The sequence below is a fragment of the Mesorhizobium sp. P2_C7 genome (genome assembly GCF_056404515.1).
This window is the reverse complement of the sequence record NZ_JBFUDW010000009.1, coordinates 110,958-166,935: the sequence shown is the minus strand read 5'-3', so window position 1 is coordinate 166,935 and position 55,978 is coordinate 110,958. Positions and strand designations below refer to the sequence as shown.

The window sequence follows — 55,978 nt, the reverse complement described above, 5'->3', positions numbered from 1 at the left end:
ATCGCGCTCTACGCGACCTCTACGACTTTGATCGCGGACCAAGGAGATTTTCATGACCAGACGCCTTTTGCCTCTCGCGCTCGCCGCTGCAATCGCTTTTCCGGCGATGGCTGGAGCCACCGATTTGCCGACGCCGCCCCGCATCATTGTGTCGGGCGAAGGCGAAGCAACCGTAGCCCCCGATCTGGCGATCCTGACGCTCAGCGTCATGCGCGAAGCCAAGACCGCGCGCGCGGCACTCGACGCCAACAACGACGCCATGGCCGCCGTGATCGCCGCCATGAAGTCGGCTGGCATCAAGGACCGCGACCTGCAGACCGCCGGCATCCAGATCAACCCGCGCTACAACTACACCAACAAGCCTGATGGCAGCCAGGAAGCCGAACTCGTCGCCTATCAAGTGACCAACACGCTGTCGGTGCGGGTGCGCGATGTCGACAAGACGGGCGAGATTCTGGACAAGGCGGTATCGCTCGGCGTCAACCAGGGTGGCGGCATAACCTTCACCAACGACAACCCGGCAGCGACCGTCACCGAGGCCCGCAAGAAGGCGGTGGCCAACGCCGTGGCCAAGGCCAAGACGCTCGCCGAGGCCGCCGGCGTCAGCCTCGGACGGGTGCTCGAGATCACCGACCAGAACATCGCGCCGACACCAATGCCGATCAACGCCAAGGCCTTCGATGCCGCGGCGGGCGCGGCTCCGGTGCAGGCCGGCGAGAATTCCTACAACGTCCAGGTCACCGTCACCTTCGAACTGAAGTAAGCGCCTGACGATCCATGGTGGGGCTTGCTCGGCCATGGATCGAGCCTTCAGCCAACGCCCTATATGAAAACCCCGCGGGATTGCTCCCGCGGGGTTTTTTCGAGCCACGCCCTTCCAGCAGGAAAGGGGCTCGGCTACTCCCAGCTGATCTTCCCTGAAGATCATGCTGCCCGGCTAACCCTCGAAGAGGGTCATGCCGCCAGTCTGATCTTTGAAGGAGATCATGCCCTTGTATTCAAGCCGGACCCGGCTTCAGCGATAGATAACTGGGCAGCCGCGGTCGTTGGCGAACACGACGACGACGCGGTCGCCGTACTGTCGGCCCATCACCTTCACCGTACGACGGCTGACGTCGAGGATGCGGACGCGGTGGAGACCCATGCGTTCGGCCTTGTCGAGCGCGCGGTCCGGCGAACAGCCACGACGCCATTCGCCGCGGCGTTCATCACCCCAGCCGCGACGTTCATCACGGCGGTGGCGATAGCCGTCGTCGCCGGCATAGACGCCGAAGCGCGTGTCGTTGTTGTTGCCGAAGCCGAGATAGAGGCTGTCGGCGTGGGCCGGAATGGCGGCCAACGTGCCGAGACCGACCAGAGCCGAGAGGGCTGCCGTCTTGATCGTGTTGAACATTGTCTTCTCTCCTTGTTGCGGGCTTTCGCCCGTCCTCGTGAACCGATGGGGGGAGAATGCACTTGGCTGTCTGAACTCATTGCGAACCGGCCGTTCATCTCCGGTTCATGTGGCGGAAAAGGATCTCGCCGGCCATCTACCATCGTCCACGGCAGGGGTGAATGCCCCAAAACGCCTCACTCAGTACCCGGGTCCCAATCCTGCTGATTGGCTGAAGACCAGCTCGTTCGTTCCAACGCGGAGCCCTACGGCTCGTCGTCTCCAATGCGAGCTCTATGGCTCGTCGTCCCGGCGCGAGCCCTACGGCTCGTCGTCCAGCAGGTAATCAAAATAGTCTTCCGGCTCGGCGAGATCGGTCTCGCTCGCCTTGACCCGCCCACGCATCGACATACCGGCTTCATGCACGGTCTCGGCGCTGCCCGACACCAGCCGGTGCCACCAGTAGAGGTCATGGCCCTCGGCTACCAGCCGGTAGGCGCAGGTGCTGGGCAGCCAGCTGATGGTGCGAACGTTCTGCGGCGTCAGCCCCACGCAGTCGGGAACGCGCGCCAGCCGGTTGGCGTAGTCCGAACAGCGGCAGCTCTGCGCGTCGAACAGCCGGCACCCGACACTGGTCCAGTAGATCTCGCCGGTGTCCTCGTCCTCGAGCTTTGACAGGCAGCATTTGCCGCAGCCGTCGCACAGCGACTCCCATTCGGCCGGGCTCATCGCCTCCAGCGCCTTGGTTTTCCAGAATGGCGTTTCCATTCCCGGCATGTGGCCCCAGCCGCCGGCAAGGTCAAGCGCGGCAACGGCCGGAATGCGGCGATCGCCAGGTGAATGACACGAAGTTGCCTTCAAAAGGCCGGCCAATCGCCCCGTACGGCGTCTATCGCGGCCAAACTGGAACCAATCGGCGCACGATCGGTTTCGGCAAGGATGGGACCCCATAAGGAGAGTTTTCGATGAAACGCCAACCACGGATTCTGGCAGGCACCGCACTTGGCCTGCTGATGGCATCCGCGCCGTTGGGCGCGTTCCCGCTTCAGGGAAGTGCCGCCTTCGGCCCCGCCCAGCACACGTCAGCCGCGTTCATTTTGGCGCAGGCAGCGTGCGCCGAGGGCGAATCGGCCGAAGCCTGTGCGCAGAAGCAGCCGAAACAAAGGGAGCGGAAGAAGGCAGAGCCAGAGCAACAGGCGGCGCCCGCCGCCCAGAGCGAGCAGGAGCAGCCGCGCAAGAAGCGCGAGAAGCAACAGCAGACGGAGTCCGCCCCTGCCGAGCAGCCCGCTCCGGCTGTCGAAGAGCAGCAACCTCGGAGGAAGAAGCGCGATCAGCAGCAGCAGCAGACTGAGCAGGCGCCGGCCGAGCAAGCCGCTCCAGCCGCCGAAGCGCAGCAGCCGCGCAAGAAGAAGCGCGATCAGCAGCAGACCGAGCAGGCGCCGGCCGAAGCGGCACCCGCAGAGCAGGCCGCTCCAGCCGCCGAAGCGCAGCAGCCGCGCAAGAAAAAGCGCGAGCAGCAGCAGACTGAGCAGGCGCCAGCCGAAGCGGCTCCTGCCGGCCAGGCCGAACCCGCCAACGACAACCAGCAGGGCGAGCAAGCCAAACCGCGCAAGAAGCACAAGCAGGATCAGCAGGCCGAGCCGACCACGATAGCGCCGGCCGTCGAGCCCGCGCAGAAGCCTGAGAAGCAGAAGAAGCCTGTCGAAACGGCCAAACCGGCCGTCGTGCCGGAAGCCGCCCCGGCACCGACCGAGAAGCAGGCTCCGGCCGAAATGGCGAAGCCCAAGGTCGAACCGGCTCCTGCCGGCGAACAGCCAGCGGCCCAGGGCGAGCAGCCACAGGACAAGACCAAGAAGCACGGTAAGAAACCGGTTGGTGAGCAGCCTGTCACCGGCGAGCAGCCTGCCACGGGCGAACAACCGGCCAATGGCGAAAAGCCTGCCATAGCCGAGCAACCGGCCAATGGCGGCAAGGCGGCGCCTGTCCAGGGCGAGGCACCTGCCGATCCGAACGCCGCTCCCATACTGGACAGCCAGAAGGATGCCGAGCGCAAGGGTGGCAAGGACCAGGGCCGCAGGAAGCCCGCCAACCAGAACGGCCAGCAGAATGGCGAGCAGCAGAATGGTGGGCAGAATGCCCAGCAAGGTGGCGATCAGGGCCGCAAGCCCGTGGTCGCGCCTGTCGATCAGGGTCCACCGCCCACCGACGACAAGGCCGCCCAGCAGGAGATCAAGCCCGAAAAAATGGTCCCTGTGACGGAGGAAAAAGGCAAGCGCGTCGATCGTGCACCTGACGAGAACATCCGCGACCGCCGCCGTCCCAAGGGCGTCGACGTGCTCAAGGAAATCGGCGACCGCGTCATCATCCAGCTCAACAACCAGACGATCGTCCAGAGCAATGACGGTCCGCGCATGAACCGTGGCGCCAAGGACGTCTACTACGAGGATCTGCCGCAAGGCCGCACACGCGAGACGGTCGAGCGCGGCAATGGCGTCCAGATCGTCACCATCCGCAACCGCTACGGCGATGTCATCCAGCGTTCGCGCATCACCCCCGACGGGCGCGAATACGTGCTGAGCTATGTCGACGAGCAGGACTATCAGGATGAGGGCGACTGGCGCGATCCCGGCGACGACCTGCCGCCGATGCGACTGACCATCCCGCGCCGGCAGTACATCCTCGATTCCGAGGACGTCGAGAGCCCGGACGACTACTACACCTTCCTCGAACAGCCGCCGGTGGAGAAGGTCCAGCGCCTCTATTCGATCGACGAGGTCAAGCGTTCGGCCCGCGTGCGCGACATTGCACGCCGTGTCGACCTCGACACGCTGAACTTCGAATTCGGTTCGGCCTCGATCTCCGACACCGAGGTGCAGAAGCTCGAGGGTGTCGCCAGCGCGATGGACAAGCTGCTGAAGAAGAACCCGGCCGAAACCTTCCTGATCGAAGGCCACACAGATGCCGTCGGCACGCCAGAGGCCAACCTCGCTTTGTCCGATCGTCGCGCCGAAGCGGTGGCGGAGGCCCTCACCAATGCCTTCGGCATTCCGCCGGAGAACCTGACGACGCAGGGCTATGGCGAGGAGTATCTGAAGGTCAACACGGCCGCGCCCAACCGCGAGAACCGACGCGTCGCCATTCGCCGCATCACCTCGCTGGTGGCGCCCGTCGCCAGCAACAATTAGGACATGATTTCAAAACCATGACCTGGTTTGCGGACTCTGCACGAGAAGCAGTCATCCCCGGTCCTGCCGGGGATGGTTCGACATGTCAGGTTCAACAAGAATTGTACCGGCATTAGCGCCGGCTCATTGAATCGTGGGTTCACCCACCCCAGATTCTGGACAGGGCGTTCCCTGCCCCGTCCCGACTCCAGCGGGACGTATTGAACCCCGCCGGTCCCTCGCCGGCGGGGTTTTTTTGTCTTGCAAACAGGGGCGACCTGACCGAAATACGGCCTATCGCCCGCGGCCCACTATTCCAAGAGAACCAATCGGAACCACTCTATGAAGCGTCTCGAACTGGCCATCGAATCGATCATCCTTGCCTCGCGCTGGCTGCTGGTCGTTTTCTATCTTGGGCTGGGCGTGGCGCTGGCAATCTATGCGCTGTCCTTCGGCAAGAAGCTCTACGAGTTCGTCACCGTGGCGTTGACGCTTGGCGACACCGACACGATCCTGAAGATGCTGGGGCTGATCGATGCCGCACTGGTCGCCTCGCTGGTCGTGATGGTCATCATCTCGGGCTACGAGAACTTCGTCAGCCGCTTCGACGATGAAGACGGTGGCGTGCATTGGCTGGGCACGATCGATGTCGGTTCGCTGAAGGTCAAGGTTGCCTCGACCATCGTTGCCATCTCTTCCATCCACCTCTTGCAGGTGTTCCTCAACTCGTCTTCCTATTCGACCGACCAGTTGATGTGGCTGACCATCATCCACCTCGCCTTCGTCGTCTCGGCCTTCATGCTCGCCTATATCGACCGGCTGATGGGCCTGAGCAAAGGCAAGAAGGACGAGGCGTGACGGCCACGCCCCTGTGCTTGTTGGCGTTGGGGAAAATTGATACCATCTATTGGTATTGGAGATTCATCATGCCCAAGAACACCTCCGTCACCCTAGGTGATCAGTACGATGCCTTTATCCAGCGGCAGATAGCGAACGGCCGTTTTGGGTCGGCAAGCGAAGCCGTTCGGGCCGGCCTTCGTCTTTTGGAAGAACAGGAACTCAAGCTTGAGCAACTCCGGTCTGCCATCGATGAGGGAGATATGTCAGGCGATCCAGAGCCATTCGACTTCGATGCCTTTCTGGAGTATGCCGTAGGCTCTCACGTGCTATTTCTGCGAATGGCCAATCGATCCATCTGTTGTACGCGTTTTGCATCAGCGAATGGACTACCCTAGGCATCTTTAAAACGTATTCCTGATCTTGGTATCAGAATTCGCAAACACCTCATCCGGGACGAAGAAGTCGCCAGCCAGCGGCCCGGTCGCGCCTGGCGCATAGATGGACAAATCGCTGACGCCCTCGGCGCGCAGCACCTCCTCGTCGATATAGAAATTGCCGGTTGCCTCGCCCGATGGCCGCATGAAGATCGCATGCGCGGCATCGGCCATGATGTCGGGCGAACGGCTCATCGCCGCCACAGTTGCGCCGCCGAGCAGATTGCGCACCGCCGCCGTGTCGATGGTCGAGAGCGGCCACAGCGAATTGACCGCGATGCCGTCCCTGGCGAACTCGGCGCTCATACCCAACGTGCACATCGACATGCCGAACTTTGCCATCGTGTAGGCGACGTGGTTCTTGAACCATTTGGCCTTCATGTCGAGCGGCGGCGCCAGATTCAAAATGTGAGGATTATTAGCCAACTTCAGGTGCGGAATGCACATTTTGGAGACGAGGAAGGTGCCGCGCGTGTTGATCTGGTGCATCAGATCGTAGCGCTTCATGTCGGTTTCCAGCGTGCCGGTGAGTTGGATGGCGCTGGCATTGTTGACGCAGATGTCGATGCCGCCGAACTTTTCGACGGTCCTTGAAACCGCCTCGGCAACCTGTGCTTCCTCGCGGATGTCGCACAGCACAGGTAGCGCCTTGCCGCCGGCCTGCTCGATCTCTTCAGCCGCGGTGTAGATCGTACCCGGCAGCTTCGGATGCGGCTCGGCGGTCTTGGCGGCGATCGTCACATTGGCGCCGTCACGCGCGGCGCGCAGCGCGATCGCCAGCCCGATACCGCGCGACCCGCCGGAAATGAACAGCGTCTTTCCCTTGAGCGACATTTCCTTGCGCCTCCCTTGCAACACAGCAGGCGCGAACCTTTGCGCGGCAGGCGACCACAGCGCAAGGTCCGACGCGCTGGACGCCGAGTTACGCTGCGTAGGGTTTGTGACTAAACCAGCACCAGCCCCTGGCGCATCGCGATGGCGATCGCGTCTGTGCGGTTGGCGGCACCCAGCTTGATCAGGATCGCGGCAACATGGAACTTCGCCGTGTGCACGGAAATGTTCAGCCGCCGCGCGATCACCTTGTTGGGTGCGCCCTCGGCCAGCAGCGCCAGCACTTCCGCCTCGCGCGGCGACAGCGAAGGCCGGGCGGCGTGCTCGTCGGAGGCTTCTTCGTCAAACGGCTCGCCATCGCCGGCCTCGCGATCGCTGGCATGGAAATCCTCATGGCGCCCGCGTCCGCCATCGCTCGTTACGCGATAGCCGGCCGCCGCCAGCCGTGCTGCCGCTGCAATCAACAAATCGTCCGTGCCCGCAGGCATCACGGCCAACACCTCGCCGGCAGGCCGCTCGGCGCTGCCCGACAGCAGCACCCGTGGCGTGGAGGCCGGCACGGCATCACCGCTGCTGTCGTCAACGATGGCGACATCGGCGGTACCGCCGCCGGCCGCGACCGGCAGCAGGTCTTCGCTCGCGGCAAACGACGCAGCCAGGCGCTCGGCGCGAGCCGCGTCGCCAAGCGCAATCAGCACCACCAGCCGCCGTGAGGCGGCACCGTCATGCATGATCCGGTCGCTGGTGAGCGTGTCCATCACTCCTCTCAGGAAAGCGGCTTTTCGCCGATCGTCAGCGCGACATCGCGCTGTTCGCCGCCGCGCACGACACCGAGTGTCACGGCAACGCCGGCGCTGTCAGGCCCGAGCCTGCGGATCAGGTCGCGCGGGCCATGCACGGCCTCGCCATTCCATGCCACGATGATGTCGCCGAGCGAAAGACCGGCGGCCTTGGCCGGGCCCTCGTCGTCGAGGCTCATCACCATCGCGCCATGCGCGTCGCGGTCGCGCACCGGGTGCAGCCCGGCGCCGAGATAGCCGCGCGCGACGTGACCCTTTTCGCGCAAGGTCGCAACCGCCCGCTCGATCGTCTCGTAAGGCATCACCAGTGCCCGGTGGCGCGGCCCGAACAACAGCATGCCGATCAGCGCGCCCTTGGCGTCGAGCACAGGACCGCCCTCGAAACGTCCGCCGGCGCCGATAGCAAGATTGATGCGCCGGTCGATGGTGCCGCCGCGCATCGAGCGCCAGGCCGGGCCGACCTCGCCGACAGAGCCCGACACGGCCAGTGCCGAACCCTGGCTGTTGCCGATGGCGATGGCGATGTTGCCGGGCCGTACCGCATCGGCCTTGGTAAGTGCAGGCGCTGTGCCCGCATCGGCCGGCTTCAGCAGGGCGACGCCGGTCGATGGATCGCGGCCGATGAGTTCGGCCTTCACCGTCTTGCCAGAGGCCAGCGTCAGCTCGATCTCCTCGCCAGCCTCGACGGCTTCCTCGGCGGTGACGAAATAGCCGTCGCTCCAATGGAAGGCGCTTGCCGTGCGATGATGATGCGTGGCGAAACTTGCAATTGCCGGCGCCGCCTTGGCGGCGAGATCGGCGATGGCCTGGGAAAACGCGCTCAGATTGAAATCGCTCATGTTGGTCTCCTGGGTTTCTTCATGCCCCAGATATCGCTCGGCAGCGCGCTTGGAGGTACTCGCCTGACGGCTAGTTGGCGGTTTGACTGGCCATCTGGTCAGGTCGCGACGGTTCCAGCCGCTTCGCACATATAGTGCGTGTTGCGCAAAAGTGCTCAGCGGTTTTGGGATAACGACACGCACAGGAAAAAGCCTGAAAACACGGAGCCCGCCAATGGCCCTCGCCGCCGCCAAACTCCAAACCGACGACACGCTGCTCGACGCCTATTCAACGACGGTTGCCGACGCCGTCGACCGCATCGGCCCCGCCGTCTGCCGCATCGAGCGTGTTGGCGGTCAGGGCGGCCATGGCTCCGGCTTCGTCATCGCGCCGGACGGACTGGTAGTCACCAATTTCCATGTCGTCGGCGACGCCAAGACGGTGCGTGTCTCGATGCCGGACGGCGCCTCCAGCGAGGGGCGCGTGCTTGGCCGCGATCCCGACACCGACATTGCGCTGGTGCGTGCCGACGGCAGCTTTGCCGATGTCGCCCCCCTTGGCGATTCCAAGCGGCTGCGGCGCGGCCAGATCGCCATTGCCATCGGCAATCCGCTCGGCTTCGAATGGACCGTCACCTCAGGCGTCGTCTCGGCGCTCGGCCGCTCGATGCGCGCCTCCACCGGGCGGCTGATCGACGATGTCATCCAGACCGACGCAGCGCTCAACCCCGGCAATTCCGGCGGGCCGCTGGTGTCTTCGGCTGGCGAGGTTATCGGCGTCAACACCGCCATGATCCATGGCGCGCAAGGCATTGCTTTCGCCGTCGCCTCGAACACCGCCAATTTCGTCATCTCTGAGATCATCCGCTTCGGCCGCGTGCGCCGCGCCTTCATCGGCGTCTCAGCCGACACGACGAACCTGCCGCGCCGCGCAGCCCTTTTGTCGCAAGTCTCGACCAGCACGGCGGTGCGGCTGCGCAGGGTCGAGAAGAATGGCCCGGCGGCGAAGGCCGGCCTGAAGGAAGGCGATATCATCGCCGCCATCGACGGCCGCCCGGTCACCGGCGTCGACGATTTGGTGCGCCTGCTCGATGCCGAGCGCATCGGCCGCGAGACGTTGTGCACCGTCGTGCGCCGCACCGGCGTCAGCCAGGTAAGTGTGACGCCGGTGGCGCGCAGCTGAGGTCTCGCTGCTCGAGCATCCGCCCAAGCAGCGACACCAGTAGCGCCGCCAGTTCGCCGGTCGGGTCGAGGTCGGGATCGAAGATCGTCATGTCCATGCCGATGCAGGCAGGACCGGCAACCAATGCGGACAGGATAGCGACGAGATCGTCGGGATCGATGCCGGGACTGCCGGGCGAATCCACCGCCGGCATCACCGTCTGGTCGAGCACGTCAATGTCGAGATGCAGCCAGTAGGGAGACCGCGCCAGCGTTGCCCGGGTCTTTTCCAGCACCCTCGCCACGCCAAGCTCGCGCGCGGCAAAGACGTCGATCAGCGTCATGGCGGTGGAGTTGATGTCCGCCCAGGCGAAGTCGGCATCACGGCTCTCCCGTTCGCCGATCTGGATCACCCGTTCGTCGGCCACCAACGGCCCGGCAATGCCTGGCCACTCGGTCAGGAGCGGTTCGCCGCGCCCGGTGGCGAGCGCGAGATCCATGCCGGCGGCCGAGCCGAGCGTGGCATCGGCATCGTAGTTGCCGGGATGACGGAAATCGCTGTGACCGTCGACATGCACCAGGGCCAGTGGACCGGACCGCCGTGCGGCCGCCAGCCCGCCAAGCAGGATCGAACAATCGCCGCCGACGATCAGTGGAAATTCGCCCTGCCCGATCGCGGCGGCGACAAACTCGGCAAGCTCCAGATTAAACCGGCGGATCGCAGGGCCATTGCGCAGTCGGGTGCCAGGCTGCGGTTCGGTGCCGTAGGCGGGCCGTTCGAGATCGACCACCTTGGCGGGAGCAACCACCTTGACCAGGCCGGCCTCGCTCAGCGCCTGCGGCGCCCGCCATGTCCCCGGCACATGGCCGGGCCGCAGCGGGCGAAGACCAAGGTTGGACGGGGCGCGGATAAGGCAGATTTCACGCATGGAAGAGCCTGGGGTTGCCAAGCCCACCATAGGCCGCGAATGCCCGCCAGGTCACGCCGCCGGAGCCGCCGTCCATCTCTGCCGACAGTTCCTGCCAGCGACCCCATTCAGGCACCCTCGGTAAACTGCACCTGAAACTCCGGGCTCGGCGGGATCGGCTTGATCACGTCGATCAACACGCCATTGGGGTCCTTGGTGATGAAATGCCGCTGGCCAAAGGGCTCGTCGCGCAGGCTGCACAAGATTGGCAGCCCGGCGGCGGTGATGCGTTCGTAGACAGCATCTGGGTTCCTGACCTCGAAATTGATCAGCAGGCCGGACGTGCGACCCCGCCCCTCTTCCGGGATCGTTTCATGATCGCCATGGACGATACCGAGATTGACGCGGCGATCCTCGGCAGATTGCAAATGCACGTACCAGTCGCTCTCGAACAGCGGCTTGAAGCCGAAATGCGCGATATAGAAGGCCTTTGTGCCGGCAACATCGCCTGTCATCAGCACCGGGTAGTAGCTCGTGGTCTTCATCTTTCCTTCTCCCGTCAAACAACATACAGTCTGCATGTAAATCGAATTAACATACAGGCTGCATGTATGCAACAGGAATCAGCGCGCCGTTCCAACCGTGACCGTACCCAGGCGACGCGCGCCGACTTGATCGCCGCGGCGCGCAAGTTGTTCACCGAAAAATCCTATGCCGAGACCGGCACGCCCGAGATCGTAGCCGCCGCAGGCGTCACGCGCGGCGCGCTCTATCACCATTTTGCCGACAAGCAGGCGCTGTTCGCCGCCGTGGTTGAGCAGGAAGCGGCAGTTGTGGCTGACGAAATCGAGCGCGCCTCGCCGCCGTCGTTGTTTGCCCGCGACGCCCTGATCGCCGGTTCGGACGCCTATCTCGTCGCCATGCGCGCGCCCGGCCGCACGCGGCTGTTGCTGCTTGACGGGCCGGCCGTGCTTGGCCGCGCCGCCATGGACGCGATCGACAATCGGCATGGCAACCGCTCGCTGCGCGAGGGGCTTGTCGCGGCGATGCGGGCGCAGACGATGACGAAATTGCCGGTCGAGGCGCTGACCGCGCTGCTGGCTTCCGCCTTCGACCGTGCGGCCCTGGCCATCGAGGCCGGTGAGTCGGCCGAAGACTACCGCACCGTGCTCATGGCGCTGATTGATGGGCTCTCTCCAGGTCCTCGTCGTCAGGTACCTGGCCCGGCTCGAACTCGTTGAAGCAGCCGAGCTGGCGCTTGAACTGCTCGATCAGCCAGGCCGCCGCCGGCTTCGGGCTGCTGTCGTTGCGATGCATGGCAAACAGTGGCGAGTTCGCCTCCCTGAAAGCCTCGAGGTCAAGTTCCACCAGCCGGCCGCTGGCCAGGTCGTCGGCGATCAGCCAGCGCGGCAGCCCGCCCCAGCCCAGCCCCTCGCGCATCAGCGTATGCTTGGTGCGCATGTCCGTCAGCCGCCAGGTGCGGTAGGCGAAAACACCGAAGTCGCGCCCCTTGGTGCGTTCGGACTGGTCGGTGACGACAAGCTGGATGTGTTCGCGCGCATCCTCGATCGCCACCGGCTTCGGCAACAGCGCCAGCGGGTGGCTGGGCGCAGCAGCCAGCACCATCGACATGAAGCCGATGCGCACAAGATGCACATCGACCTCGCCCAGCAGGCCGCCAATGCCGAGATCGGCCTGTCCATTGACGACGTGATCCGGGATCAGCCCCAGCGAGCCTATATGCAGGCGCAGCATCACGGTCGGAAACTGGACCTCGAATGCCTTCAGCACCCGAACCAGTACTGGCGATGGCAGCGTCGCATCGACCGACAGCGCGACTTCCGCCTCCAGTCCCTGATGGTAACCGTCGGCTCGCGAGCGGATCCGCTGCAGCACGCCGGCCATGCGTCGCGCATCCTCCAGCATCGCCCGGCCGATCTCGGTCAGTTGCGGCTCGCGCGTGCCCTCGCGCTCGAACAGTTTCAATCCGAGCTGCGCCTCGAGATTGGCGATGCCATAGCTGATGACGGATTGCGCGCGGTTGAGCTTGCGGCCGGCGGCCGAGAAACTGCCGGTCTCGGCGACTGTCAGAAAGACCTGAAGTTGATCGAGAGTCGGGTTGGGCTGCATGATCATATCCACTTCATGGATGGATAGTATAGAAAATATACCAGTTTTTCAAATGGGTCGATGGCCCCATATCCAGCGGGACAAATTAATCCAACCCCCTGGAGAGCCCCAAAATGTCTATCCTTCTCGTTACATCGAGCCCCCGCGGCACTGCCTCGCACTCGACCCGCATTGCTACTGAATTCGCTGAAAAGCTCCTCGCTTCCGATCCGTCGAACACGCTTGTCGTGCGCGACCTCGTCGCCAACCCATTGCCGCATATCGACGCCGACTATTCGACCGGCATCTACACCCCGGCTGAAGCGCGCACGCCGCGCCAGGCTGAAGTCGTCGGCGTCTCCGACGTTGTGCTCGACGAACTGTTCGCCGCCGACACGGTGATCCTCGCCACAGGCTTCATCAACTTCAGCATCTCCTCGACGCTGAAGTCCTGGGTCGATCACATCGCCCGCTCCGGCAAGAGCTTTGCCTATGGCGAGAACGGCCCCAAGGGCCTCGTCACCGGCAAGAAGGTCTATATCGTGCTGGCTTCGGGCGGCATCTATTCCGAAGGCGCGGCCGTCCAGTTCGATCACGCCATTCCCTATCTGCGCGGCGTGCTCGGCTTCCTCGGCATGACCGATGTCGACGTCATCCGCATCGAAGGCGTCGGCATGGGTCCTGACGCGGTGACCGCCGCGCTCGCCAAGGCCACCGCCAAGGTCGATGCCGTGGTGGCGGCCAGCCAGCAGATCTCTGCGGCCGCATAAGCCATCAATCGTCGAATTTGAAAGGCAGGCGCCTGGCGCCTGCCTTTTTTGTGGTCAAGCGTCCTTTGCTTCAGCGACCATATCCGTCGTGTCTTGCGCCATCTCGGGCAAAGGCGGCAAAACCACAGCCGGATGCCGGCCCTCGCGCAGCATCAGCCCGAGACTGTAGTCGACGGCCAGCTTCATCGCACCGAGCGCGGTGCCGCCGTCTCCCAGCGAACTGACGGCGATGCGTGTCGGCCACGCAAGTTCTGCCGCGACGCGCTCGACGTTTTCCGTCATCAGCGGGTTTCTGCCAACGCCGCCGCCAAGCACGATCAGGCCGGGGTCGAGCATACCGATGCAGCCGGCCGCCAGTCTGCCGATATCGGCGGCATGACGCTCGACAGCCGCCAGCGCAGACGCCGAACCCTCCCGGGCGCGCGCGAACAGATCCTTGGCCGAGTCGGGCGGCGCGCCTTCCTGCAAGGGCCAGCCGACACGGCATCGCTCGATCAGCGCCCGCGAGCCGAGATAATGTTCGAGCCCTTCACGATAGGGCGTCTCGCTGACGGACCACGGAAACGGCATGCGGCCGATTTCGCCGGCGGCGCCGCCGGCGCCGCGAAACAACCGTCCCTCGGTGATGAAGCCAAGGCCAACCCGCACGCCAACTTGCAGGAAGGCGAAGGTCTGGTGGCCCTGCGCGGCGCCGTAATGCATTTCGCCAATGGCGGCGCAGTTGACGTTGTTTTCCAGGATGATCGGCACTTCGACATCGCGCCGCAGCAGGCCAAGCACGGCCGACGGTCCGCCCGGCCGGTCGAAGCGGTCGTTGGAAACAATACGCGGCACCGCCACGGCAACGGCGCGCAGCGCACGAAAACTCTTACCCACCTTGCCCATGGTGGCATGAGTAACCGACAGCACGATCGCGCCGACGTCGTCGGGGTGGCTGGATTTGGCCTCCGGTATCGGCTCCTCCGCCGCCGACAACGGCTGCCCGTCCATCGAATAAGCGACAGCGCGCACCTGGGCTGCGCCGACATCGACGCCGATCGCATAGCCCGCGCCCGGACCGATGCCATAGATGGTTGCCGTGCGGCCAATGGCGCCGCGCTCCAGCCCGCGCGAGGCGACAAGCCCCAGTTCGCTCAATTCCGAAACCGCGGCCGACATGGTCGGCTTCGACAGGTCGAGCATCGCTCCGAGCTTCGGCCGCGTCACAGGCCCATGCGCGGCGAGCACACGCAGCACGGCGCGGGCACTGTCGGTCAGATTGGGGATTTCCGCAGCCGCCATCTCTGCCTTTCGAGCTTTGCCCTGCAAATCCTGTTGCCGTCCGCGAGAGCGAACACCGCCGCGACTCACACCTCTTCAATGCCTCATTGCCGGGCGGTTTGGCAATTTTCTCGATAATTGGCGGACACGTCAGACTTCGGTCGGCGACCAAGGCTTCAGCTTGATATCGGTCTGGCGGTAGCGGAAAACGATATCTGTGAGGCCAGCGGCATCCTGCATGTCGCCGACGATAAGCTGGATGGCGATGATCTCCAGGATGGCGTCGGCGATGGCGTTGCCAAGGGCGGGAATGGAGATCACCACCAGCCTGTCTGCAGAAGCGACATCCGTACGCCGCGTCACCAGCACCGAGGGGCAGCCGAACCCGGCGACATCGGTGGCGATCTTGACCTCGCGGCCGTCGCCGATGGCGATCAGTCCGGTCGCCGCATCCTGCGATTCCATCGGCCCATGCAGGTAGTTCAGCGTGTCCCATCCCGATGCCGGTACCCGAACCGCCTCACGGATCAGCATCGCCGCCTCGCCGGCATTGGCGAAACTGACACCTGCGCCGACGATATCGATGGATGTCCTGCCCTGCAGCAGCCGTGCCGCCTGGCCGGCCGCCTGCTCGGCACCGGAAAGAACAGTGGCGACCGCGATTGGCAAACGCGCCCAGTCGAAGCTGTTGCCGGCGAGCCTGTCGATCAGCATGCCAAGCGCCAGCAAGGTGCCGGTATAGCCAGTCGAACTCGCACCATTGTCGGCGCCCGAATCCGTGGCAAGCACGGCGCCGGTCAGATCAGCCAGCGGATTGTCGCTGCCACGGCATACAGCCAGCCGCGGTGCCTCCGACGCCTCTTGCATGACATCGGAAATTTCGCGGCTCTGCCCCGAGGCCGAAAGCGCGATGAAGGCATCCGCTGCGGCATCCGTGTGGCCATAGAGATCGGTCGGCGTGTAAGCGAAGGCCCGCATGCCGCACGCGCGCAGATAAAGCGCCCCGGCAAGGGCGGCCTGATAGCTGGCGCCAATGCCGGCAAGCCCGATCGCCTTACCGGCAAGGACGTCGACATCGAGACCATCGAGCGACCTGGCCACTGAACGCCTGCCGATCTCGAGACTTTCCGTCTGGCGCGCCACCGCCTGGCGGTAGCCGATACGCTTCATCATTCAAACGGCTCCGATTTGTGAGGACACACCTTGGCCGGCAAGTAGCCGCCTGGCCAGCGCGACCCCGCCGAGCACCGGCGGTTCGCGTAGTAACAGCACCTGGCTCGGCGGCGAGACTTTCGCCATGGCGTCGACGAATGCCGCCATCAACATCGGCTGCTCAGATATGACGCCACCGCCGGCCACGACAAGGGCCGGATTGGCGCCGCGCTCGATCAGCAGTTCGACCAACGCGGCAAGCCCTGCCCCGCCTTCCCTGATCACACGGACAGCCAGCGCCGAGCCGGCGATCGCCGCGTCGAACACGGCATTGGCATGGCGGCCCCAGACCGCCGCGCCGCGCGTTTCGTTGAGCAGGATGCCAAGCTTGGTCTGGTCGTCAGTGCCAAGTTCCCGCATCAGCGCTCCAATCAGCGGGTCGCTGGCATCCTCGCCACGGTCGAGCGCGCGGCGGATTGCCTTGGCCGCCTCACGCACAAGGGCAGGCGCGCTGCCTTCGTCACCGAGGATCCAGCCCCATCCGCCGGCAGCCAGCATCTTGCCTTCAGCCGTGCGTGCGACCGCAATCGAGCCGGTGCCCGAGACGACGCCGATGCCGTCGACATGGCCAGCGGCGGGCACCATCAGTTCGGCATCGTTGACGACCTGCACCGCGCCGCCGGTCCTGGCCGCCAGCAGCGCCTGGAAGCGAAGGCACTGTTCACCCGTGTCGCAGCCATGTGCGCCGACCGCCAGGGCAGCGGGCGCCATGCCGCCACACAGATTGACGACGATGCCGGCCAGCTTCGTGGCATCGGCCTCCATCTCACGGATGCGCCAGGTCTCGGTCACCAGCACCTCGTCGGCGATCGTACGTTCGCCCAGGCACACCATGATGCGCGTCTTGGTGCCGCCGATATCCACGCCTGCAATCATTTTCTGGGTCAACGACATCCACCGCACAAGCCGGACGAAGCGGGTTGCCGCGTCCATTCCATATTAGTTAGGAAACTTTACAAACTATCTTTCCAGACGGCAAGAACTATGATTTGATAATCGTCGTAAAAAGCGCATCAAGCGCATTGGGAGATTGCAACATGAGCAGGAGAAGGATTGGCCTGGCCCTCGCGGCCGCGTCTTTCGCATGGGGACTCGCAGCAAGCGTGGCGCATGCTACCGACATCTCGTTCTGGACGTGGCGCCAGGAAGACAAGGCCGCCTACAACGAACTTTTCGCCGATTTCACCAAGGCCAACCCGGACATCCATGTGAAGTTCGAGTCCTTCCCGGACGAGAACTATCCGACGATCGTCTCGACGGCGCTGGCCGCCGGCAAGGGCGGTGACGTCATCCACACCCACGCTTATGGCTGGCTGGAGCAGTTCGTGAAGGCTGGCTATTTCGAGCCGCAGGACATGACCACCGTGCCCTCGCTCGCCAACCAGCCCGCCGATGCGCTGGTGGCCGGCACCTACCGCGCCGACAAGAAGGTCTATTCACTGCCCTTCGCCTCGCAGACGCTCGGTCTGTTCATCAACAAGGATGTCTTCGCCAAGGCCGGGCTGACCCCGCCGACCACATGGGATGAGTTCATCACCGTCAGCAAGGCGCTCAAGGAAAAGGGCATCTATCCCCTGGCCAACGGCATGGGCACAAGCTGGTTCAACGAGATGTTCGTGGCCATCTTCACCAACCCCTTCCTCGGCCAGGACTTTGTCACCGACCTGGCTTCGGGCAAGACTACCTTCAAGGACCCGCGCTATGTCGCTGCACTCGGCAAGCTGCTCGAGCTGCGCGACTACATGCCTCCCGGTTTCGAAGGCATAGACTATGAAACCGCGGGCCAGCTGTTCATCAGCGGCAAGGCGGCGATGCTGGCCGGCGGCAGCTTTGATATCGCCACCTACAGGACCCAGAACCCGGCGATCAACATGGACTTCGTTGCGCCGCCAATGGCCAAGGCCGGCGACACGCCACAAGTGACCAAATTCTTCGACGGCGGTTATGCCGTCAACGCCAAGTCAGCCAACAAGGAGGCCGCGCTCAAGCTGGTCAACTGGATGGGCACCAAGGAGTTCGGCGACAAGTTCTCGGCCTTGCTCGGCAACATCTCGCCCATCAAGGGCGTCGTCATCAAGGACGAACTGCTCGCCCACGTCGCCAAGTTGAACGAGACGGCCATGCCGCATATCAATGTCGTCTACTTCCGTTTCGAGAAGCCGACGGGATCGGAGCTGCTGCAGGGCGACATCACCAAGATGATGTCGGGTTCGATCACCCCGGACCAGTTGGCCGCCGACCTGACCAACGGGCTCGCCAAGTGGTACAAGCCTTTCCAGGGCAAGTGAAATGAACAACGGCCGGCGCCACACTGCAAAAGCCTTCCCGTGGCGCCGGTCACTCTGGATCGCATCGCTGCTGACGCCGGCCCTGGTGGTCATGGTGCTGTTCGTACTCTGGCCCCTGCTGTCGGCCTTCCGCCTTGCCTTCTATGAGTTCAACGGCTTGCAGCCCACCGGCTTCGTCGGCTTCGAGAACTTCCGCAAGGTGTTGTTCGAGACGCCGTACAGCGACTGGACCTACAATGCGCTGAAGCACAACATCATCGCCTTCGTGGCACTGATGGTATTCGAGAATGGCACCGCGTTCCTGCTCGCCTACGCATTGTTGAAGGCGTTGCCCGGCCATCGCATCCATCAGGTTATCGTCTTTCTTCCTGTCGTGCTGTCGGCGGTCATCGTCGGCTTCCTGTGGAAACTGTTCCTGCATCCGCTGTTCGGGCTGGTGAACCAGACGCTGGCGCTTGTCGGCATCGGCGCCATCCCGTGGCTTGGCAATGAATCGACCGCCTTGGGCAGCATCCTGTTCACCAACATCTGGCACTGGCTCGGCTTCCCGACATTGGTCCTGCTGGCCGGCATGCAGCGCGTCGGCAAGGAAGTGATCGAGGCCGCTCGTCTCGACGGCGCCGGCGACTATGTGCTGATGACCCGGATCATCTGGCCGCTGATTGCGCCGAGCGTCACCATCGTCACCATCCTGACCTTCATCGGCAGCTTCAACTGGTTCGAAATTCCCTATGTCATGGCTGGCCTTACCGGCTCACCCGGCGGCGCCACCGATGTGCTCGGCCTCTATTTCTACCGCACCGCCTTCGGCAGTACGACGACGGGCATCCAGGATTTCGGCCAGGGCAGCGCACTGGCCGTGATGATGTTCATCATCGTTGCCGGCGTCACCGCAATCGCGCTTCGCTACCTGCGCCGTCGCGAGATCGAACTGTGAGCGCAGCAGCCGGCAGCCGGGACCGCGGCGAATTGTTGAAGAACGGCGCCATCCAGCTGATGCTGGCGCTCAATGCCGTCATCATGATCTATCCGCTGTTCGTCATGGTGATCTCGTCCTTCAAGACCAATGCGGAGATATTCAGTTCGCCCTTCGCCATGCCGTCGAGCTTTTCGCTGACCAATGCCGAACGTGTGTGGACCGAGACCAACTTCGTCCGCTACCTCGCCAATTCGGTCGGCATCACCACGGCAGCGGTAGCTCTGATCCTCTTGTTCAGCACCATGGCCGCCTACGCGATCGCCCGCTACCAGTTCAGGCTGAGCGCGCTGGTGCTGATGTTTTTCCTGAGCGGCATGACCGTGCCGTTGAAACTGGCGATCATCCCGCTGTTCATCCAGCTTGATACGCTGGGACTGGTCGACAGCTATGCCGGCCTGGTGCTGGTCTATGTCGCCATGGGCATTCCTTCTGCGGTGTTCATCATGACCGGCTTCCTCAGAACCTTGCCGCGCGAACTGGAAGAATCGGCGCGCATGGACGGCGCCAGCGAATTTCGCATCATGCGCTCGATCATGCTGCCGCTGGCGCGCCCGGCTCTGGTCATCGTCGCGATCCAGAATGCGGTTCCGATCTGGAACGATTTCTTCTTCCCGCTGGTGTTGATCACTTCGGACGATCTCAAGACGCTGCCGCAGGGCCTCACCGTCTTCGTCGGCGAGTTCACCACCGACTGGGGCGTCCTGTTCACCGGACTGACGCTGGCGGCACTGCCCATCACCTTGCTCTACATCGTGCTCTCGAAGCAGTTCATCTCGGGCATCACCCAAGGCGCGGTCAAATAGGGCGCGGTCAAATAGACGAGGATCCTTTCAAGTGGCCAACCAGAACAAGATCATCATCACCTGCGCCGTTACCGGCTCGATCCACACGCCATCGATGTCGCCGCACCTGCCGGTAAGCGCCGAGCAGATCGCACAGGCCGCGATCGAAGCCGCCGAGGCAGGTGCAGCCATCGTCCATCTGCACGCGCGCAATCCCGCCGATGGCCGTCCCGACCAGTCGACCGAGGCCTTTGCACCCTTCTTGCAGGTGATCAAGCAGCGCTCGGACTGCGTGATCAACATCACCACCGGCGGTGCCGCGACGATGAGCGTCGAGGAACGGGTCAAGCCGGCGGCGACCTTTGCGCCGGAAGTCGCCTCGCTCAACATGGGCTCGATGAATTTCGGCCTCTATCCCATGCTGGAGCGCTTCAAGACCTTCGAGCACGAATGGGAGCGGCCATATCTCGAAGGGTCGCGCGATCGCATCTTCCGCAACACCTTTGGCGACATCGAGTACATCCTGCGCACCTGCGCGGAAAACGGCACGCGTTTTGAAATCGAGTGCTACGACATCGGCCATCTCTACACGCTCGCCCATTTCGTCGAGCGCGGCCTGGTCAAGGCGCCGTTCTTCGTTCAGAGCGTGTTCGGCATCCTCGGCGGCATCGGCACCCATCCGGAGGATGTCGCACATATGAAACGCACCGCCGACCGCCTGTTCGGCAACGACTACCATTGGTCGGTGCTGGGCGCCGGGCGCAGCCAGCTGCCCATCGCCACCCAGGCGATCGCGCTGGGCGGCAATGTGCGGGTTGGGCTGGAGGATTCCATGTGGATCGGCAAGGGCCAGCTGGCGAAATCCAGCGCCGAGCAGGTGCGCAAGGTGCGCCAGATCATCGAGGGGCTCGGCGCCTCTGTGGCCACCCCCGACGAGGCGCGGCGGATCCTGCAACTCAAGGGCGGCGACAAGGTCTCTTTCTGAGACGATTTTCTTTTCCCGAGGCCAGATCTTTCCCAAGGATGACACGATGAGCGCGCTTTCCATCACCGATGTCGAGAAGGCCTATGGCAAGGCGAAGGTCATCCACGGCGTGTCGGTGGACATTGCTTCGGGCGAATTCGTCACCCTCGTCGGCCCATCCGGTTGCGGCAAGTCGACCTTGCTGAGGATGATCGCCGGGCTGGAAGACATCAGCACCGGCGAGATCGCGCTCGAAGGCAAGGTCATCAACGACATCGCGCCGAAATCGCGCGACATCGCCATGGTGTTCCAGAACTATGCGCTCTACCCACATATGACCGTGCGCGAGAACATGGCTTTCGCGTTGACGCTGAAGAAGGAAAACAAGCGCGAGATCGACGACAAGATTGCGTGCGCCGCGACAATCCTGGGACTGCAGGACCTGCTTGAGCGCTATCCGCGCCAGCTTTCCGGTGGCCAGCGCCAGCGTGTCGCCATGGGCCGCGCCATCGTGCGCGAGCCGAAGGTCTTCCTGTTCGACGAGCCGCTCTCCAACCTCGACGCCAAGCTGCGTGTGCAGATGCGCACCGAAATCAAGGCGCTGCACCAGCGCCTGGGAACCACCATCGTCTATGTCACTCACGACCAGGTCGAAGCCATGACCATGGCCGACAAGATCGTCGTCATGAATGGCGGTATCGTCGAACAGGTCGGCGCCCCGCTCGACCTCTACGACCGGCCGGCCAACCTGTTCGTAGCCCAGTTCATCGGCTCGCCGGCGATGAACATCCTGCAAGGGCGCAGCACCGCCGACGGCTTCACCACCGGAGACGGCATCGTCTTCCCGCTGCCTGTGCCGGAACAGACCGAAAGCGCCGTCGCCTGGGGCATCCGGCCCGAACATCTCAGGCTTTCCGACAGCGGCGTGCCGGCAGTTGTCGAAGTGGTCGAGCCGACCGGCTCGGAAACCCTTGTCATTGCCAAAGCCGGCAACAACACGCTGAGCGCGCTGCTGCGCGAGCGGATCCGCGTGATGCCGGGTCAGCACGTTTTCCTGGCCCCGGACCTGACGCAGCTCCATCTGTTCAACGCCGAGGGTCGGCGCATCACGTCCGCGATCCAATAGATCGCGGCGGCAAGATAGCCACCGATGAGAAAAGGCAGACGCCGGCGCCTGCCCTTTTTGTCCTAGCCGATCAGATGCCTCAGAATGCCCGCCGAGGCGACCCCGATCAGCACGGTCGGCAGCATGGAGAACCGTGTTGCGGCGACAAAAGTGATGGCCAGCGCCAGAAGGTCAGCCGGGTTCCTCGACACGAAGGCCGGTGCGATCACCGAGATCAGCACGCAGCCGGGCGCCGCCTCCATCACCGCCGTGGCACGGACGCTGAGCGTGCGGTTGCGCAGCACGAGATAGCCGCCGATCCGGGTCAGATAGGTGACGCCGGCCATCAGCACGATCGTGAAAAGGGTCGTCGCGTCGATCATGCTTCCCTCCAGAAGAACCAGGCCGAGACCAGCCCCGACACCGCACCCGCCGCGACATACCAGGCGCCGGGAACCATGAGATAGGTCAGCGCGGCGACGACCAGGCTGACCAGCCAGGGCCGCGCGGCGGCTACGCCCTTCCACATGCCGCGCATCAACACCAGGAAGACGGCCGGGAACGCCATGTCGAAACCATAGGTCTCGACATGGCCCAGCATCGGGCCGAGCAAGGCACCCAGCGTGGTGAAGGCCACCCAGGTGAGATACATCGCCAGCGCCGCACCCATATAGTAGCGCGGGCTGAAGGCTGGCGTGATACCAGCCGCGGCGCGCTGCCTGGCGTCGGCAAGCCCGAGCGCCCAGCTCTCGTCGCATAGGAAGAACAGCGCCGGAAACATCTTGCGCCGCGGCAGGTGACGCAGGAACGGCGCCAATGCCGCCCCCATCAGCAGGTGCCGGCTGTTGACCAGGAAGGTGATGGCGACGATGAGCACGATGTGCGGCGGCGACGTCCACAGCTGGATCGCCGCGAATTCCGAGCCGCCGGCGAAATTCAGCCCTGTCATTGCCGAGAGTTCGACGACGCTCAAGCCTTTTTGGGTGGCCTGGGCGCCGAGCACCAGCGCATAGGGGATGGTGCCGAACAGCACCGGCGCGCATGACGCCACGCCACGGCGGAACTCGGACGTCGAACCATCGCCTGCCGCCTCGACTGCCTGTGAAATGCTCATGATTTGCCATCGGTCGGCCTCGCGGCCGCCGCTTCCAATTGCGTTTGAAATCAGTGATGTCGGCGGCAAACATACCAACACCGTCCAGCAATTTGGTTGCGAAGATTGTTGTATTTCATTTGATGTTGGCATTGAGTGTCACAAGTCGCCAAGAAAATGGAATCTGTAGCCATGAAGCTGGATGAGATCGACAAGCGCATCCTGCGGGCACTGCAACGCGACGGCCGCATGGCCAACAATGATCTGGCCAACGAGGTCGGGCTGTCGCCATCGCCTTGCCTGCGGCGCGTGAAGCTGCTGGAGGAGGCCGGCGTCATCGACCGCTACGTCGCCGTGCTCAACCCAGCCAGCATCGGCAAGGGGCTGACCTTCTTCACCCGCATCTGGCTGAAGCAGCAGGACGAGGACACGATCGAGCATTTCGCCACCGAAGTGGCCAAGCTGCCGCAGGTGATGGAATGCTATCTGATGCTCGGCGATTGCGATGCCCTGGTGCGCGTGGTGGCGGCCGGCATCGACGATTACCGCCGCTTCCAGTCGGAGCATCTGAGCCGCATCAAGGGTGTGCAGAACGTCAAGACCGACGTCCCCAGCCAGACGATCAAATACACATCCGAACTGCCGCTATGACGCATGTCACCCGAAAGTGTGAAGCGGTTTTGGGACCACGACATGCGTCCAAAAACCATGTCGCCCAAAAGTGCGAGGCGGTTCTGGGAGCGTGACACGCCGCCTGTAGAACGCGGCAGGGACGACCGGAAAAGGCGCCAGTTAGACTGGATAAAAAATGCAACCGGAATTGTAGGATCGGCCTCAGAGCCAGCGTCCTTCGGACGCAAGCAGCGCGTTGCGCTGCCCTCTGGCATGGGAGAAAAACATGAGCCTTTCCTATCGTTGGGTCATCGTCGCGGCTGGCGCGCTGATGTCCTGTGTCGCCATCGGCACGATGTTTTCGCTGGCGATATTCCTCGAGCCGATGGCGATCGACACCGGCTGGTCGCGCGCCGGCATTTCGAGCGCCATGACCCTCAACTTCCTGGTGATGGGCCTTGGCGGCTTCGCCTGGGGCGCCCTGTCCGACCGTTTTGGCGCCCGCATCGTCGTGACGATCGGCGCGGTGCTGCTCGGGCTGGCGCTGGTGCTGGCCAGCCGCGCCGGCTCGCTGCTGACCTTCCAGATCACCTACGGCGTGCTGGTCGGCCTCGCGGCCAGTGCCTTCTTCGCGCCGATGATCGCGCTGACATCAGGCTGGTTCGACACCAACCGCAGCCTTGCCGTCTCGCTGGTCTCGGCCGGGATGGGCGTAGCACCCATGACGATCTCGCCCTTCGCCCGCTGGCTGATCTCGGCCTATGAATGGCGCACGGCCATGTTCGACATCGGCATCACCGCATGGGTGCTGCTGTTGCCGGCCGTGCTGCTGGTCCGCCAGCCGCCGAAGCCAGCCGTGGCCGAAATCGGTTCCGCACCGGTTGCCGAAGGCGCCGGCCTGACGGCCGGCCAGGCGCTGCGCTCACCGCAATTCATCGTGCTCGGGCTGACCTTCTTTGCCTGCTGTGCTGCCCATTCCGGGCCGATCTTCCATATGGTCAGCTATGCCATGCTGTGCGGCGTGGCGCCCATGGCGGCGGTCTCGATCTACAGCGTCGAGGGCCTGGCTGGGCTTGGCGGGCGGCTTCTCTACGGCGTGCTTGCCGATCGGCTCGGCGTCAAGCCGGTGCTGATCGCGGGCCTGGCGATCCAGGCGATCGTCATTGCCGCCTATCTCAGCATCAGCCAGCTCGAGCAGTTCTACATGCTGGCCGTTATCTTCGGCGCCACCTATGGCGGCGTGATGCCGCTCTATGCGGTGCTGGCGCGTGAATATTTCGGCCAGCGCATCCTCGGCACCGTGTTCGGCGCCGCGACCATGCTGTCCAGCCTCGGCATGGCGCTCGGTCCGCTGGCCGGCGGCATGGTGTTCGATGCCTACGCCAACTATTCCTGGCTGTTCATCGGCTCGGCCATCATCGGCCTTGGCGCGGTCGGCATCGCGATCGCCTTCCCGCCGCTGCCGCGCCGGGAGTTGCAGACGGCGTGATCTTTGGAGTCTAGCCGAAATGGGCTTGCAGCACGGCTCGAAATTTTTGCATCGTCCTTTCGGTTGTCTGCGCATCGGCAGCCGCAAAGCCCATGACAAGCCCGTTTTGTTCCGAGCCGTGACGGTACTGGATCGATAGAGCCGAGACGTTGATCCCCTGTTGGAGCAACGCCTCGGCAATCGCCGCGTCGTTACATCTATCGCGGAAAATGCCGACAACCTGGATGCCGGATTCGGTTGAATGGAAAACCAGCCATTCTCCGAGATGCCTTTGAGCGCTCTCCAGGAAGAACTGCCGCCTGTCCGCATAGAGGCGTCGCATGCGCCTGAGATGGCGGGTAAAGTGCCCCTCGTTCATGAAGTCCGCCAGTGCTGCCTGGGCAAGCAATGGGGCGAACTGGCCGGTCACGCTCAGCGCCGAGACGATTGTGTGGTCTATCGCCTTGGGCGCCACCAGAAAGCCGAGGCGCATGGCCGGAAACAGGATTTTCGCGAAGGTACCGACATAGACCACGCGGTTCGACGCGCCGATGCCCTGCAGCGCCGGTATAGGTTGCCCCTGAAAACGGTATTCGCCATCGTAGTCGTCCTCGATGATCCATGACCGCCAAGTCTCGGCCATGTGCAGGAGATTGAGCCGCTGTTCCATCGGCATGGTTATGCCGAGCGGATGATGGCAGGAGGGCGTTACGAAAATCATGCGCGGAATGACAGGAGGTGGATCGAGGTTCCAGCCTGCATTGCCCACGCGCAGCGGCGCCAGTTTCGCCCCAGCCGAGACGAAAGCCGAACCCGCCCCGTAGTATCCCGGCTCCTCCATCCACACCGTGTCGCCTTCATCGATCAGCAGCCGGGCCAGAAGATCGAACGCCGACTGCGCGCCATTGGTCACGACGATCTGCTCGGCGGTGCACTGAACGCCCCGCGACGCGGTGAGATAGCGAGCGATAGCCTCGCAAAGAGGTGGATAGCCTTTGACGTGATAGGTCCCGAAAAGGTCGATATGCGCAAATTTTGCGCGGCGGCTGAGCAGTTTCGACCAGGTGTTGAACGGAAAATTATCCGGGTCCGGCATGCCAGGATGAAATGCGAGCATGCCGGGTCGGCCGTGATGATAGGGTTGGGCGAGCATGGCCTGCCCGCGCAATGATATCGGATTCTCACCCTCGACCGATACATGCTCCGCCGCGGTCGAACGGGTCGGCAGATCCATTACCACCGAGGGCCGGCGTGGCCTTATCGCCAGATAACCCTCCAGCGCCAGCTGGTCGCAAGCGGCAATCACCGTGTTGCGGCCCACCTGCAGATCCCGCGCCATGACCCGTGTCGAGGGCAGCGCATGGCCGCTCGGCAGCACGCGCCGTTCGATCAGACCGCGCAACTGGACGTAGAGCTGCCTGTGCAGGTTGGCGGAACTGCCGCGATCCAGCGCAATGCCGTCGATTGGAAAACTCGTCTTCATCGTGGTTCCGAAAAATCAATGCAAACTGGTTCTAACAATGGAACCAAAGCAGTCCTACGCTCAAGAAAAATGCGTTCAGGTTCAGGTGGGGCTGACCAATGCAGTGCATAAGGGTGGGAGTGATCGGTGCGGGTGGCGTCGCCCAGGTCGAGCACATCCCGAATCTGCTCAAATTGCACCGGCAGTTCAAGATTCTCGGTGTCTACGATCCTTCGCGCAAAACCCGCGCCTTTGTCGGCGAGGAATTCGGCCTTGCTACATTCGCCGATTTCGACGGACTTCTAGCGATGCCCCTTGACGCCGTGGTCATAGCCTCCCCCGATGCCTTGCACTGGGAACAGGCTCTCGCCGCCTTCGCCCGGGGGCTGCACGTCTTCTGCGAAAAGCCGCTTTGCTACAGCGCCGGGGACATCGACGACCTGATCGCCGCCAGGGATCGCGCCGGCAAGGTGCTTCAGGTTGGCTACATGAAGCGTTTCGATCCGAGCTACGAGGCGGCGCTGAAGATGCTGCCGGGCACGGCGCGGACGCTTCGCTACATTTCGGTCGAGGTCAACGATCCCGACGCCTGGCCGTTCGTGCGGCACCATTCCACATGCAGGGGTGACGACGTCGCGGTGGATCTGGTTGCCGCGACCGAAGCCAGGCAGCGCGAGCAGGTGGATCGAGCGGTGCCTGGACTGGATGATCCCGACGCCTTTCGTGGTTTTGTCGGCGCCTATTGTTCAGCGATCGTGCACGACGTGAACGCCGTCCACGGGCTGCTCGATGCGCTCGGCGTCACAGATGGCGACATTGTCGGCGCCTCGCTTTTTGCCAGGGGTGAAGGCGGCCAGGGTGCCGTGCGGCTGCTCGGTGGCCAGGCGCTGTGGAACATGGTGCATCTGGCCGTACCTGGGCTCGCCGACTACCGAGAGCGCATAACGCTCTACTTCGACAAAGCCTCGCTCGAACTGGAATTCCCCTCGCCCTATCTCAACCACCAACCGACACGGCTGACCCTGCGCACCAGCGACGGCCACACGCTTTCCAGCCGCGACATCCGCAGCGGATACGAAGAGGCGTTTGTCGAGGAGTTGAAGGGTTTCTGGTCGGCGATCGTCGAAGGCACGCCGGTGCGTAACACCGCCGAGCAGGCGCGTCGCGACATGAAGCTGCTGGCCGGGCTCACCCGGCGCCACCTTGCCCAGCTCAAGCAATCAGGAGCTCGCCCGTGACGGTTCGCATAGGCATAAACCCGATCACCTGGAGCAATGATGACGTGCCGGAACTCGGCGGCGATACGCCACTTGAGGTCTGTCTCGGCGAGACCAAACAGGCCGGCTATTCCGGCACTGAACTTGGCGGCAAGTTCCCGCGCCGGTCGACCGAGCTGAAGCCGATCATGGAGCGCTATGGCCTAGCCGTGATTTCCGGCTGGTATGATGGCCGCTGCGACGAGAAGGAAGTCAGCGCGGAAATGGATGCGATCATGCCGCATCTCCAGCTGTTGAAGGATATGGGCGCGGCGCATGTCGTTTATGCCGACACCTCGCGCGGACGCCATGACGCCATCTGGGGACCGATCTCGCAACGCCCGGCACTGAGCCCGCAGGAATGGCCGGCCTACGGCCGCAAACTGACCGCGCTGGCCGAGCGGATGGCGGATTTCGGCGTGCGCATGGCCTTTCACCACCATATGGGGACCATCGTCGAGACCGATGCCGAGGTGGCCCTACTGATGCGCCACACCGGCGAGGCGGTCGGCTTGCTCTACGACACCGGCCATTCGATATTCTCGGGCGGCGATCCGCTGGCTTTGATCAGGGCGCACGTAAAGCGCGTCGTGCACGTGCATTGCAAGGACGCGCGCAAGGCCGTGCTTGATCGGGCCCGCGCGCAAGACATGAGTTTCATGGGAGCGGTCATGGACGGGATATTCACCGTTCCCGGCGACGGGTTCATCGATTATCCCTCGATTTTGCGCGTGCTTGCCGACAACGGCTACGGCGGCTGGCTGGTCGTCGAGGCCGAGCAGGATCCCAGCAAGGCCAACCCGCTGACCTATGCGACAATGGGATTCCGGAATTTGTCGCGCATGGCTGGGGAAGCCGGATTTACTGTCAGGGAATGATCGAGGCCACTATTCGGCCTCCAGGGAACCAGTGCTGATGAATGAAACTGGACAGAGGTGTGCGAAGATTCAGGTCATGGAATAACAACACACCTTGAAGGGGCAACTGGACTGCCGACCGTAACTGCGGCGGCGGAAAACAAACAGGAGGTTGTTATGTTTTCGCTTGCGAAATTAATAAAGCCTGCGCTCGGCCTGCTGGCCGGCGTTACGATGATGGCGGCGGCCACCAGTCTTGCGGCCGCCGATGATACGCACGTGGTGTTTGTAACCCATGGCCAGAGCGGCGACCCCTACTGGTCGGTCGTGAAGAACGGCATGGACGATGCGGCCAAGACCCTGGGCGTCAAGGCCGAATATCTGGCGCCCGAAACATTCGACATGGCCAAGATGGCGCAAATGATCGATGCCATTACAGCCTCGAAGCCCGATGGGATGGTTGTTTCGATCCCCGACGCCGCGGCCCTTTCAGGTCCGGTCAAGAATGCCGTTGCCGCCGGCATCCCGGTCATCGTCATCGACTCTGGCGGTTCGAAGCTGACCCATGATCTTGGCGGCCTGCTGTTCATGGGACAGGACGAATTTCAGGCGGGCGTCATGGCCGGCGAGCGCATCAAGGCGCTCGGCCTCACCAAGGCGGTCTGCGCCAATCACGAGGTGGGCAATTCCAGCCTTGACGATCGCTGCGCGGGCTTTGCCAAGGGTCTGGGCGTCGATGTTCCGGTGATGAACGGCGTCATCGACCCGACTGAAATGAAGAACCGCATGATCGCCTATATGACCGCCCATGCCGATACGCAGTTCATTCTCGCTGTCGGCGCCAGCGGTGCCGAACCAACGCTGGCCGCGCTCGATGAAATGGGCCTCGCGGGCAAGGTGAAAACCGGCACGTTCGATCTGTCTCCCACTATCCTGCAGGCCGTTGTTGCCGGCAAGATGGAGTGGGGCATTGACGCCCAGCAATATGCCATGGGCTATATCCCGGTCGCGATGTTCGACCTTTGGAAGAAGTATAAGATCATGCCGATCGCCGACTATCCGACAGGCCCCGGTTTCGTCACCAAGGATACTGCCGCCTCGGTCATCGATCTGGCAAAACAGGGCAAGCGTTAACCGCTGGCGGCCGGGCCCCGGCCCGGCCGCTTTCACCGACGAAGGTAACGCATCCATGGCTGCAGAGGTTCGCGACGAGCGGATCCGGTCCGTCTCCCGGCTGAGCCGCCTGTTGAGCAGGCCGGAACTTGGCGCGGCGGCCGGGACCGTTCTGGTCTTTGTGTTCTTCGCCATCACGGCGGGAAATACGGGACTTTTCAGTGCCAAGGGGATCATCAATTTCCTCGAGGTCTCGGCCCAGCTTGGCATTCTCGCCGCACCCGTGGCCCTGTTGATGATCGCGGGCGAGTTCGACCTGTCGGTAGGCTCGATGATTGGCTTTGCCGGGATCCTGATCGCGATCCCTTCCGTATTCTGGGGCTGGCCCATCTGGCTTTCGCTGCTGTTTTCCTTCGCTGTTTGCGGCGGTATCGGTGCGCTCAACGGGCTCGCCGTCGTCAAGACCGGGCTGCCCTCCTTCATCGTGACGCTCGGAAGCCTGTTCATGCTGCGCGGCCTGACGCTCGGTCTCACGCGCGGCATATCCGGGCGGACCCAGGTTTCGGGCGTGCATGAACTGGCGTTGAACGATCCTCTCAACAGCCTGTTTTCAGGCCAGGTGTTTTCCGGCCTGATCGCCTGGCTTTCGGACATCGGCCTGGTCGGCAAGCGGGCGGACGGACTGCCGTCGATTTCCGGCATTCCGGTGTCGATCGTCTGGTGGATCGCATTGACCTTGATCTGCACCTGGTTGCTGACGCGCAGCCGCTTCGGCAACTGGATCTTCGCCGCCGGCGGTGAAGCCAACGCCGCGCGCAACCTCGGTGTACCGGTGGCGCGCACCAAGATCACGCTGTTCGTCATGACGGCCATGGCGGCCGCGCTCTTTGCTGCGATCCAGGTCCTGGTCACCGGCTCGGCCGACACGCTGCGCGGCACCCAGAAGGAATTCGAGGCCATCATAGCCGTCGTCATCGGCGGCACGCTGCTCACCGGCGGCTACGGATCGGCCGTCGGCGCCATGTTCGGCGCATTGATCTTCGGCGTGGTGCAGATGGGCATCTTCTACACCGGCATAGACACGGACTGGTTCAAGCTGTTCATGGGCGCCATGATGGTCATCGCCGTGCTGTTCAACAGCTATGTGCGCAACCGCGCCATGAGGAGCCGGTGATGGCCGAGCCCTATGTCGAACTGAAGTCGGTCAGCAAGTATTTCGGATCGGTCGTTGCGCTGAAGGATGTGTCGTTCGACGTATGTCCGGGCGAAGTCCATTGCCTGCTCGGCGACAACGGCGCGGGCAAGTCGACGCTGATCAAGACGCTGTCCGGCGTCTACGCGCCAGACGAGGGTGAAATCCGCGTCCAGGGCAAGCCGACGAGGTTTGCGTCACCGGCCGATACGCGCAACAGCGGCATCGCAACGGTCTATCAGGACTTGGCTTTGGTGCCGCTCATGAGCGTGGCGCGAAACTTTTTTCTCGGGCGCGAGCCAATGCGCAAGTTCGGCCCGATCAGCCAGTTTGACGCCGAGTTCGCCAACCGCACCGCGTATGACGAATTGTCGGCGATGGGCATCCAGCTGCGCGATCCGGAACAGCCTGTCGGCACGCTTTCGGGCGGGGAACGGCAGTGCCTAGCCATCGCCCGCGCCGTTTATTTCGGCGCCAAGGTGCTGATCCTGGATGAGCCGACATCGGCGCTGGGGGTCCATCAGGCATCCGTCGTCCTGAAGCTCATCGTCCAGTCCAAGGCGCGCGGCATCGGCGTCATCTTCATTTCCCACAACGTTCATCACGCCTATGTGGTCGGCGACCGCTTTACCTTGTTGAAGCGCGGCAGATGCACCGGCACCTACGCGAAAAGCGAAATTGATCGCGATCAGTTGCTCAATCTGATGGCCGGCGGCAAGGAACTGGTCGACCTGGAACAAGAACTCAATAGAGCGGTCAAAGGCAGCCCCGCGTAGGGGAAGTAAAGGTCAACCAGCTGGCGCAAAGCCGACGATTGTCGCCTCGACCGGTCCTGCCCTATCCGAAGATCCGCTCGCCCTGCTCGTCCACCAGTTGGATGCCCTTCTTGATCGAGATGTCGACGGCGTCGTCGAGCCCGGCGAAGCGGTCGGCACGGATGAATTTGTGCTCCTTGACGACGCCATCGACCTCCTTGGAGACGACGCCGCAGGTCTGGTACTGGCCCTCGGCCTTGTAGGGCGTGGCGCTGATCAGGAACCCCTTGTGCTCGACCTGCTTGGCCGGCGCTGCACTTTTTGGTTCACCCGCCTCGGCTTCGCCACCGCCACCGAAAAGACGTTTTAGAAAAGACATCGCTCAAATCTCCCTGTTCGCCCTGCAATCGCGGCCTGCCCTGTTCGCGATTCACGACGCTGTCGTTCCAGAATGCGCGAATGTGCCGCCGCATTCCAGCCCCCTGATGAAGACGTCGGCTGGCAGATCGATCTCGTCAGCCTGCCGCGGCCGGTCAATCGAAATGACAAAAAGCCCGGGGGTTCCCGAGCTTTTGCCTGTTCTGGCTTTTGGCGGTACTGGACGGGCGGCCTCAGCCGCGCGACAGCGCTTCCAGCGCCTCGGCGGCACCTTCGAGAATGGCGATCGCCTCGGCCTGCTTGTCGGCCGGGGCATCGACGAAATCGCCGAGAGCCGCACGCAGCCGGTGACGCACGGCGCGGAATTCGTCGCGCGCTTCCGAGCGGCCACCACGACCGCCGCGACGCCCGCCCTCTTCGCGCTCGTCGTTCCAGCCGAACCAGTCGCGCGCCTTGGCCATCTTGCGGCCGAAGCGCTCGAGGTGGTCGAGCACGCCGTCGATCATCTCGCGGTTGTCGTTGAGATGCGCCTGCCCGGCTTCGGTGATCGAAAACACCTTCTTGTTGCCGTCGGCCGCGGAAGCGGCATAGCCGGCTTCTTCCAGGAAGGTCAGCGTTGGGTAGACCACGCCCGGGCTCGGGCTGTAGATGCCGCTGGTGCGCTCTTCAAGCGCCTTGATGATGTCGTAGCCGTGGCGCGGTGCCTCGGCCAGCAGCGACAGCGTGATCAGCTTGAGATCGCCGTCGGCCAGCATGCGCCCGGCGCGGAACATGTCGCCCGGCCCGCCGCGTCCGCCGCCACGACCGCCATGGCCGAACGGGCCAAAGCCGCCGCCACGGCCGCCGAATTTGCCGGCCATGTGCATGAACATGCGCTCGCCGAAATGATTGTGCCCGAATTGCTTGTGCATTGATTGCTCCTTGAGTTCTATCTTACGATATATCTTAATTAGGCACACCAATCGCTGGAGTCAAGATATATCTTACGATGTATCTGAATGCGACTCCAGAGGCTTGCTTTTGCCGGAACGCGCCGCTAGAAGGCCCGCGAGCGCCACGGCTGCTCCGTAAGCGTCTGACGTCAAGCAACGCATCCAACCCCGGTCTTTCCGGGCAATTGCGCCGAAAACCGGCGAATGGATGCCAAATGCGACGGACCGGACACTTCAGGGAAACTCCCAAAATGACTGAAAGAAATCGGCGCAGGAAGCTGCCTGCGCGCTATGCTGCCATCGTCAGCCCGCTGGTGCTGTCACTGTTGATGACCTTCATTGTCTCATTCATCTCGACACTGAAAAGCCTCGGTTTCCACCCCAGCCTGCCGTCCATCTGGATGACCGCCTGGGGTCTGTCCTGGCTGGTGGCGTTTCCAACGCTGCTGCTGGTGCTGCCGATGGTGCGCCGCATCGTCGGCGCGCTCTGCGAGCCGGCCGGCCGATAGGTCCGCCAAAGGGAGGTCCGCAAATGGTTCCGGACCTCCTTTCGCCCGGTCGCCGACGAGGAACCGCTACCAGCGGCCGTTGCGCCGGTTCCAGGCGTAGAGCAGGTCGGCGAACCGATCATAGGCAAAACGCGTCAGCGGCAAGGCAACCGGATTGCCGAACACCGTCGCCAGCCAGCCCTCGCCCGGCGTTGCCTGCCACACGGCAATGGCGACATCGGCGCCGACCAGCAGTCGGCCGTCAGCGTCGGTCGCGTGCAGCCGGCGACGGATATCCTCAAGCGAAGCGCCAAATCCGGCAAGTGCCGCCGGTTCAAGGTTGATGTCGCGAAACACGATCCGTCCGGCCTTGACCGCTTCGATCAGCCGCCGCTTTTGCCGGCTGATGCCGGCATCGCAAACCGGGCAGCGTGTGTTGTACCAGACGGTCAGCAAAGGCTTGGTCCGTTGCTCGGGCATGATCCTTCCAAAACCCGGCACCTGCTTTCTGGGGTCATGCTCAGCCGTGGCCATGCCTGTGGTGCAGGTCGGGATAATGCGGATGCCGGTGGCGCATGGGCGCATGCCGGTGCCAGTGCGAATGCGGCTCGCTCACCGGTCCGTCATGATGGTGCTGGTGGTGCTCGTCATGCACATGGCTGTGCTCGTGTTCGAGTTCCTCGTGGTCGTGCTCGTGCTCATGGCGTTCCGACAGATGCAGCCAGAGGCCGAAGGCCATCAGAAGCCCGGCGACCGCCAGCTTGAGCGTGACGGCGTCACCCAGGATGGCGATTGCCAGCAGCGCGCCGATAAAGGGGGCGAGCGAGTAATACGCCCCTGTCCGTGCCGTGCCGAGATGACGCAGCGCCACGATGAACATCACCAGGCTGACCCCGATGGCAAAGAAGCCGACAGCCGCGGTGACCGCGACGATCGACGCTGGCGGAAACGAAGCCCCGCCGGCGAGCGCCAACCCGACATTGACGACACCAGCCACCAGCCCTTTGAGCATGGCGATCACCACAGGGTCAGTGGCCGAGATCTTGCGTGTGAAATTGTTGTCCAGCCCCCACGCCAGGCAGGCCGCGGCGACGAGCACGGCACCAAGGTTGAAGGCAACGCCCTCACCTTGCCACGACAGCAGAACGGCGCCGGCCACGATGGCGAAGGCGCCCAGGAGCAGCCGGCGGTCGACATTCTCGCGGTAGACGAGCCAGGCGATCGCCATCGTCGCCAACCCTTCGAGATTAAGCAGCAGCGCAGAACTGGATGCGGTATTGAGGCCGAGGCCGAACATCAGCAGCACCGGCGCGACGATGCCGCCGGCGCCGATCGCCAGCAGCAGCCATGGTATGTCCCTGGCGGTCAGCTGCGCCTCGCCGCCGCCGCCGCCGCGAGCCGAGCGATAGAGGGCCAGCCCGGCGCCGGCGCCGAGATAGAGCAGACCGGCCAGCATGAAGGGATTGACGCTGTCGAGCAGCAGCTTGCACAGCGGCGGCGCAGCGCCGAACAGGATGGCGGAGCCAAGAGCTAGCGGCACGCCGGGCCACAGATGCGCATGTGAATTCGGTTCGGACATGGCCGCATCCTAGTGCATGTCGCCCAAAACTGCGCAGCGGATTTGGGCGACATGCATTACACAAGGACCTGAAGCGCTTCAGCCTCCGCGCTGTTCTGAGAGCACTACCCGAGCGAGGTGATGATCTCGCGGTAGGCAAATTCGGGGAAGGCTTTCAGCGTCCGCGTCCTGATGTTGCCGGCCGCCGCCAGCATCAGCGAGAAGCGAGCCAGGACCGCGTCGTCGGGCGCTTCGACCACGGCCACCATGTCGTATTCACCCATGGTCAGGTAGAACGCCTTGAACGATCCGCCCATGTCTCCCAGCTGCTTCCTGGCGGCGTCGAGTCGCTTCGGTGAATCGCGCACATTTCTGGCGCCCTGTTCCGTCCAGTTCATCAGCACGATATAGCTTGTCATGCACACCTCCCTCCGGGCCACGGAGCACGGCGGCTTCGCCGGGGCGGGCATCCGGGTTTGTCGCCCAGAAAATGCATCCGACGTCGAAATTATCCTCCCGCAGCGAACATCCTGCAAGGACTACCGCGCCGACGCCCGTCGCTGGCTAAAGGCGAGCCTCGCGAGGCGGCGGCAAAGCGACGGCCGTAAGACGGTCGGCGCCGACCAGAGAAAGCCGGTTTTAAAACCCGCCTGATTGCGGCAATCTCGGTCGTGGCCGTCGATCTGGCGGAAATCCCCGGCCGGCAACCGAGACCGATCCAGCTGCCGGAGAGCTTCATGCGCGAAACCATCGACCTGCCGCCGGAATCGATCGAGAGTCCTGCCGCATGGACCGGCGATGACATGGCGAAACATCCTGAGCGTTGGCTGGTCGAACTGGACGCGGGCGACGTCGCGGAACTGGAGTTGGCGGCAACCGGCTTTCTCGCCCGCTCGCAGGACATCGGCAACCTGACCAAGGCTGACTTCCCCTTGCCCCGGCTTGTCGGCCATCTTGCCGCCCTTCGCGAAAAACTGATCGCCGGCATTGGCTTCGAGGTGCTTCGCGGTCTCCCGGTTGAGAGATATTCGGCGGAAATGGCGGCAACGATTTTCTGCGGGATTGGCGCGCATCTGGGAAGCGCACGATCCCAGAATGCCCAGGGCCATATCCTCGGCCACGTCCGCGACATAGGCGCCGACGCCAGGGACGCCACAACGCGCATCTACCAGACCTCTGAGCGCCAGACGTTTCACACCGACTCCGCCGATGTTGTTGGTTTGCTCTGCCTGCGCGATGCCATGCAAGGCGGCGAGTCCCTGCTGGTGAGCACAGTGACGATCTACAAGGAGATGCGCAAGAAACGGCCCGACCTCACCCGCCTGCTGTTTGATCCGATCGCCACCGACCGGCGCGGCGAGATACCGGAAGGGGAAAAAACCTACTTCGAAATCCCGGTCCTCAACTGGCATGCGGGATTGCTGACCGGCATCTATCAGCGCCAGTACATCGACAGCGCGCAACGCTTCCCGGATGCCATGCGGCTCAGCGCCGCGCATATCGAAGCGCTGGATCTCTTCGACAGCCTTGCCAATGATCCCAGACTAAACCTGTCGATGCGGCTTCGTCCCGGCGACATGCAGTTCGTCTACAATCATTCGCTGCTTCACGATCGCATGGGCTTTCGGGATTGGCCGGACCCGGACAAGCGCCGCCACATGCTGCGGCTGTGGTTGTCAGTGCCGGGCGACCGACCGCTGCCCGAGTGCTTCAGGCAGCGTTACGGCTCAATAGAGATCGGCAAGCGGGGCGGCATCATCGTCAAGGGGACGCGCCTGAACGTGCCGTTGTGGTAGATCGACAGCGGGCGGACGCCCCAGGCCTTCGCGGCGTTGATGCCCTTCGAAGAGCACACCGCAGCAGGCATCGGTATCGGCGTCAATTGAGCTGGCCGGCGACGACGCCGTCCCTGCTCAGCTGTCCAAGAAGCTCCTGAGCTTCCGGCTACGGCTTGGATGCTTCAGTTTCCTGAGCGCCTTAGCTTCGATCTGGCGGATGCGCTCGCGGGTGACCGAGAACTGCTGGCCGACCTCTTCCAGCGTATGGTCGGTGTTCATGCCAATGCCGAAGCGCATGCGCAGCACGCGCTCCTCGCGCGGCGTCAGCGAGGCCAGCACGCGCGTGGTGGTCTCGCGCAGATTGGCCTGGATCGCCGCGTCGATCGGCAGGATCGCCATCTTGTCCTCGATGAAATCGCCTAGATGCGAATCCTCCTCGTCGCCGACCGGCGTTTCGAGCGAGATCGGCTCCTTGGCGATCTTCAGCACCTTGCGCACTTTTTCGAGCGGCATGGCGAGTTTTTCGGCCAGCTCTTCCGGCGTCGGCTCACGGCCGATCTCGTGCAGCATCTGGCGCGAGGTGCGCACGATCTTGTTGATCGTCTCGATCATGTGCACCGGAATACGGATGGTGCGCGCCTGGTCGGCGATCGAACGCGTGATCGCCTGCCGGATCCACCATGTCGCGTAGGTCGAGAACTTGTAGCCGCGGCGGTATTCGAATTTGTCGACCGCCTTCATCAGGCCGATATTGCCTTCCTGGATCAGGTCGAGGAACTGCAGGCCGCGATTGGTGTATTTCTTGGCGATGGAGATGACGAGACGCAGATTGGCCTCGACCATTTCCTTCTTGGCGATCGCGGCTTCGCGCTCGCCCTTCTGCACCTGGTTGACGATCTTGCGGAATTCCAGGATCGAGATCGCCGTTTCGGTGGCCAGATGCTGGATTTCGGCGCGCAGGTCGCGGATGGCGTCCTTCTCGTTCTTGGTGAATTCCTTCCAGCCGCGCGAGGTCAGGTTGCCGATCGCGCGCGTCCAGTTCGGGTCGAGCTCGGAGCCCTGATATTCCTTCAGGAATTCCTCGCGGCGCACGCCGTAGCTTTCGGCGAGCCGCAGGAGCTTGCCTTCGTTCTGCACCAGGCGCTTGTTGATGTCGTAGAGCTGCTCGACCAGCGCCTCGATGCGCGCGGTGTTGAGCGAAAGCGACTTCACCGCCTTGATCAGCTGGTCCTTCAGCTCCTTCAGCCGGCGGTCCTGGCTGGGCGACAGCGTGCCGGCCGCGGCCAGCCGGTTCTCGACCTGCTGGTCCTGCAGCTTGCGCAGCTTCTTGTAGGTATCGGCGATGACGTCGAGCGTCTCCATCACCTGGGGGCGGAGTTCCGCTTCCATCGCCGCCAGCGACAGGCTGGCCTCGTCTTCGTCTTCCTCGTCGTCATCGACCAGCCCGCGCGTGTCGGCGCCGACATTGGTGACGTCGTCTTCCTCGTCGCGCGAACGGCGCGGCTTGTCCTCGACCTTGGCTTCCTCGATGCGCTCCACCACCGGCGCCTGCTTGGCCTCGGGTCCGGCATAGGTGGCTTCGAGATCGATGATCTCGCGCAGCAGGATCTTGGATTCGTTGAGCTCATCGCGCCAGATGATGATGGCCTGGAAGGTCAACGGGCTTTCGCACAGGCCCGCGATCATCGTCTCGCGGCCGGCCTCGATGCGCTTGGCGATGGCGATTTCGCCCTCGCGCGACAGAAGCTCGACCGAGCCCATCTCGCGCAGATACATGCGCACCGGATCGTCGGTGCGGTCGGTCGGCTCTTTCTTGGTGGTGGTGGCAGCAACGGCGGTGCCGGTCTGCTCGGCCAGCTCGTTCGCGTCTTCCTCGGCATCAGCCGCAGTGTCTGCGGCCTCGGGCTCTTCGCCCTGCTCGTCGTCCTCGACCACGTTGATGCCCATGTCGGACAGCATCGCCATGGTGTCCTCGATCTGCTCTGAGGTCACTTCCTCGGAGGGCAGCACCGAATTCAGCTCGTCCATGGTGACATAGCCGCGCTTCTTGGCGGCCTTGATCATCTTCTTGACAGCATCATCGGAAAGGTCGAGCAGAGGGCCATCGGTGGCGCCTTCGCGTTCGGTTTCGACCTCTTCCTTTTCCTTTGTCGCCATAGTCTTTATCTTCTCCTAGCGGCCGAACATCAAAGCCGCGTAAGCTGTCGGACCAGTCAAATCGGATGCACTCGCTTATGAGTCGCGCTTCACCGGGCCAGTAACTGCATCTCTCGTTAAGTCCAGATTAACCCTGATATCTGTGGCAGGCAGCTTGCCTGTCCAGTGACCAGTACCTCACATCGTTTATTTCCCGTCGACGCGGGTGCGGGTTAACGTTTCGAATCGTCCTGATTCCGCCATTCTGCCGGAAGGTCAAGCGCCTCTCGCATGATTCGCATGAAAAAAGCGAATCAATTACCCGACTTAGCCCCGCCACGCGCCATTTGGACGCGCAACAGCGCTTTCACATTTCACTCTCTTGCCGAGCCCGTCCCTGCCCTATCGGCCGGCAAAGGCTCTGTCTTTCTTTTGGTGGAAGCACGAAAAACCGTTCCCACTTTTCGGGATCATGCTTTAAGCCCGCCCGGCCCTGCCCGAGGATACGCCGAATCCTTCGATCAGCGCTTCCGTCGCTTGTACATCCTGAAATTGCGCCTGAATTTCGATCAGGTGCCGATAGTTCTCGTCTGTGGGATCGGTGGCGAGCGCCGCTTCCGCCTGTTTCAGCTCCTTATGTAAGGTGCGCGCGCTGCGCTGCAAGTGCAGGGCCTGGCTGAAAGCGTCGCGGGCATCCTCGAGGGCTGCTGTTTCCAGCGCCGGCCAATGCCGCATTCGCCGGATCAGCCCGACCGCCCGCTCCCAGATCTCGGCGCAGCCGGCGCGCTCGATCATTGCCACCACGGCCTGACGGTCATTGGCCATGTCATGCGCCATCGCGTCGAGGATGGCGGCGTGCAGCCGCCTGAGATCGGAGTTGGCGAGATCGAGAAACTCGATATGTGCGAAATTCTCGTCGATCAGCACCGGATGGTTGACCAGCGCGACGATGATCGTCGCCTCGCGCATCGACATCCCCTCGCTGCCGCGCTTGACCAGCGCCGAGCGGCCGAGGCTCTCGGTGATCGGCGTACGTCCGCCGCCGGCCTTGGCGAATTGTCCGCCCGGCGGCGGCGCCTTGCCTTGGCCCGGGCGCCCATCCTGGCGGCCTTGCCTTGTACCGCGCTGCGCGCCGAAGAAGCTCAGCACGCGCTCGCGCATCTCCTGTTGATAGTGATAGCGAAGGCTTTCGTCGCGGATGCGACTGGTCAGTTCGCGCAACGTCTTTTCGAGCTCGGCCCGCCGCTCCGGCGTGTCGAAGACGCCGCCGGCCGTTTCGCGCATCCACAGAAGGTCGGCCAGCGGCCGCGCATCGGCCAGCACGGAACGGAAAGCGTCCGGCCCATCGGCCTTGACCAGGTCGTCGGGATCCTTGCCTTCCGGCAGCAACGCGAAGCGCGCAGAGCGCCCCGCCTGCACCGCCGGCAGGGCCATGTCGGCGGCCCGCCAGGCAGCCTTTAGGCCGGCCTTGTCACCGTCGAAGCACAACACGGGCTCGCCGGCCATGCGCCACAACAGCTCGAGCTGGTTTTCGGTGAGCGCCGTGCCGAGCGGCGCCACGACATTCTCGAAGCCGGCCTGCGCCAGCGCGATCACGTCCATATAGCCTTCGACGGCAATGACCGTGCCGCCCTTGGCAAGCGCCTTGCGGGCACGGGCGAAATTGTAGAGCACGTTGCCCTTGTGGAAGAGTTCGGTGTCGGGCGAGTTCATGTATTTGGCCAACGCATCCGGCGCCAGAGCGCGGCCCCCGAAAGCAATGATCTTGCCACGCGTATCCGGGATCGGGAACATGATGCGGTCGCGGAACCAGTCATAGGAGACCGGAATGTCGTCGCCATACCGCACCAGCCCGCAGGCCTCGATATCGGCTTTGGGAACACCCCTGGCAGCGAGATGCTCCTTCAGGGCATTGCGGCTGTCGGGCGCGAAGCCGAGCCGGAACGATTGCTGCGTGGCCGGTGTCAGCCCACGATCGCGCAGATAAGCGCGGGCTTTCGCACCCTCCGGCCCCTGCAGGCGCTCCTGGAAGAAGGCGCTCGCCATCTCCATGACGTCCGTCAGGCTGGCGCGCTCCTTTTCGCGCCGCTCCTCCTGGGCATCGCGGACAGGCATCGGCACGCCGGCCATGTCTGCGATCTTCTCGACCGCTTCGGGAAAGCTCATGCCGTCGAGTTCGGTGAGGAATTTGAAATGATCGCCCGACACCGAGCAGCCGAAACAATGGTAGCGGCCCTTCTTGTCCTCGCAGTGGAAGGACGGGCTCTTCTCGCCATGGAACGGGCAGCAGGCCCAATAATCGCCGCGCGGCGCGTTGGTCTTCTTCCTGTCCCACGCGACGCGCTGGCCGATCACCGATGAAATCGGAACGCGGTCGCGTATCTCGTCGAGGAAGGCGGGCGGAAAGCGCATCGGGAAACTCGTTTCCCCACCATATAATCATGCCCGCGGAATCCGACGACCCCTAATGCGGACGATGCCCGGTTTCCACAGGGCAAAAAGGCGGCCGTAGCGGGCCGCCCTTCATTCACCTCCAGCAGGGTGCTGGCCCAGACGGGACTTACTGCCCGGCAAGCGCGCCGAAAATGACGCCGGAGAGGAGGCCGACAAGCACATAGTCGTTGCCGACGCGGATCCATTCCTGGCCGCGGCCGGGACGATGCAGGCCATAGCGGCCATAGTCGCGGATCGGCCGGTGCTGCCTCCAACCGGAATACTTCTGGCCATTGCGCCAATGGCTGCGCTTCACGACGTTCTTCTTCTTCACGACACGCTTCCTGACGTCGACGTGCTTGCCGGGCTTTTGCCAGTCGACCTGGCTGTAGGTCGACCGCGGAGCGATCGGCGCATTCATCGGCGCGGCCTGGCCGGCGAGCGACGTGGCGGCCAGCATCGAGAAAGCGAGAGCGGAAAGGACAATGCGTTTCATTGGAAGTCTCCTTGGTTGTCGATGCCCAAGGGATAGTGACCCACCGATGAACCGAAACTGAACACCTGCATTACAATTGTGTAATGAATTCCTTAGCTTATTTAGGAGAGTTGAACATCCTCGCAAAGATCGCGACCAAACACGCGCGATCCGCCGCGCCACAGCAGCCTCGCAATGCAACCATTTGCGCGTCCGTCCATTTTCCGACACCGCCTGTCGCGGCGCAACGGCCTTTGAAATCGACAAGATTTTATTACCCGGCTAATGTAATATCGTCATTCTGGTCACTGCTATGAACATGATTCGCACCCTCGTTTCCCCCACTGATCGCCGCGCTGATCGCATCGCGCACCCCGTTGTCCGCATGCGGAAGGCGACATGAGCGGTTCCGTCGTCCTACTGCATCTGGCCGGCGCCGTGGCGCTGATGCTGTTTGCCACCCGCATGGTGAAAACCGGCGTAGAGCGCGCCTATGGCGACGTGCTGCGCCATCGTCTGCGCGCCACCATGCGCAATCCGATCATGGCGGTGCTGGCCGGCACCGGCCTCGCCATCGCCTTGCAGAGCTCCACCGCCGTCACGCTGCTGGTCGGCTCCTTCGCCGGCTCCGGCATCGTCTCGGGCGCCGCCGGGCAGCTTGCCGTGCGCGGCGCCGAAATCGGCTCGGCGCTGGTGGTCAAGCTGCTGACCTTCGATCTCACCCTGCTGGTGCCGCTCTGCCTGATCACCGGCACGGTGATGTTCATGGCCACCGAGCGGCGCGACTGGCGCCAGTCCGGCCGCATCCTGGTCGGTATCGGCCTTTTGATCCTGTCGCTGGAAATGATCGGCCAGGCATCGGAGCCGCTGCGCAACAGCCAGCTCATGCCGGTCATCATCAATTACTTCTCCAGCGATTCCATCACCGCCTATCTGTTGGCGGCGCTGATCACCTGGCTGTTCCAGTCGAGTATCGCGGCGGTTCTGTTGATGGCGACGCTGGCCGGCCGTGGCCTGATCACGCCGGAACTCGGCGTCGTCCTCATCCTCGGCGTCAACCTCGGATCCTCGATCATCGCGCCGATGCTGACCCGTTCGGCCGGGCCTGCCGTGCGCGTCGTGCCGATCGGCAATCTCCTGATGCGCGGGCTTGGCTCGCTGGTCGTGCTGATCCTGTTCATGACCTTCAGGCCGCATGTCGCCTTCCTCGGCGCAACGGCGGCGGACCAGATTGTCAACGCTCACATCCTGTTCAATGTGCTGATCCTGCTCGCCGGCCTGCCGCTGGCCGGGTTCGTCTACCGCGCCTCGGAGAAGATCGTGGCACTCGGCACCAAGCCGGCGCCGGCCGCCACACTCGATGTCGTCGAGCTTTCCGCGCTCAACGAGAGCGCGCTGGACGTTCCAAGCCAGGCATTGGCCAATGCCACGCGCGAGGTGGTGCGGGTCTGCGAGACCGTCGAGATCATGCTCAAGCGCATCATCGAGCTGTACGAGAGCGCCGATGCCGACAAGATCAAGGCGCTGGCGGCACTCGACGACCGCGTCGACCGCAAGCACGCGGCGATCAAGCTCTATCTGGCCAAGCTTACCAGGAACCCGCTGACCGAGGACGAGGCGCTGCGCTGCCAGGAGTTGATCGGCGCCTGCGTCAAGCTGGAGCAGGTCGGCGACATCATCGTGCGCAACATGCTGGTGCATGTGAAGAAGAAGCTCGAGCGCGGGCTGGAGTTCACGCCCGAGGGCTGGCGCGAACTGTGCGCTTTCCACGCTTCGGTGCTGGCCAATGCGCGGCTCGCCTTCAACGTGCTGGTATCACGCGATCCCGAGACCGCCCGCCAGCTGGTATTGGAAAAGGACCAGCTGCGCGACCGCGAGAAGGAAACCAGCGCCAGCCATTTCGTGCGGCTGCGCGACGGCACCGCCAAGAGCGTCGAGACCAGCTCGATCCATCTCGACACCATCCGCGACCTGAAGCAGATCAATTCGCTTTTGGCGTCGATGGCCTATCCGGTGCTGGAAGAGCGCGGCCTGCTCACTGGATCGCGGCTTAAGGCGAGCGGAGGTTGACCCTGCCGGTCTCCCCGTGAGGGAGATCGGCGTTCCACGCCCGCACGTTCCACTCAAGAAAACCTAAAGTCGCGACCAAAATTTCTGGATTGCCCGCGACGCCCATCCGTGGTTTGAGGCCGTTCCAGCTAGGGCCTTCCCATGTCGCTTCCGCTCATCGCCCTGTTCATTGCCGCCTTCGCTTTCGGCACCACCGAATTCGTCATCGCCGGCGTGCTGCCGCAGGTGGCGGAGGGGCTCGGCGTCTCGGTTCCATCGGCCGGCTATCTCGTATCGGGCTATGCCTGTGGCATCGCCATCGGCGGCCCGCTGCTGGCGCTCGCCACCAAGTCGCTGCCGCGCAAGAGCTTGCTGCTCGGCCTTGCCGTCGCCTTCACCATCGGCCAGGCGGCCTGCGCTCTGGCGCCCGATTTCACCTCGATGCTGTTGCTGCGCATTGCCGTGGCGATAGCGCATGGCGCCTATTTCGGCGTCGCCATGGTGGTGGCGGTCGGTCTCGTGCGCGAAGACCAGCGCGGCATGGCGGTCGCCGTCATCCTGTCCGGGCTCACCGTCTCCAATGTCATCGGCGTGCCGGCCGGCACCGCGATCGGCAACATCTGGGGCTGGCGCGCGACTTTCTGGGTGATGGGTGCGCTGGGTGTCGCGGCAACGCTTGCCATGGCAGCGCTTTTGCCGCGCACCGCTGGATATCAGGCCAAGTCCGCCGGCCTGGCGCGCGAGGTTCGCGTGCTGGCGCGCCAGCAGGTCTGGACTTCGCTGATCCTGATGCTGATGCTGATGATCGGCCAGTTCGGCCTGTTCACCTACATCACGCCGACACTGCTCGAAATCACCGGCCTAGATGAAAGCCAGGTGCCGTGGGTACTGCTGCTCAACGGCGTCGGCGCCACGCTCGGCGTCTTCCTCGGCGGCAAGCTCTCCGACTGGAAGCTGATGCCGTCGCTGATCACCATGCTGGCCCTGCAGGCGGTGACGCTGGCGGTGATCTATGCCGTCAGCCCCTACCCCTTGCCGATGGTTGTGGCGATTGTCGTCTGGGGCGGTCTCAACTTCGCCATCGGCACGCCGATCCAGACCCGTATCCTGGCCTGGACCGCCGATGCGTCCAATCTCGCTTCGTCGCTCATTCCATCCGGCTTCAATGTCGGCATCGCGCTTGCCGCATCGCTGGGCTCGGCGATGCTGAATGCCGGCTACGGCTACCGCAGCCTGCCGCTGCTTGGCGCCATCGCCATGCTGGTCGCCATCGCGGTGGCGCTCGCGTCTTATGTCTGGGAAGGACGCAGCAACGCCACGCCGCCGCTCACGGCCCCAGCCGAGTAGAGCACAAGACAAAAGCGCGTCACCCGCGCCAGCGCAGCAGGCGCATGGCGTTGGCGGTGACCAACACGGTGGCGCCGGTGTCGGCCAGGATCGCCGGCCACAGGCCGGTGATGCCGGCAATGGTGGTGACCAGGAACACCGCCTTCAGCCCGAGCGCCACGGTGATGTTCTGGCCGATGTTGGCCATCACCGCCCGCGACAGCCGCACCATCCGCACGACATCCGTGATCCGGCCATGCAGGATCGCCGCATCGGCCGTTTCCAACGCCACATCGGTGCCGCCGCCCATGGCAATGCCGATGTCGGCGGCGGCGAGTGCCGGTGCGTCGTTGATGCCGTCGCCAACCTTGGCCACCCTCAGCCCCCCGCGCTGCAATTCGCCTACGATGCGCAGCTTGTCCTGAGGCAAGAGCTCAGCCCGCGCCTCGATGCCGAGCGAAGCGGCGATGGCTTCGGCCGTGCGTCGGTTGTCGCCGGTCAGCATCACAGCGCGGATGCCTTCGGCCTTCAGCGCCGCAATGCCGGCCGCCGCATCCGGCCGCGGCTCGTCGCGCATGGCGATCAGCCCGGCCACCACGCCATCGGCCACCAACGCCGAGACGGTCTTGCCCTGGCCGTTGAGGCTGTCGATGGCAAGGCGCTGCGCCTCAGTGATCGCAGCACGTTCGCCCGCCGCCTGGCCGGAGCCGAGGAAGACCGCGACGCCGCCGACGCTGCCCTCGACGCCTTTGCCTGGAATCGCCTTCGCGGCCAAGGCAGGCGGCACCGGCGCCTTGGCGGCCTTGGCCTTGTCCAGTATCGCCACCGCCAGGGGATGGCTGGAGCCCTGCTCAAGTGCTGCCGCCAGCGCCAGCACGGTGCGTTGGTCGCGCCCATAGGCCACGATGTCGGTAACCACCGGTTTGCCCGCGGTCAGCGTACCGGTCTTGTCGAAGGCGACGGCTGTGATCCGGCGAAAGCCTTCCAGCACGGCACCGCCCTTCATCAACAGGCCATGCCGCGCGCCGGTCGCCAGGCCTGCGGCGATCGCCGCCGGCGTCGAGATGACCAGTGCGCAGGGGCAGCCGATCAACAGGATCGCCAGGCCTTTGTAGATCCATTCGTTCCAGTCGCCGCCGGCAACCAGCGGCGGCAGCAGCGCCACCAGCGCCCCAACCACCAGCACAGCAGGCGTATAGTACCGTGAGAAGCGATCGATGAAGCGCTCGGTCGGCGCCTTGGCCTCCTGCGCTTCCTCCACCAGCCGCACCACCCGAGCGATGGTGTTGTCCGACGCTGCTGCCGTCACCCGAACCTTGAGCACGCCGTCGGTGCTGATCGTGCCGGCGAAGACACCGTCCGAGACACCCTTGCGCTTCGGCGTGCTCTCGCCGGTCACAGGTGCTTCGTCGATAGCGCTCGCTCCCTCGACGATCTCGCCATCGGCCGGGATACGATCACCTGGCCGCACCACGATCACGTCGCCGACGACAAGGTCTTCAGCTGGGACTTCGACCGTGCCGCCTGCCCGCTCGACAAGTGCTGTCTTCGGCACCAGGTCGGCAAGGCCTTGGATGCTGGCCCGTGCCCGACCGGCAGCGACGCCTTCCAGCATTTCGCCGATCAGGAACAGCACAACCACTGCGGCGGCTGCTCGGTGGCGCCGATCATCACCGCACCCCCAGCGGCGATGGTCATCAGCATCTCGATCGAGAACGGCGTGCCGGCCAGTGCCGCCATCAGCGCGCGCCGGGCGATCGGCACCAGGCCAACCAGCAGTGCGGCCAGGAAGACCCCGCGCTCGGCCGCCGGAAACAGATGACCGATGCCGTAGGCGGCAAGAAGCGCTGCAGCACAGGCCAGCGTCAGCGCCGCGCGGCGGCCGCGCCACCACGCCTGCCTCGACTCGGCATCGCCGTGGAGATGGGCGGAACCGATGGTCCGCTCGCCGACCGGCTCGCCGCCATGGTCGTGGCCTTCATGATCGTGATCAGCATGATCATGTGCCTTGGCCACTGAAGCACGCCCGTCGATCTTGGCTTCCGCCCTGGCGATGCCATAGCCAAGCCGCGCCACCTGCTGCAGCACCTTGTCGTCGGGCAGTGCATCGCCGTGGCTGACCGTCATGCTGGCGCCGGTCACCGAAACCGAGACGTCGGCGACGCCATCGAGACGGCGCACCGCCGTCTCGATCTTGGCCGCGCAGGAGGCGCAGTCCATGCCGCCGATCTTGAACCGTGTCTGCCTGATACTTGGCTGCCTGAGGGGAGCCGTCATCGCATCACCTGCCTGTCTTGCCCGCGCGGCGTGCCGCCGCGTGAGTCTTGAACCATGATGTCGGACACTGTAATTGCTCTAGTCACTAGAGCTTCAAGAGGCAAAATCATGTTTTCGATCGGCGATCTCTCCCGCCGCACCGGGGTCAAGGTGCCGACGATCCGCTACTACGAGCAGATGGGCCTGGTTGCCGCACCCGAGCGTTCGGAAGGCAACCAGCGCCGCTATGGCCGGCAAGAGCTCGAGCGGCTGGCCTTCATCCGTCACGCCCGCGACCTCGGCTTCGCCGTCGAGGATATCCGCTCGCTCATCGAATTGAGCGGCCACCCCGAGCAGCCATGCGGCCATGCCGACCGGATCGCCGGGGAGCAACTGATCTCGGTGCGGGAAAAGATTGCCCAGCTGCAGCGGCTGGAGGCCGAACTCGAACGCATCGCGTCTTGCTGCGACGGCAATACGGTCGGCGACTGCTACGTCATCCGCGCCTTGTCCGACCACGCGCTGTGCGCCGACGAGCACGGGTGAGGAGGGCTCGCGCGCCCGCTACAGCTCGATCCGGAACCGCAGGCTTTCCGCTCCGCCATAGGCGGCATCCTCGAAGAAACGCTCGACCAGCTTGCCGCCATTGGTCAGGATCACCTTGTGCGACGTCGGATTGCCCGGCTTGGCGGTGATCTCGACATAAGGCAAGCCGACGGCCCTCGCCTCGTCCAGCATCAGCCGCAGCGCCTCGGTGGCGTAGCCACGCCGTCGCTTCCACGGCACCACCGCATAGCCGATATGGCCGAGCACATGCGGCGGCAGCGCAGCCGTACCTGGCTGCCAGCGAAAGCCGATCGAACCTGAAGCTTCGCCGTCCCAGATCCAGCGCCGAAAGCCCGGCAGGCGCGGCACCTTTCTGCCGTCGGGCAAGGTTATAGGGCCGCCCTTGGCCAGAGGGTCATCGAGGTCGGCGAGAAAGGCCACCGGATCCTTTTCGATGGCCGCAAGTTGCTCGCGCGTCGCTTGCTCGAGCCGCACATTGTCCGGCGACCAGCCGCGCTCGAGCGCCGCCTTGTAGGACGGTAAATGTTCAAGCGCGGGTTTGACGAGTTCGACCATTTTGCACCGGCGGAGTAGCTGCGCCGATAAAGTAGCAGCATTATCCGCGAAGGCACGGTCCACCGGGTGTGGCCTCTTGCGACAAGGCCGCATTCCCATCGCTGGAAACGCGGCCTTGTTCTTATCCCTTGGGAGGAACCGACGCTCTGGCGCAACCATTCCCAGGCCGCGCCAGTGCCTTTTGCCGAGCTCAGGCGATATCAAAACGGTCGGCGTTCATCACCTTGGTCCATGCCACCACGAAATCCCTGGCGAATTTCGCCTTGGCGTCTGCGGTCGCATAAACTTCGGCCAGCGCGCGCAGCTGCGAATGCGAGCCGAAGATGAGGTCGGCACGGGTGCCGGTCCACTTGACTTCACCGGTCTTGCTGTCGCGGCCTTCGAACACGTCCTTGGCGTCCGAGGTCGCCTTCCACTCCGTGCCCATGTCGAGCAGGTTGACGAAGAAGTCGTTGCTCAGTGTTTCCGGCAGCTTGGTGAAGACACCGTGCTTCGACTGCCCGGCATTGGCGCCGAGAACGCGCAGGCCGCCGACGAGAACCGTCATCTCCGGCGCCGTCAGCGTCAGCAGTTGCGCGCGGTCGACCAGCGCCTCCTCGACGGTCAGCCGCTGCTTGCCGCTGACATAGTTGCGGAAACCGTCGACGGTCGGCTCCAGCGGTGCGAAGGAGTGAATGTCCGTCTGCTCCTGCGAGGCATCCATGCGGCCCGGCCAGAAGGGAACGTCGACGCTGTGGCCAGCGTCCTTCGCGGCCTTCTCGACGGCGGCGCCGCCGCCGAGAACGATCAGGTCGGCAAGCGAGACCTTCTTGTTGCCGGTCTGCGAAGCGTTGAACGCCTTGCGGATCGCTTCGAGCTTGTCGAGCACCTTGGCGAGTTCCGCCGGCTGGTTGACGGCCCAGTCCTTCTGCGGCGCAAGGCGGATGCGCGCGCCATTGGCGCCGCCGCGCTTGTCGGAGCCACGGAAGGTCGAGGCCGACGCCCACGCCGCCGACACCAGCTGCGACACCGACAGGCCGGACGCCAGGATCTCGGCTTTCAGTGCTGCAGCGTCCTCTTCGTCGATCAGCACATGATCGACCGCCGGAATGACGTCCTGCCAGGGCAGTTGCTCGTTCGGAACCAACGGACCGAGATAGCGCACGAGCGGGCCCATGTCGCGGTGGGTCAGCTTGTACCAGGCGCGCGCGAACGCGTCGGCGAACTGAGCCGGGTTTTCATGGAAGCGCCGCGAGATCGTCTCGTAGGAAGGATCGAACCGCAAAGCGAGGTCGGTGGTCAGCATGGAGGGAGCGTGGCGCTTGGCCGAATTGTGCGCATCCGGCACGCTGCCAGCACCCGCGCCGCCCTTCGGCGTCCACTGGTGCGCCCCGGCGGGGCTCTTGGTCAACTCCCATTCGAAGCCGAACAGATTGTCGAAGAAGTTGTTGCTCCACTTCGTCGGCGTCGTCGTCCAAGTCACTTCCAGGCCGCTGCCGATGGCGTCGCCGCCCTTGCCGGTGCCGAACGTGCTCGCCCAGCCAAGGCCCTGCTGCTCGATGTCGGCGCCTTCCGGCTCCACGCCGACCAGCGTCGCATCGCCGGCACCATGGGTCTTGCCGAAGGTGTGGCCGCCGGCGATCAGCGCGACGGTCTCCTCGTCATTCATCGCCATCCGCGCGAAGGTATCTCTGATATCGCGCGCGGAGGCCAGCGGATCAGGCTTGCCGTTCGGTCCTTCCGGGTTGACGTAGATCAGGCCCATCTGCACGGCACCGAGCGGATCCTGGAGATCGCGGTCGCCGCTGTAGCGCTCGTCGGCCAGCCACTTGCCTTCCGGACCCCAGTAGATGTCCTCCTCGGGCTCCCAGACGTCGGCGCGGCCGCCGGCGAAACCGAAGGTCTTGAAGCCCATCGATTCCAGCGCGACGTTGCCGGTCAGGATCAAAAGGTCGGCCCAGGAGATCTTGCGGCCGTACTTCTGCTTGATCGGCCACAACAGCCGGCGGGCCTTGTCGAGGTTGACGTTGTCCGGCCAGCTGTTCAGCGGCGCGAAGCGCTGCTGGCCTGCCCCGGCGCCGCCACGGCCGTCGGCGATGCGGTAGGTGCCGGCGCTGTGCCACGCCATGCGGATGAACAGCGGCCCGTAATGGCCGAAATCGGCGGGCCACCACTCCTGCGAGTCCGTCATCAGCGCATGCAGGTCCTTGATCACGGCGTCGAGGTCGAGGCTCTTGAATTCCTCGGCATAGTCGAACGCCTCACCCATCGGATCGGACAGCGGCGACTGCTGATGGAGAATCTGGACATTGAGCTGATTCGGCCACCAGTCGCGGTTGACCCTGCCGACGGCTGTGTGCACGACCGGGCATTTGCCCGTGCTGGGGTCGTCAGTTTGTGCGTCCATGTTTTTCTCCGATCGTGGCTGTGTTGAGCTGTTTCAACTGCTGCGTGAACAAGGACAAAGGATGTCCCTGGAAGCGGTCCGTTTCGTGGCTGGCGCATGACCGTATGCCAGATACGCGACCGAATATCTTGGATGTTCCTGTCACTGCGGGCACGCCCCGGACGAAGCCGTCCCTGCTGCTCCTCATCTCCCTTGCAGCTCCTATAGCAAAGCTGCGCGATTAATTTAAGTTGGATTTCCTGATTACAGCGATAAGGTGACATTATGACAAACCTGACGCTGAAGCAGCTGCGCTATTTCGAGGCGTTGGCGCGGCACAACCACTTCGGGCGCGCGGCCGACGCCTGCGCGATCTCCCAGCCTGCCATTTCGGTGCAGATCAGGGAACTGGAGGAAACGCTGGGCACGGAGCTTTTCGAAAGAGGCGCTAGACAGGTCCGGCTGACCAATTTCGGCGAAGAATTCGCCTTGCGCGTCCGCGACATCCTGCGTTCGGTGGACGAGCTCGCCGATCTCGCGCGTTCCTCGCGCGACAGGCTGGTCGGCCGGCTGCGCATCGGCGTCATCCCCACGATCGCGCCCTACCTCCTGCCGACGATCATTGGCAACCTCTCGAGCATGCATGATGGCCTCGATATCCATGTGCGCGAGACGCAGACGCAGAAGCTGATCCAGGAACTGGCGGACGGTCGGCTCGATGCGGCCATCGTTGCCTTGCCGGTGTCCGAACCATCGCTGACGGAAATCGTGCTGTTCGCCGAGGCCTTCGTCCTGGTCCGGCCCGGCGAAGACGAGGGAAAGCCGGTGCCCAATCGCGAAATGCTGCGTGAAATGCGGCTGCTTCTGCTGGAAGAAGGCCATTGTTTCCGCGACCAGGCACTGTCCTTCTGCAACATGCATTCGGCACGGCCACGCGAGTTGCTGGACGGCAGCTCGCTGTCAACCCTGGTCCAGATGGTCAGCGCCGGCATCGGCGTCACCTTGATCCCGGAAATGGCCGTGCCGGTGGAGACGCGCTCGGCGTCGGTCTCCATCGCCCGCTTCAGGAGCCCTCAGCCGTCACGGACGATCGGCATGGTCTGGCGCAAGACCAGCCCGATCGCCAAACAGCTGCTGCGGATTTCGGAAGTCGTTCGGCAGTCGGCCGACGCACTGCGCGCACAGCACAATCCGACACCGATTGCGCACCTGCTGAACCTGACGGCAACCGCCTGACAAACACGCCTTGGTTTCCGGCTTCGCGTGGTTAGCTTGCGGATTGCCTGACCATTTTGAAAACACCGCTTGGGCGGCCTGCTAAACAAGATGTGTTTCGCCGATTGGCGCGAGGCGATTTATGATCGATTCGCGGCGGCAACACCGCAAGGAATTGCGAACGGGCGGGAGAATTGATCAGGTGCGGTTGAGATCTGTCCCTCTGGGTGTCGTCGCCAGCCTCCTCCTCGCCGTCATCGCTTTGACGGTGTCGGCGCGGTCGTTTGCCGCGCTTCCCGATGTTCCCGCCTGGTTGCAGGCCCATGTCGGCGACAGCGATGGTCAGATCTCGCAAGTGGTCCTGGAGCGGGCCCGCGCGCTTTACCTGAAAAAGGTGGCGCAAGGTGCGATCAGGAACCCCTGCTACTTTGCCATGGATGCCACGCGTCCCGGCGATCTGGGCAATGGCGTGCTCGGGCGCCGGTACTATGTCATCTGCGAAGCCAGCCAGTCGTTTCGCGCGATCTCATCGGGTCATGGCGCCGGCCGGAATCTGAAAGGCACTGTCGATTTTTCAAATGGCAGACGGTGCGCGAAGAACTTCGGCAACGCCATGGATTCTGAACTGACCGCCGGCGGGGCCTATATCACCCGCGAGGCGAAAACATCGTTCAAAGGCTTTTATCGCACCGGTGCGAAACAGGACGCGGCTTTCCTGCGCACCTTCATACAGTTCGACGGCGAAGGCGAAGCCGCCAATGCCAGGCAGCGGGTGATCGGCGGCCATGCGGCGCAGGTGCTGCGCGCCCAGTGCATGCGCAAAAATCCGAACAGCTCATATGCCGACCATGACGGTTTGGTGCCGTTCGGCAAGCTGGTGGACTATCCTGGCGGCCGCAGCAACGGATGCACCAGCTGGTCGCCGGTGGATGCGCGGCAGATCATCTCGATGGTGAAGGACAACCCGACGACGCTCTACATCTATCCGGAATCACGCGACATTGCCGCGGTAGTGGCACACCGTTCGCAGTCGGGCGGTGTGCCCTACTGGAACGCATCCTGCCTGAAGGAAATCGGCGCGCCGAAATTCTGGCCGAGAAAAACCCTCGAGCCGATCATCGCCCAATACAAGACGGATCATCCGGCACCACCGCCCCAGCCACTGCCGATCTGCAAGGGGTCTTGAAGTCCGCACCCGGATAGGCTGCCGCCCAGCCAGGCGATGCTTTCGGCGCTCTCGGGAGAGCCTTTCAGGCAAGACGAGATCAGGCACCTGATCCGCATCGTTGTCGAAGACATTGGTGAACGGTCAGGCCGAATTGGCAACCGCTGACGGTCGCAAGCCCCGGTCAGCGATGGGCGGCAAGCCTACTGCAGCAGGCCCTTGACGATGCCGCTTGCCTTGCCGAAATCCATCTGGCCGGCATATTTTTGCTTCAGCGCGGCGATCACCTTGCCCATGTCCTTCTGGCTGGCCGCACCTGTCGCCGCGATCGCCTCGCGCGCGGCCACGGCCACCGCGGCCTCGTCCAGCTGCGTCGGCAGGAAGGCGCGGATGATCTCCATCTCGCCACGCTCCTGCGCCGCCAGTTCCGGTCGCTTGCCGTCGTCGAAGGCCTTGGCCGATTCCTCGCGCTGCTTCACCATCTTGGCCAGGATCTGCAGGATTTCCTCATCGCTGGCAGGGTCCTTGGCCGAACCACGATTGGCGATGTCGCGGTCGTGGATGGCCGCCTGGATCAGCCGCAATGTCGGCAGCCGGTGCTTGTCCTGCGCCTTCATCGCGCTCTTCAGGGATTCGGCGATTTTGCCACGCATGGTGCTTTCTCCTTCGATGGGCGCGGACAATAGCGCCGGGGACAGGCCAACGCAAACCCTGATATTGCCAGGCAAGCCACTGATATTGCTTGACGAAATAAATCGGAGCCCGATTGCTCATGATCATTGACCGCTTTGCGCCCTTCCCCTATGTACTGGGCCTTGCATGAACTGAAGCTTGACTGCGTGGAAGCCGCGAAATCGCCGCTTCGCGCTATTTGCCGCGCAGATGGTCCGCCAGGCCGATTGCAGCGTGCAGACTGATAGGAGCGCCGCCATGGCCGAGATGACCCCCGCTTGGGCAACCGAAAGGCCGACCGCCCTTCTGGTGCTGGCCGACGGCACCGTCATCGAGGGTCGCGGCCTGGGCGCCACCGGCTCCGCCGTCGCCGAAGTCTGCTTCAACACGGCGCTGACCGGCTACCAGGAAATCCTCACCGACCCATCCTATGCCGGCCAGATCGTCACTTTCACCTTCCCGCATATCGGCAACATCGGCACCAATGAAGAGGACATCGAGGATCTCAATCCGGTTGCACGCGCCGGCGCTGTCGGTGCCGTGTTCAAGGCCGATGTCACCAACCCGTCCAACTACCGCGCCGGTACCGGTCTCGACCAGTGGCTGAAGAAGCGCGGCATCGTCGCCCTTTCGGGCATCGACACCCGCGCGCTCACCGCGCTGATCCGTGAAAAGGGGATGCCCAACGCAGTCATTGCGCATGCGCCCGACGGCGTCTTCGACCTCGACGACCTGAAGCAGCGCGCCGCCGCATGGTCGGGCCTGATCGGGCTCGATCTCGCCAAGGAAGTCACGTCAGGTCAGTCCTCGGTCTGGCGCGAGACGCCATGGGTCTGGAACGAAGGCTTTGGCGAACAGGCCGATCCTTCGATGCATGTCGTTGCCATCGACTACGGCGTCAAGCGCAACATCTTGCGCCTGCTCGCCGGCCTCGGCGCCAAGGTCACCGTGGTGCCGGCCAAGACCGGCGCTGAAGAAATCCTTGCCATGCAGCCGGACGGCATCTTCCTCTCCAACGGCCCCGGCGATCCCGAAGCCACCGGCGACTATGCCGTGCCGGTCATCCAGGACCTGCTGAAGACCGACATCCCGGTGTTCGGCATCTGCCTTGGCCACCAGATGCTGGCGCTGGCGCTCGGCGGCAAGACCGCAAAGATGCATCAGGGCCACCACGGCGCCAACCATCCGGTAAAGGACCACACCACCGGCAAGGTCGAGATCGTCTCCATGAACCACGGCTTTGCCGTCGATGCGGACTCGCTGCCATCAGGCGTCGAGGAAACCCATGTCTCGCTGTTCGACGGCTCGAATTGCGGCATCACGCTGACCGGCCGTCCGGTGTTCTCGGTCCAGCATCATCCCGAGGCCTCGCCCGGCCCGCAGGATTCGCACTATCTGTTCCGCCGCTTCGTCAATCTGATCCGCGAAAAGCGCGGCGAAGAATTGCTGGCGGAGCGGGCTTAACCGGAAGCGGCGCGCGCCTCACGCGCCCGTCATCGCTCATATCTGCGCTCCATCTTCCGCCACGCTGGTGGTGACGTTTCTGACCGCCACCGGCTTTGCCACCTTGGTGACGAAGACGATCAGCGCCAGCGTCAGGAAAAACGCGCCAACCAGATAGGGCGCGCCACCGAAGGTCACGGGCGCTCTCGGCCCGGTGAACCAGGAAAAGATCGCCGTATAGAGCAGCGGAGTGATGATCGAGGTGATCGAAAAGATCGAGGTCATCGCGCCTTGCAGTTCGCCTTGCGCTGAAGGCGGCACCTTGGCGGCGGCGAGGCTCCTCAGCGGCGGATCGGCCAGCGCTTCCAGGCAGCCGACGACGATCACCGCATAGATCATCCAGCCTTGCGACGCGAAGGCGTAACCGAAGGCGCTGAGCGCCGTGAAGGCAAGGCCGATGGCTGCCGTCTTCCACTCGCCAAGCCTGGGGATCACGCGCGGCAGCACCGTCGCCATGACGATCGCCCCGCACAGGCCGAAGGCGCCGAGCGAAAAGCCGATCTGCTGCTCGCTCCAGCCGTA

General features: G+C 63.7%; 52 protein-coding genes and 2 pseudogenes (1 of these 54 running past the window's edge). 27 read left to right on the top strand and 27 right to left on the bottom strand.

Translation table 11 applies throughout. The features are described 5' to 3' along the window. Window positions 1-52 precede the first annotated feature (52 nt). Entirely contained in the window at window positions 53-763 is a 711-nt protein-coding gene (locus tag AC1D2G_RS20085; protein WP_477416082.1) for an SIMPL domain-containing protein, read from the top strand. A gap of 252 nt (window positions 764-1,015) precedes the next feature. Here the strand turns inward: AC1D2G_RS20085 and AC1D2G_RS20080 are convergent, their stop codons facing one another. Beyond that, window positions 1,016-1,393: a hypothetical protein gene (locus AC1D2G_RS20080; protein WP_457154048.1), complete on the bottom strand. Its 378-nt coding sequence runs from the start codon at window positions 1,391-1,393 to the stop codon at window positions 1,016-1,018. 300 nt (window positions 1,394-1,693) lie between these two features. Then, the gene (locus AC1D2G_RS20075; protein WP_095091722.1) at window positions 1,694-2,140 is read right to left on the bottom strand and encodes a YcgN family cysteine cluster protein; all 447 of its coding nucleotides are present in this window, start codon (window positions 2,138-2,140) and stop codon (window positions 1,694-1,696) included. A gap of 197 nt (window positions 2,141-2,337) precedes the next feature. Between AC1D2G_RS20075 and AC1D2G_RS20070 the strand changes: the two genes are divergently transcribed. The 3 genes and pseudogenes from AC1D2G_RS20070 to AC1D2G_RS20060 form a co-directional block, all read left to right on the top strand. Further along, window positions 2,338-4,557: an OmpA family protein gene (locus tag AC1D2G_RS20070; protein WP_477416080.1), complete on the top strand. Its 2,220-nt coding sequence runs from the start codon at window positions 2,338-2,340 to the stop codon at window positions 4,555-4,557. A 321-nt stretch (window positions 4,558-4,878) separates the two neighbouring features. Next, the gene (locus AC1D2G_RS20065; RefSeq protein ID WP_457152446.1) at window positions 4,879-5,394 is read left to right on the top strand and encodes a TIGR00645 family protein; all 516 of its coding nucleotides are present in this window, start codon (window positions 4,879-4,881) and stop codon (window positions 5,392-5,394) included. Between the two features lie 68 nt (window positions 5,395-5,462). Next, a pseudogene (locus AC1D2G_RS20060) lies at window positions 5,463-5,675 on the top strand (type II toxin-antitoxin system ParD family antitoxin); the annotation flags it as partial. A gap of 102 nt (window positions 5,676-5,777) precedes the next feature. Here AC1D2G_RS20060 and AC1D2G_RS20055 read toward each other — a convergent pair. The 3 genes from AC1D2G_RS20055 to AC1D2G_RS20045 form a co-directional block, all read right to left on the bottom strand. Further along, a complete protein-coding gene (locus tag AC1D2G_RS20055) occupies window positions 5,778-6,644 on the bottom strand; it encodes an SDR family oxidoreductase (RefSeq protein ID WP_477416078.1) in 867 nt (288 codons plus the stop codon). Window positions 6,645-6,754: 110 nt separating this feature from the next. Further along, the gene (locus AC1D2G_RS20050; RefSeq protein ID WP_477416076.1) at window positions 6,755-7,399 is read right to left on the bottom strand and encodes a helix-turn-helix transcriptional regulator; all 645 of its coding nucleotides are present in this window, start codon (window positions 7,397-7,399) and stop codon (window positions 6,755-6,757) included. 8 nt (window positions 7,400-7,407) lie between these two features. Beyond that, window positions 7,408-8,280, bottom strand: coding sequence for a S1C family serine protease (locus tag AC1D2G_RS20045; RefSeq protein ID WP_477228104.1), 873 nt, complete (start codon window positions 8,278-8,280; stop codon window positions 7,408-7,410). A gap of 214 nt (window positions 8,281-8,494) precedes the next feature. On the opposite strand from AC1D2G_RS20045, the gene AC1D2G_RS20040 reads away from it, so the two are divergent. Further along, complete coding sequence (locus AC1D2G_RS20040) at window positions 8,495-9,442, top strand: S1C family serine protease (protein ID WP_477416074.1); 948 nt, start codon at window positions 8,495-8,497, stop codon at window positions 9,440-9,442. Here AC1D2G_RS20040 and AC1D2G_RS20035 read toward each other — a convergent pair. Beyond that, entirely contained in the window at window positions 9,405-10,349 is a 945-nt protein-coding gene (locus tag AC1D2G_RS20035) for an arginase family protein (protein WP_477416072.1), read from the bottom strand. The two genes, AC1D2G_RS20040 and AC1D2G_RS20035, sit on opposite strands and share 38 nt — an antisense overlap. Before the next feature lie 107 nt (window positions 10,350-10,456). Further along, window positions 10,457-10,873: a VOC family protein gene (locus AC1D2G_RS20030; protein ID WP_477416070.1), complete on the bottom strand. Its 417-nt coding sequence runs from the start codon at window positions 10,871-10,873 to the stop codon at window positions 10,457-10,459. A 66-nt stretch (window positions 10,874-10,939) separates the two neighbouring features. On the opposite strand from AC1D2G_RS20030, the gene AC1D2G_RS20025 reads away from it, so the two are divergent. After that, window positions 10,940-11,569 (top strand): TetR/AcrR family transcriptional regulator, encoded by a 630-nt coding sequence (locus AC1D2G_RS20025; protein ID WP_477416068.1) that lies wholly within the window; start codon window positions 10,940-10,942, stop codon window positions 11,567-11,569. Here the strand turns inward: AC1D2G_RS20025 and AC1D2G_RS20020 are convergent. After that, window positions 11,499-12,458 carry a LysR family transcriptional regulator gene (locus AC1D2G_RS20020; protein WP_477416066.1) on the bottom strand — a complete coding sequence of 320 codons (960 nt, stop codon included), beginning with the start codon at window positions 12,456-12,458 and terminating at the stop codon, window positions 11,499-11,501. The two genes, AC1D2G_RS20025 and AC1D2G_RS20020, sit on opposite strands and share 71 nt — an antisense overlap. Before the next feature lie 113 nt (window positions 12,459-12,571). On the opposite strand from AC1D2G_RS20020, the gene AC1D2G_RS20015 reads away from it, so the two are divergent. Further along, window positions 12,572-13,207, top strand: a complete 636-nt coding sequence (locus AC1D2G_RS20015) for an FMN-dependent NADH-azoreductase (RefSeq protein ID WP_477416064.1) — start codon at window positions 12,572-12,574, stop codon at window positions 13,205-13,207. Window positions 13,208-13,261: 54 nt separating this feature from the next. On the opposite strand, the gene AC1D2G_RS20010 is transcribed toward AC1D2G_RS20015, so the two are convergent. The 3 genes from AC1D2G_RS20010 to AC1D2G_RS20000 form a co-directional block, all read right to left on the bottom strand. After that, window positions 13,262-14,488, bottom strand: coding sequence for an ROK family transcriptional regulator (locus AC1D2G_RS20010; RefSeq protein WP_477416062.1), 1,227 nt, complete (start codon window positions 14,486-14,488; stop codon window positions 13,262-13,264). Between the two features lie 129 nt (window positions 14,489-14,617). Then, window positions 14,618-15,640 (bottom strand): SIS domain-containing protein, encoded by a 1,023-nt coding sequence (locus tag AC1D2G_RS20005; RefSeq protein ID WP_477416060.1) that lies wholly within the window; start codon window positions 15,638-15,640, stop codon window positions 14,618-14,620. Continuing rightward, window positions 15,641-16,567, bottom strand: coding sequence for a BadF/BadG/BcrA/BcrD ATPase family protein (locus AC1D2G_RS20000; protein WP_477416058.1), 927 nt, complete (start codon window positions 16,565-16,567; stop codon window positions 15,641-15,643). It abuts the gene before it with no gap. Window positions 16,568-16,716: 149 nt separating this feature from the next. Between AC1D2G_RS20000 and AC1D2G_RS19995 the strand changes: the two genes are divergently transcribed. The 5 genes from AC1D2G_RS19995 to AC1D2G_RS19975 are packed head-to-tail and all read left to right on the top strand — an operon-like array spanning window position 16,717 to window position 21,818. Then, a complete protein-coding gene (locus AC1D2G_RS19995; protein ID WP_477416056.1) occupies window positions 16,717-17,967 on the top strand; it encodes an extracellular solute-binding protein in 1,251 nt (416 codons plus the stop codon). 1 nt (window position 17,968) lies between these two features. Beyond that, window positions 17,969-18,904 (top strand): carbohydrate ABC transporter permease, encoded by a 936-nt coding sequence (locus tag AC1D2G_RS19990; protein ID WP_477398704.1) that lies wholly within the window; start codon window positions 17,969-17,971, stop codon window positions 18,902-18,904. Next, complete coding sequence (locus AC1D2G_RS19985; protein ID WP_095090991.1) at window positions 18,901-19,749, top strand: carbohydrate ABC transporter permease; 849 nt, start codon at window positions 18,901-18,903, stop codon at window positions 19,747-19,749. Before AC1D2G_RS19990 ends, AC1D2G_RS19985 begins: the two co-directional genes overlap by 4 nt. Window positions 19,750-19,780: 31 nt before the next feature. Further along, window positions 19,781-20,713 (top strand): 3,5-dioxohexanoate:acetyl-CoA acetone transferase, encoded by a 933-nt coding sequence (kce, locus tag AC1D2G_RS19980; RefSeq protein WP_477416054.1) that lies wholly within the window; start codon window positions 19,781-19,783, stop codon window positions 20,711-20,713. A gap of 46 nt (window positions 20,714-20,759) precedes the next feature. Continuing rightward, window positions 20,760-21,818 (top strand): ABC transporter ATP-binding protein, encoded by a 1,059-nt coding sequence (locus AC1D2G_RS19975; RefSeq protein ID WP_477416052.1) that lies wholly within the window; start codon window positions 20,760-20,762, stop codon window positions 21,816-21,818. A 62-nt stretch (window positions 21,819-21,880) separates the two neighbouring features. Here AC1D2G_RS19975 and AC1D2G_RS19970 read toward each other — a convergent pair whose 3' ends face one another. Both AC1D2G_RS19970 and AC1D2G_RS19965 read right to left on the bottom strand, forming a co-directional pair. Then, a complete protein-coding gene (locus tag AC1D2G_RS19970) occupies window positions 21,881-22,180 on the bottom strand; it encodes an AzlD family protein (RefSeq protein ID WP_095090988.1) in 300 nt (99 codons plus the stop codon). Continuing rightward, window positions 22,177-22,911, bottom strand: coding sequence for an AzlC family ABC transporter permease (locus AC1D2G_RS19965; protein WP_477416050.1), 735 nt, complete (start codon window positions 22,909-22,911; stop codon window positions 22,177-22,179). Before AC1D2G_RS19965 ends, AC1D2G_RS19970 begins: the two co-directional genes overlap by 4 nt. A 171-nt stretch (window positions 22,912-23,082) precedes the next feature. Between AC1D2G_RS19965 and AC1D2G_RS19960 the strand changes: the two genes are divergently transcribed. Both AC1D2G_RS19960 and AC1D2G_RS19955 read left to right on the top strand, forming a co-directional pair. After that, the gene (locus tag AC1D2G_RS19960) at window positions 23,083-23,541 is read left to right on the top strand and encodes an Lrp/AsnC family transcriptional regulator (RefSeq protein ID WP_095090987.1); all 459 of its coding nucleotides are present in this window, start codon (window positions 23,083-23,085) and stop codon (window positions 23,539-23,541) included. 247 nt (window positions 23,542-23,788) lie between these two features. Further along, entirely contained in the window at window positions 23,789-24,991 is a 1,203-nt protein-coding gene (locus AC1D2G_RS19955) for an MFS transporter (RefSeq protein ID WP_477416048.1), read from the top strand. A 10-nt stretch (window positions 24,992-25,001) separates the two neighbouring features. Here the strand turns inward: AC1D2G_RS19955 and mocR are convergent, their stop codons facing one another. Continuing rightward, window positions 25,002-26,453, bottom strand: a complete 1,452-nt coding sequence (gene mocR / locus AC1D2G_RS19950; protein WP_477416046.1) for a rhizopine catabolism transcriptional regulator MocR — start codon at window positions 26,451-26,453, stop codon at window positions 25,002-25,004. A 98-nt stretch (window positions 26,454-26,551) separates the two neighbouring features. On the opposite strand from mocR, the gene AC1D2G_RS19945 reads away from it, so the two are divergent. From AC1D2G_RS19945 to AC1D2G_RS19925, 5 genes are all read left to right on the top strand, one after another. Beyond that, entirely contained in the window at window positions 26,552-27,670 is a 1,119-nt protein-coding gene (locus AC1D2G_RS19945) for a Gfo/Idh/MocA family oxidoreductase (RefSeq protein ID WP_477416044.1), read from the top strand. Beyond that, window positions 27,667-28,566, top strand: coding sequence for a myo-inosose-2 dehydratase (gene iolE / locus AC1D2G_RS19940; protein ID WP_477416042.1), 900 nt, complete (start codon window positions 27,667-27,669; stop codon window positions 28,564-28,566). Before AC1D2G_RS19945 ends, iolE begins: the two co-directional genes overlap by 4 nt. Window positions 28,567-28,722: 156 nt before the next feature. Next, window positions 28,723-29,679, top strand: coding sequence for a rhizopine catabolism ABC transporter substrate-binding protein (locus tag AC1D2G_RS19935; protein ID WP_457152543.1), 957 nt, complete (start codon window positions 28,723-28,725; stop codon window positions 29,677-29,679). A 55-nt stretch (window positions 29,680-29,734) separates the two neighbouring features. After that, a complete protein-coding gene (locus AC1D2G_RS19930; protein WP_457152542.1) occupies window positions 29,735-30,832 on the top strand; it encodes an ABC transporter permease in 1,098 nt (365 codons plus the stop codon). Beyond that, entirely contained in the window at window positions 30,832-31,626 is a 795-nt protein-coding gene (locus AC1D2G_RS19925) for an ATP-binding cassette domain-containing protein (protein ID WP_477228121.1), read from the top strand. Before AC1D2G_RS19930 ends, AC1D2G_RS19925 begins: the two co-directional genes overlap by 1 nt. 61 nt (window positions 31,627-31,687) lie before the next feature. Here AC1D2G_RS19925 and AC1D2G_RS19920 read toward each other — a convergent pair whose 3' ends face one another. Both AC1D2G_RS19920 and AC1D2G_RS19915 read right to left on the bottom strand, forming a co-directional pair. Continuing rightward, entirely contained in the window at window positions 31,688-31,984 is a 297-nt protein-coding gene (locus tag AC1D2G_RS19920) for an HlyU family transcriptional regulator (RefSeq protein WP_477416040.1), read from the bottom strand. A gap of 232 nt (window positions 31,985-32,216) precedes the next feature. Then, window positions 32,217-32,894, bottom strand: coding sequence for a PadR family transcriptional regulator (locus AC1D2G_RS19915; RefSeq protein ID WP_477416038.1), 678 nt, complete (start codon window positions 32,892-32,894; stop codon window positions 32,217-32,219). 272 nt (window positions 32,895-33,166) lie between these two features. On the opposite strand from AC1D2G_RS19915, the gene AC1D2G_RS19910 reads away from it, so the two are divergent. Then, entirely contained in the window at window positions 33,167-33,424 is a 258-nt protein-coding gene (locus tag AC1D2G_RS19910) for a DUF2798 domain-containing protein (protein ID WP_477416036.1), read from the top strand. A 66-nt stretch (window positions 33,425-33,490) separates the two neighbouring features. Here AC1D2G_RS19910 and AC1D2G_RS19905 read toward each other — a convergent pair whose 3' ends face one another. From AC1D2G_RS19905 to AC1D2G_RS19895, 3 genes are all read right to left on the bottom strand, one after another. Next, window positions 33,491-33,883: a thiol-disulfide oxidoreductase DCC family protein gene (locus AC1D2G_RS19905; protein WP_477416034.1), complete on the bottom strand. Its 393-nt coding sequence runs from the start codon at window positions 33,881-33,883 to the stop codon at window positions 33,491-33,493. A 40-nt stretch (window positions 33,884-33,923) separates the two neighbouring features. Further along, entirely contained in the window at window positions 33,924-34,982 is a 1,059-nt protein-coding gene (locus tag AC1D2G_RS19900; protein WP_477416032.1) for a DMT family transporter, read from the bottom strand. A 104-nt stretch (window positions 34,983-35,086) separates the two neighbouring features. Continuing rightward, entirely contained in the window at window positions 35,087-35,380 is a 294-nt protein-coding gene (locus AC1D2G_RS19895) for a GYD domain-containing protein (protein ID WP_095091717.1), read from the bottom strand. A gap of 318 nt (window positions 35,381-35,698) precedes the next feature. Here AC1D2G_RS19895 and AC1D2G_RS19890 point away from each other — a divergent pair, with 318 nt between their 5' ends. Next, complete coding sequence (locus tag AC1D2G_RS19890) at window positions 35,699-36,757, top strand: TauD/TfdA family dioxygenase (protein WP_477416030.1); 1,059 nt, start codon at window positions 35,699-35,701, stop codon at window positions 36,755-36,757. 117 nt (window positions 36,758-36,874) lie between these two features. Here the strand turns inward: AC1D2G_RS19890 and rpoD are convergent, their stop codons facing one another. The 3 genes from rpoD to AC1D2G_RS19875 form a co-directional block, all read right to left on the bottom strand. Further along, a complete protein-coding gene (gene rpoD / locus AC1D2G_RS19885; protein WP_095090975.1) occupies window positions 36,875-38,896 on the bottom strand; it encodes an RNA polymerase sigma factor RpoD in 2,022 nt (673 codons plus the stop codon). A gap of 456 nt (window positions 38,897-39,352) precedes the next feature. Continuing rightward, window positions 39,353-41,287 (bottom strand): DNA primase, encoded by a 1,935-nt coding sequence (dnaG, locus tag AC1D2G_RS19880; protein WP_477416028.1) that lies wholly within the window; start codon window positions 41,285-41,287, stop codon window positions 39,353-39,355. 148 nt (window positions 41,288-41,435) lie between these two features. Further along, window positions 41,436-41,804 (bottom strand): RcnB family protein, encoded by a 369-nt coding sequence (locus tag AC1D2G_RS19875; RefSeq protein ID WP_477416026.1) that lies wholly within the window; start codon window positions 41,802-41,804, stop codon window positions 41,436-41,438. 378 nt (window positions 41,805-42,182) lie between these two features. Here AC1D2G_RS19875 and AC1D2G_RS19870 point away from each other — a divergent pair, with 378 nt between their 5' ends. Next, window positions 42,183-43,853 carry a Na/Pi cotransporter family protein gene (locus AC1D2G_RS19870; protein ID WP_477228123.1) on the top strand — a complete coding sequence of 557 codons (1,671 nt, stop codon included), beginning with the start codon at window positions 42,183-42,185 and terminating at the stop codon, window positions 43,851-43,853. 141 nt (window positions 43,854-43,994) lie between these two features. Next, the gene (locus AC1D2G_RS19865) at window positions 43,995-45,179 is read left to right on the top strand and encodes an MFS transporter (protein ID WP_477416024.1); all 1,185 of its coding nucleotides are present in this window, start codon (window positions 43,995-43,997) and stop codon (window positions 45,177-45,179) included. 19 nt (window positions 45,180-45,198) lie between these two features. Here the strand turns inward: AC1D2G_RS19865 and AC1D2G_RS19860 are convergent. After that, a pseudogene (locus tag AC1D2G_RS19860) lies at window positions 45,199-47,435 on the bottom strand (heavy metal translocating P-type ATPase). Between the two features lie 108 nt (window positions 47,436-47,543). Between AC1D2G_RS19860 and AC1D2G_RS19855 the strand changes: the two are divergent. Continuing rightward, entirely contained in the window at window positions 47,544-47,960 is a 417-nt protein-coding gene (locus tag AC1D2G_RS19855; protein ID WP_477416022.1) for a MerR family transcriptional regulator, read from the top strand. Window positions 47,961-47,978: 18 nt separating this feature from the next. Here the strand turns inward: AC1D2G_RS19855 and AC1D2G_RS19850 are convergent, their stop codons facing one another. After that, window positions 47,979-48,536, bottom strand: coding sequence for a GNAT family N-acetyltransferase (locus AC1D2G_RS19850; protein ID WP_477416020.1), 558 nt, complete (start codon window positions 48,534-48,536; stop codon window positions 47,979-47,981). Window positions 48,537-48,726: 190 nt separating this feature from the next. Then, window positions 48,727-50,922, bottom strand: coding sequence for a catalase/peroxidase HPI (gene katG / locus AC1D2G_RS19845; RefSeq protein ID WP_477416018.1), 2,196 nt, complete (start codon window positions 50,920-50,922; stop codon window positions 48,727-48,729). Window positions 50,923-51,186: 264 nt separating this feature from the next. Here katG and AC1D2G_RS19840 point away from each other — a divergent pair, with 264 nt between their 5' ends. Then, window positions 51,187-52,137 carry a hydrogen peroxide-inducible genes activator gene (locus AC1D2G_RS19840; protein ID WP_477228129.1) on the top strand — a complete coding sequence of 317 codons (951 nt, stop codon included), beginning with the start codon at window positions 51,187-51,189 and terminating at the stop codon, window positions 52,135-52,137. A gap of 181 nt (window positions 52,138-52,318) precedes the next feature. Then, window positions 52,319-53,302: a hypothetical protein gene (locus AC1D2G_RS19835; RefSeq protein ID WP_477398743.1), complete on the top strand. Its 984-nt coding sequence runs from the start codon at window positions 52,319-52,321 to the stop codon at window positions 53,300-53,302. Window positions 53,303-53,484: 182 nt separating this feature from the next. Here AC1D2G_RS19835 and AC1D2G_RS19830 read toward each other — a convergent pair whose 3' ends face one another. Continuing rightward, window positions 53,485-53,934: a GatB/YqeY domain-containing protein gene (locus AC1D2G_RS19830; RefSeq protein ID WP_477228131.1), complete on the bottom strand. Its 450-nt coding sequence runs from the start codon at window positions 53,932-53,934 to the stop codon at window positions 53,485-53,487. Window positions 53,935-54,211: 277 nt separating this feature from the next. Between AC1D2G_RS19830 and carA the strand changes: the two genes are divergently transcribed. Beyond that, a complete protein-coding gene (gene carA, locus AC1D2G_RS19825; RefSeq protein ID WP_477228132.1) occupies window positions 54,212-55,417 on the top strand; it encodes a glutamine-hydrolyzing carbamoyl-phosphate synthase small subunit in 1,206 nt (401 codons plus the stop codon). Between the two features lie 36 nt (window positions 55,418-55,453). Here the strand turns inward: carA and AC1D2G_RS19820 are convergent, their stop codons facing one another. Further along, window positions 55,454-55,978, bottom strand: the 3' portion of a protein-coding gene (locus AC1D2G_RS19820) for a TCR/Tet family MFS transporter (RefSeq protein WP_477416016.1). It continues 741 nt past the right edge of the window; the window shows 525 of its 1,266 coding nt (coding positions 742-1,266); its start codon lies off the right edge, out of view; the stop codon is at window positions 55,454-55,456.

Coding starts and splice junctions, on each gene's coding strand:
- AC1D2G_RS19865 (WP_477416024.1), top strand. CDS start 43,995: ATGTCGCTTCCGCTCATCGCCCTGTTCATTGCCGCCTTCGCTTTCGGC.
- AC1D2G_RS20075 (WP_095091722.1), bottom strand. CDS start 2,140: ATGGAAACGCCATTCTGGAAAACCAAGGCGCTGGAGGCGATGAGCCCG.
- AC1D2G_RS19850 (WP_477416020.1), bottom strand. CDS start 48,536: ATGGTCGAACTCGTCAAACCCGCGCTTGAACATTTACCGTCCTACAAG.
- AC1D2G_RS19905 (WP_477416034.1), bottom strand. CDS start 33,883: ATGCCCGAGCAACGGACCAAGCCTTTGCTGACCGTCTGGTACAACACA.
- AC1D2G_RS20005 (WP_477416060.1), bottom strand. CDS start 15,640: ATGATGAAGCGTATCGGCTACCGCCAGGCGGTGGCGCGCCAGACGGAA.
- AC1D2G_RS19955 (WP_477416048.1), top strand. CDS start 23,789: ATGAGCCTTTCCTATCGTTGGGTCATCGTCGCGGCTGGCGCGCTGATG.
- AC1D2G_RS20065 (WP_457152446.1), top strand. CDS start 4,879: ATGAAGCGTCTCGAACTGGCCATCGAATCGATCATCCTTGCCTCGCGC.
- katG (WP_477416018.1), bottom strand. CDS start 50,922: ATGGACGCACAAACTGACGACCCCAGCACGGGCAAATGCCCGGTCGTG.
- AC1D2G_RS19855 (WP_477416022.1), top strand. CDS start 47,544: ATGTTTTCGATCGGCGATCTCTCCCGCCGCACCGGGGTCAAGGTGCCG.
- AC1D2G_RS19945 (WP_477416044.1), top strand. CDS start 26,552: ATGCAGTGCATAAGGGTGGGAGTGATCGGTGCGGGTGGCGTCGCCCAG.
- AC1D2G_RS20015 (WP_477416064.1), top strand. CDS start 12,572: ATGTCTATCCTTCTCGTTACATCGAGCCCCCGCGGCACTGCCTCGCAC.
- AC1D2G_RS19870 (WP_477228123.1), top strand. CDS start 42,183: ATGAGCGGTTCCGTCGTCCTACTGCATCTGGCCGGCGCCGTGGCGCTG.
- AC1D2G_RS20080 (WP_457154048.1), bottom strand. CDS start 1,393: ATGTTCAACACGATCAAGACGGCAGCCCTCTCGGCTCTGGTCGGTCTC.
- AC1D2G_RS19965 (WP_477416050.1), bottom strand. CDS start 22,911: ATGAGCATTTCACAGGCAGTCGAGGCGGCAGGCGATGGTTCGACGTCC.
- AC1D2G_RS20025 (WP_477416068.1), top strand. CDS start 10,940: ATGCAACAGGAATCAGCGCGCCGTTCCAACCGTGACCGTACCCAGGCG.
- AC1D2G_RS20020 (WP_477416066.1), bottom strand. CDS start 12,458: ATGCAGCCCAACCCGACTCTCGATCAACTTCAGGTCTTTCTGACAGTC.
- AC1D2G_RS19875 (WP_477416026.1), bottom strand. CDS start 41,804: ATGAAACGCATTGTCCTTTCCGCTCTCGCTTTCTCGATGCTGGCCGCC.
- rpoD (WP_095090975.1), bottom strand. CDS start 38,896: ATGGCGACAAAGGAAAAGGAAGAGGTCGAAACCGAACGCGAAGGCGCC.
- AC1D2G_RS19840 (WP_477228129.1), top strand. CDS start 51,187: ATGACAAACCTGACGCTGAAGCAGCTGCGCTATTTCGAGGCGTTGGCG.
- AC1D2G_RS20055 (WP_477416078.1), bottom strand. CDS start 6,644: ATGTCGCTCAAGGGAAAGACGCTGTTCATTTCCGGCGGGTCGCGCGGT.
- AC1D2G_RS20010 (WP_477416062.1), bottom strand. CDS start 14,488: ATGGCGGCTGCGGAAATCCCCAATCTGACCGACAGTGCCCGCGCCGTG.
- AC1D2G_RS19960 (WP_095090987.1), top strand. CDS start 23,083: ATGAAGCTGGATGAGATCGACAAGCGCATCCTGCGGGCACTGCAACGC.
- AC1D2G_RS19900 (WP_477416032.1), bottom strand. CDS start 34,982: ATGTCCGAACCGAATTCACATGCGCATCTGTGGCCCGGCGTGCCGCTA.
- AC1D2G_RS20030 (WP_477416070.1), bottom strand. CDS start 10,873: ATGAAGACCACGAGCTACTACCCGGTGCTGATGACAGGCGATGTTGCC.
- carA (WP_477228132.1), top strand. CDS start 54,212: ATGGCCGAGATGACCCCCGCTTGGGCAACCGAAAGGCCGACCGCCCTT.
- AC1D2G_RS19995 (WP_477416056.1), top strand. CDS start 16,717: ATGAGCAGGAGAAGGATTGGCCTGGCCCTCGCGGCCGCGTCTTTCGCA.
- AC1D2G_RS19920 (WP_477416040.1), bottom strand. CDS start 31,984: ATGTCTTTTCTAAAACGTCTTTTCGGTGGCGGTGGCGAAGCCGAGGCG.
- AC1D2G_RS20035 (WP_477416072.1), bottom strand. CDS start 10,349: ATGCGTGAAATCTGCCTTATCCGCGCCCCGTCCAACCTTGGTCTTCGC.
- AC1D2G_RS19890 (WP_477416030.1), top strand. CDS start 35,699: ATGCGCGAAACCATCGACCTGCCGCCGGAATCGATCGAGAGTCCTGCC.
- dnaG (WP_477416028.1), bottom strand. CDS start 41,287: ATGCGCTTTCCGCCCGCCTTCCTCGACGAGATACGCGACCGCGTTCCG.
- AC1D2G_RS19925 (WP_477228121.1), top strand. CDS start 30,832: ATGGCCGAGCCCTATGTCGAACTGAAGTCGGTCAGCAAGTATTTCGGA.
- AC1D2G_RS19930 (WP_457152542.1), top strand. CDS start 29,735: ATGGCTGCAGAGGTTCGCGACGAGCGGATCCGGTCCGTCTCCCGGCTG.
- AC1D2G_RS19830 (WP_477228131.1), bottom strand. CDS start 53,934: ATGCGTGGCAAAATCGCCGAATCCCTGAAGAGCGCGATGAAGGCGCAG.
- AC1D2G_RS20050 (WP_477416076.1), bottom strand. CDS start 7,399: ATGGACACGCTCACCAGCGACCGGATCATGCATGACGGTGCCGCCTCA.
- mocR (WP_477416046.1), bottom strand. CDS start 26,453: ATGAAGACGAGTTTTCCAATCGACGGCATTGCGCTGGATCGCGGCAGT.
- AC1D2G_RS19915 (WP_477416038.1), bottom strand. CDS start 32,894: ATGCACAAGCAATTCGGGCACAATCATTTCGGCGAGCGCATGTTCATG.
- AC1D2G_RS20040 (WP_477416074.1), top strand. CDS start 8,495: ATGGCCCTCGCCGCCGCCAAACTCCAAACCGACGACACGCTGCTCGAC.
- AC1D2G_RS20085 (WP_477416082.1), top strand. CDS start 53: ATGACCAGACGCCTTTTGCCTCTCGCGCTCGCCGCTGCAATCGCTTTT.
- AC1D2G_RS19910 (WP_477416036.1), top strand. CDS start 33,167: ATGACTGAAAGAAATCGGCGCAGGAAGCTGCCTGCGCGCTATGCTGCC.
- AC1D2G_RS19970 (WP_095090988.1), bottom strand. CDS start 22,180: ATGATCGACGCGACGACCCTTTTCACGATCGTGCTGATGGCCGGCGTC.
- AC1D2G_RS20070 (WP_477416080.1), top strand. CDS start 2,338: ATGAAACGCCAACCACGGATTCTGGCAGGCACCGCACTTGGCCTGCTG.
- AC1D2G_RS19935 (WP_457152543.1), top strand. CDS start 28,723: ATGTTTTCGCTTGCGAAATTAATAAAGCCTGCGCTCGGCCTGCTGGCC.
- AC1D2G_RS19975 (WP_477416052.1), top strand. CDS start 20,760: ATGAGCGCGCTTTCCATCACCGATGTCGAGAAGGCCTATGGCAAGGCG.
- AC1D2G_RS20045 (WP_477228104.1), bottom strand. CDS start 8,280: ATGAGCGATTTCAATCTGAGCGCGTTTTCCCAGGCCATCGCCGATCTC.
- AC1D2G_RS19990 (WP_477398704.1), top strand. CDS start 17,969: ATGAACAACGGCCGGCGCCACACTGCAAAAGCCTTCCCGTGGCGCCGG.
- AC1D2G_RS19895 (WP_095091717.1), bottom strand. CDS start 35,380: ATGACAAGCTATATCGTGCTGATGAACTGGACGGAACAGGGCGCCAGA.